This window comes from bacterium, from assembly GCA_019912885.1.
GTDB lineage: Bacteria > Lernaellota > Lernaellaia > JACKCT01 > JACKCT01 > JAIOHV01.
In genome coordinates, this window is the sequence record JAIOHV010000125.1 from 1 (window position 1) to 54,884 (window position 54,884).

Annotated in this window: 47 protein-coding genes and 1 pseudogene; 23 read left to right on the forward strand and 25 right to left on the reverse strand. The window is 64.7% G+C overall.

The window, feature by feature from the left end:
• From secG to K8I61_10385, 8 genes are all read right to left on the reverse strand, one after another.
• Window positions 1–320 (reverse strand): preprotein translocase subunit SecG (gene secG, locus K8I61_10350; GenBank protein MBZ0272428.1); only part of this gene is annotated, 320 nt, incomplete at its 3' end.
• Window positions 321–387: 67 nt separating this feature from the next.
• Entirely contained in the window at window positions 388–1,167 is a 780-nt protein-coding gene (tpiA, locus tag K8I61_10355; protein ID MBZ0272429.1) for a triose-phosphate isomerase, read from the reverse strand.
• Window positions 1,164–2,351, reverse strand: coding sequence for a phosphoglycerate kinase (locus tag K8I61_10360; GenBank protein ID MBZ0272430.1), 1,188 nt, complete (start codon window positions 2,349–2,351; stop codon window positions 1,164–1,166). The genes tpiA and K8I61_10360 overlap by 4 nt, the downstream gene beginning before the upstream one ends.
• Window positions 2,352–2,366: 15 nt before the next feature.
• Entirely contained in the window at window positions 2,367–3,416 is a 1,050-nt protein-coding gene (gene gap / locus K8I61_10365) for a type I glyceraldehyde-3-phosphate dehydrogenase (protein MBZ0272431.1), read from the reverse strand.
• A 190-nt stretch (window positions 3,417–3,606) separates the two neighbouring features.
• A complete protein-coding gene (locus K8I61_10370; protein ID MBZ0272432.1) occupies window positions 3,607–4,404 on the reverse strand; it encodes a hypothetical protein in 798 nt (265 codons plus the stop codon).
• Window positions 4,405–4,718: 314 nt separating this feature from the next.
• Window positions 4,719–5,078 (reverse strand): zinc ribbon domain-containing protein, encoded by a 360-nt coding sequence (locus K8I61_10375; protein MBZ0272433.1) that lies wholly within the window; start codon window positions 5,076–5,078, stop codon window positions 4,719–4,721.
• 10 nt (window positions 5,079–5,088) lie between these two features.
• Window positions 5,089–5,916, reverse strand: a complete 828-nt coding sequence (gene dapF / locus K8I61_10380) for a diaminopimelate epimerase (protein MBZ0272434.1) — start codon at window positions 5,914–5,916, stop codon at window positions 5,089–5,091.
• Between the two features lie 86 nt (window positions 5,917–6,002).
• On the reverse strand, window positions 6,003–6,686 hold the full coding sequence (locus K8I61_10385) for a transcriptional regulator (protein ID MBZ0272435.1): 684 nt from the start codon (window positions 6,684–6,686) through the stop codon (window positions 6,003–6,005).
• 269 nt (window positions 6,687–6,955) lie between these two features.
• Here K8I61_10385 and glgP point away from each other — a divergent pair, with 269 nt between their 5' ends.
• Window positions 6,956–9,523, forward strand: coding sequence for an alpha-glucan family phosphorylase (gene glgP / locus K8I61_10390; GenBank protein MBZ0272436.1), 2,568 nt, complete (start codon window positions 6,956–6,958; stop codon window positions 9,521–9,523).
• Window positions 9,524–9,811: 288 nt separating this feature from the next.
• Here the strand turns inward: glgP and trpA are convergent, their stop codons facing one another.
• The 12 genes from trpA to K8I61_10450 form a co-directional block, all read right to left on the reverse strand.
• Window positions 9,812–10,606, reverse strand: coding sequence for a tryptophan synthase subunit alpha (gene trpA / locus K8I61_10395; GenBank protein ID MBZ0272437.1), 795 nt, complete (start codon window positions 10,604–10,606; stop codon window positions 9,812–9,814).
• On the reverse strand, window positions 10,603–11,793 hold the full coding sequence (trpB, locus tag K8I61_10400; GenBank protein MBZ0272438.1) for a tryptophan synthase subunit beta: 1,191 nt from the start codon (window positions 11,791–11,793) through the stop codon (window positions 10,603–10,605). Before trpB ends, trpA begins: the two co-directional genes overlap by 4 nt.
• Entirely contained in the window at window positions 11,787–12,422 is a 636-nt protein-coding gene (locus K8I61_10405; GenBank protein MBZ0272439.1) for a phosphoribosylanthranilate isomerase, read from the reverse strand. The genes trpB and K8I61_10405 overlap by 7 nt, the downstream gene beginning before the upstream one ends.
• Window positions 12,419–13,201, reverse strand: coding sequence for an indole-3-glycerol phosphate synthase TrpC (gene trpC / locus K8I61_10410; GenBank protein ID MBZ0272440.1), 783 nt, complete (start codon window positions 13,199–13,201; stop codon window positions 12,419–12,421). The genes K8I61_10405 and trpC overlap by 4 nt, the downstream gene beginning before the upstream one ends.
• A 9-nt stretch (window positions 13,202–13,210) precedes the next feature.
• A complete protein-coding gene (locus K8I61_10415) occupies window positions 13,211–14,806 on the reverse strand; it encodes a bifunctional anthranilate synthase component II/anthranilate phosphoribosyltransferase (protein MBZ0272441.1) in 1,596 nt (531 codons plus the stop codon).
• Window positions 14,806–16,275, reverse strand: a complete 1,470-nt coding sequence (gene trpE / locus K8I61_10420; protein MBZ0272442.1) for an anthranilate synthase component I — start codon at window positions 16,273–16,275, stop codon at window positions 14,806–14,808. Before trpE ends, K8I61_10415 begins: the two co-directional genes overlap by 1 nt.
• Window positions 16,276–16,630: 355 nt before the next feature.
• Window positions 16,631–18,664, reverse strand: a complete 2,034-nt coding sequence (locus K8I61_10425; protein ID MBZ0272443.1) for a sulfatase-like hydrolase/transferase — start codon at window positions 18,662–18,664, stop codon at window positions 16,631–16,633.
• Window positions 18,661–21,063, reverse strand: coding sequence for a sulfatase-like hydrolase/transferase (locus tag K8I61_10430; GenBank protein MBZ0272444.1), 2,403 nt, complete (start codon window positions 21,061–21,063; stop codon window positions 18,661–18,663). The genes K8I61_10425 and K8I61_10430 overlap by 4 nt, the downstream gene beginning before the upstream one ends.
• Window positions 21,060–22,580, reverse strand: coding sequence for a glycosyltransferase family 39 protein (locus K8I61_10435; GenBank protein ID MBZ0272445.1), 1,521 nt, complete (start codon window positions 22,578–22,580; stop codon window positions 21,060–21,062). The genes K8I61_10430 and K8I61_10435 overlap by 4 nt, the downstream gene beginning before the upstream one ends.
• Complete coding sequence (locus K8I61_10440) at window positions 22,577–23,500, reverse strand: flippase-like domain-containing protein (GenBank protein ID MBZ0272446.1); 924 nt, start codon at window positions 23,498–23,500, stop codon at window positions 22,577–22,579. The genes K8I61_10435 and K8I61_10440 overlap by 4 nt, the downstream gene beginning before the upstream one ends.
• Entirely contained in the window at window positions 23,497–24,438 is a 942-nt protein-coding gene (locus K8I61_10445) for a glycosyltransferase family 2 protein (protein MBZ0272447.1), read from the reverse strand. Before K8I61_10445 ends, K8I61_10440 begins: the two co-directional genes overlap by 4 nt.
• Before the next feature lie 70 nt (window positions 24,439–24,508).
• A complete protein-coding gene (locus K8I61_10450) occupies window positions 24,509–25,018 on the reverse strand; it encodes a hypothetical protein (protein MBZ0272448.1) in 510 nt (169 codons plus the stop codon).
• Between the two features lie 309 nt (window positions 25,019–25,327).
• On the opposite strand from K8I61_10450, the gene K8I61_10455 reads away from it, so the two are divergent.
• The 10 genes from K8I61_10455 to K8I61_10500 all read left to right on the forward strand — a co-directional run bounded on the left by K8I61_10455 (window position 25,328) and on the right by K8I61_10500 (window position 37,139).
• On the forward strand, window positions 25,328–26,380 hold the full coding sequence (locus K8I61_10455; protein MBZ0272449.1) for a glycosyltransferase family 4 protein: 1,053 nt from the start codon (window positions 25,328–25,330) through the stop codon (window positions 26,378–26,380).
• Window positions 26,377–27,810 carry a flippase gene (locus K8I61_10460; protein ID MBZ0272450.1) on the forward strand — a complete coding sequence of 478 codons (1,434 nt, stop codon included), beginning with the start codon at window positions 26,377–26,379 and terminating at the stop codon, window positions 27,808–27,810. The genes K8I61_10455 and K8I61_10460 overlap by 4 nt, the downstream gene beginning before the upstream one ends.
• Window positions 27,811–27,813: 3 nt before the next feature.
• Window positions 27,814–29,247 (forward strand): O-antigen ligase family protein, encoded by a 1,434-nt coding sequence (locus tag K8I61_10465; GenBank protein MBZ0272451.1) that lies wholly within the window; start codon window positions 27,814–27,816, stop codon window positions 29,245–29,247.
• Window positions 29,222–30,250 (forward strand): FemAB family PEP-CTERM system-associated protein, encoded by a 1,029-nt coding sequence (locus K8I61_10470; protein ID MBZ0272452.1) that lies wholly within the window; start codon window positions 29,222–29,224, stop codon window positions 30,248–30,250. Before K8I61_10465 ends, K8I61_10470 begins: the two co-directional genes overlap by 26 nt.
• 5 nt (window positions 30,251–30,255) lie before the next feature.
• Window positions 30,256–31,431: a DegT/DnrJ/EryC1/StrS family aminotransferase gene (locus K8I61_10475; GenBank protein ID MBZ0272453.1), complete on the forward strand. Its 1,176-nt coding sequence runs from the start codon at window positions 30,256–30,258 to the stop codon at window positions 31,429–31,431.
• A gap of 1 nt (window position 31,432) precedes the next feature.
• The gene (locus K8I61_10480) at window positions 31,433–32,458 is read left to right on the forward strand and encodes a polysaccharide deacetylase family protein (GenBank protein MBZ0272454.1); all 1,026 of its coding nucleotides are present in this window, start codon (window positions 31,433–31,435) and stop codon (window positions 32,456–32,458) included.
• On the forward strand, window positions 32,455–34,494 hold the full coding sequence (locus K8I61_10485) for a hypothetical protein (GenBank protein ID MBZ0272455.1): 2,040 nt from the start codon (window positions 32,455–32,457) through the stop codon (window positions 34,492–34,494). The genes K8I61_10480 and K8I61_10485 overlap by 4 nt, the downstream gene beginning before the upstream one ends.
• A gap of 5 nt (window positions 34,495–34,499) precedes the next feature.
• A complete protein-coding gene (locus tag K8I61_10490; GenBank protein ID MBZ0272456.1) occupies window positions 34,500–35,699 on the forward strand; it encodes a glycosyltransferase in 1,200 nt (399 codons plus the stop codon).
• 38 nt (window positions 35,700–35,737) lie between these two features.
• Window positions 35,738–36,031: a hypothetical protein gene (locus tag K8I61_10495; protein ID MBZ0272457.1), complete on the forward strand. Its 294-nt coding sequence runs from the start codon at window positions 35,738–35,740 to the stop codon at window positions 36,029–36,031.
• A 79-nt stretch (window positions 36,032–36,110) separates the two neighbouring features.
• Entirely contained in the window at window positions 36,111–37,139 is a 1,029-nt protein-coding gene (locus K8I61_10500; protein ID MBZ0272458.1) for an alpha/beta fold hydrolase, read from the forward strand.
• Window positions 37,140–37,254: 115 nt separating this feature from the next.
• On the opposite strand, the gene K8I61_10505 is transcribed toward K8I61_10500, so the two are convergent.
• The 3 genes from K8I61_10505 to K8I61_10515 are packed head-to-tail and all read right to left on the reverse strand — an operon-like array spanning window position 37,255 to window position 41,725.
• Window positions 37,255–38,379, reverse strand: coding sequence for a hypothetical protein (locus tag K8I61_10505; protein ID MBZ0272459.1), 1,125 nt, complete (start codon window positions 38,377–38,379; stop codon window positions 37,255–37,257).
• Window positions 38,376–39,554 carry a hypothetical protein gene (locus K8I61_10510; GenBank protein ID MBZ0272460.1) on the reverse strand — a complete coding sequence of 393 codons (1,179 nt, stop codon included), beginning with the start codon at window positions 39,552–39,554 and terminating at the stop codon, window positions 38,376–38,378. Before K8I61_10510 ends, K8I61_10505 begins: the two co-directional genes overlap by 4 nt.
• Window positions 39,545–41,725, reverse strand: a complete 2,181-nt coding sequence (locus K8I61_10515) for an amidohydrolase family protein (GenBank protein MBZ0272461.1) — start codon at window positions 41,723–41,725, stop codon at window positions 39,545–39,547. Before K8I61_10515 ends, K8I61_10510 begins: the two co-directional genes overlap by 10 nt.
• Before the next feature lie 118 nt (window positions 41,726–41,843).
• On the opposite strand from K8I61_10515, the gene K8I61_10520 reads away from it, so the two are divergent.
• From K8I61_10520 to K8I61_10560, 9 genes and pseudogenes are all read left to right on the forward strand, one after another.
• A complete protein-coding gene (locus K8I61_10520) occupies window positions 41,844–42,938 on the forward strand; it encodes an SDR family oxidoreductase (GenBank protein MBZ0272462.1) in 1,095 nt (364 codons plus the stop codon).
• Between the two features lie 134 nt (window positions 42,939–43,072).
• Window positions 43,073–43,249, forward strand: a pseudogene (locus K8I61_10525) (SEC-C domain-containing protein).
• A gap of 74 nt (window positions 43,250–43,323) precedes the next feature.
• A complete protein-coding gene (locus tag K8I61_10530) occupies window positions 43,324–43,833 on the forward strand; it encodes a hypothetical protein (GenBank protein ID MBZ0272463.1) in 510 nt (169 codons plus the stop codon).
• Window positions 43,834–43,858: 25 nt separating this feature from the next.
• Window positions 43,859–45,448, forward strand: coding sequence for an SGNH/GDSL hydrolase family protein (locus K8I61_10535; protein MBZ0272464.1), 1,590 nt, complete (start codon window positions 43,859–43,861; stop codon window positions 45,446–45,448).
• A 53-nt stretch (window positions 45,449–45,501) separates the two neighbouring features.
• Entirely contained in the window at window positions 45,502–45,843 is a 342-nt protein-coding gene (locus K8I61_10540) for a hypothetical protein (GenBank protein MBZ0272465.1), read from the forward strand.
• A 58-nt stretch (window positions 45,844–45,901) separates the two neighbouring features.
• Entirely contained in the window at window positions 45,902–47,539 is a 1,638-nt protein-coding gene (locus tag K8I61_10545) for an SGNH/GDSL hydrolase family protein (GenBank protein ID MBZ0272466.1), read from the forward strand.
• Entirely contained in the window at window positions 47,536–49,704 is a 2,169-nt protein-coding gene (locus K8I61_10550) for an SGNH/GDSL hydrolase family protein (protein MBZ0272467.1), read from the forward strand. The genes K8I61_10545 and K8I61_10550 overlap by 4 nt, the downstream gene beginning before the upstream one ends.
• 152 nt (window positions 49,705–49,856) lie before the next feature.
• Complete coding sequence (locus tag K8I61_10555) at window positions 49,857–50,063, forward strand: hypothetical protein (protein ID MBZ0272468.1); 207 nt, start codon at window positions 49,857–49,859, stop codon at window positions 50,061–50,063.
• A 127-nt stretch (window positions 50,064–50,190) separates the two neighbouring features.
• On the forward strand, window positions 50,191–50,829 hold the full coding sequence (locus K8I61_10560) for an endonuclease III domain-containing protein (protein ID MBZ0272469.1): 639 nt from the start codon (window positions 50,191–50,193) through the stop codon (window positions 50,827–50,829).
• Here the strand turns inward: K8I61_10560 and K8I61_10565 are convergent.
• Window positions 50,826–51,290 carry a hypothetical protein gene (locus K8I61_10565; protein MBZ0272470.1) on the reverse strand — a complete coding sequence of 155 codons (465 nt, stop codon included), beginning with the start codon at window positions 51,288–51,290 and terminating at the stop codon, window positions 50,826–50,828. The genes K8I61_10560 and K8I61_10565 overlap by 4 nt on opposite strands.
• Window positions 51,291–51,605: 315 nt before the next feature.
• Between K8I61_10565 and K8I61_10570 the strand changes: the two genes are divergently transcribed.
• From K8I61_10570 to K8I61_10580, 3 genes are read left to right on the forward strand one after another with little or no spacing between them, the layout of a single operon-like run.
• Window positions 51,606–52,256: an MBL fold metallo-hydrolase gene (locus K8I61_10570; GenBank protein MBZ0272471.1), complete on the forward strand. Its 651-nt coding sequence runs from the start codon at window positions 51,606–51,608 to the stop codon at window positions 52,254–52,256.
• A gap of 18 nt (window positions 52,257–52,274) precedes the next feature.
• Window positions 52,275–52,685, forward strand: coding sequence for a methylmalonyl-CoA epimerase (mce, locus tag K8I61_10575; GenBank protein MBZ0272472.1), 411 nt, complete (start codon window positions 52,275–52,277; stop codon window positions 52,683–52,685).
• Window positions 52,686–52,687: 2 nt separating this feature from the next.
• Window positions 52,688–53,866: an acetyl-CoA C-acetyltransferase gene (locus K8I61_10580; protein ID MBZ0272473.1), complete on the forward strand. Its 1,179-nt coding sequence runs from the start codon at window positions 52,688–52,690 to the stop codon at window positions 53,864–53,866.
• Window positions 53,867–54,362: 496 nt separating this feature from the next.
• Here the strand turns inward: K8I61_10580 and K8I61_10585 are convergent, their stop codons facing one another.
• The gene (locus K8I61_10585) at window positions 54,363–54,788 is read right to left on the reverse strand and encodes a hypothetical protein (protein ID MBZ0272474.1); all 426 of its coding nucleotides are present in this window, start codon (window positions 54,786–54,788) and stop codon (window positions 54,363–54,365) included.
• Window positions 54,789–54,884 lie beyond the last annotated feature (96 nt).

Here is a 54,884-nt window from a genome sequence, read left to right on the forward strand (position 1 = left end):
GTGCCCCATTCTTCCGGCAGCGGCGCGGCCGGCGCCGCGGGCGCCTCGATCGGTTTGCTCTGCTCAAGCTCGCGCAAAACGCCGGAACTGGTGTTGCCCTGAATGTACGCGAGCGACAGGCAGGTAAACATGAAGACGACGGCGCCGACGGTCGTCATCTTCGTCAGGAATCCGCCCGCGCCGGACGAGCCGAACACGGTCTGCGAGCTGCCGCCGAACACGGCGCCCATGTCCGCGCCTTTGCCCGTCTGCAACAGGATGACGAGAATCAGGAAGACGGAAACCGAAAAATGGATGATCGTCAGGATGACGTAACCGATACTCAAGCGAACTCCCTCCGCACGGGACTCAAGAGGCCCGATAACCTAGCGATTCGCCCCGCGGATTTCAAGACCCGCGGGACTCAAAACGGACGATGCGCAGAAAGTCCGCGGCCAAAAGCGATGCCCCGCCGACAAGCGCGCCGTCCACGTCTTCGCACGCCATCAGTTCATCGACGTTTTCCGCCTTGACCGATCCGCCGTACTGGATGCGAATCCGGCCCGAGATGTCGGCGCCGGCGATCCGTGCAACGACCGTACGGATGAACGCGTGCGCCTCCTGGGCCTGTTCCGGGGTCGCGACGCGCCCCGTGCCGATCGCCCAAACGGGCTCGTACGCGACGACCAGCCGGCCGACCTCCGCCGGCGATAAACGCGCGAGTCCTTCTACCAGTTGCGTCTCGAGCACGTCGAACGTGCGAATCGCGTCGCGTTCGGCGAGCGTCTCGCCGACGCAGTAAATCGGCAGGATGCCGTGCGAGAGCAACGAAAGGATCTTGCGGTTGCAGCCCTCGTTCGTCTCCGCGTGATACTGCCGCCTTTCCGAATGCCCCACGAGGCACAGCGTCGCGCCGACGCTTGCGATCATCGGCGCGGAAACGTCGCCGGTGAACGCGCCGGAATCCTCCGCGCGGCATTCCTGCGCGCCGATTTCGACCGGCGTGCCGTTAACCGCGTGCGCGACAGCCTCGATAAACGGGTAGGGGGGAAAGATCGCCACCTCGCGTCCGCTGATGTCCCTGACGCCTTCGGCGATCGCCCTGGCGAGCTGCACGGCGGACGCGCGGTCCTTGTGCATCTTCCAGTTGCCGGCCAGAAACGGAATGCGCGACGCGGCCGCGGTCATGCGGTCTCCAGGGCGGCGATGCCGGGCAACGTCTTTCCTTCGAGCAGCTCGAGAGACGCGCCGCCGCCCGTGGAAATGTGCGAAATTTTCTCCGTGACGCCCGCCATGTGCACGGCTGATACCGAATCGCCGCCGCCGACCACCGACAAGGCGTCCACCGCGGCGACGGCGCGGGCGATCGAGAACGTACCCTCGGCGAAGGCCGGAACCTCGAACACGCCCATCGGTCCGTTCCAGATGATCGTCTTCGCGCGGGCAATGACGCGCGCGAACTCCTCGCGCGTTTCCGGGCCGATATCAAGGCCCATCTCGTCGTCGGCGAACCCGCCCGCGCCGACCACGCGCACTGCCGCGCCGGCTTGCATTTCCGTTGCGGCGATGTGGTCGCGCGGCACGTGGATCGCCACGTGCTTCTCGCGCGCGGCTTTCAGAATTTCCCCGGCCATGGCGAGCTTTCCGTCTTCCACAAGGCTTTTGCCGACGTTTTCGCCGAGGAACTTGAGGAAGGTGTAGGCCATCGCGCCGCCGATGACGAGCGCGTCCACGCGCGCCAGCAGATTCTTGATGACGCCGATCTTGTCGGAGACCTTCACGCCGCCGAGGATCGCGACGACCGGCCGAGCGGGATCTTCCATGGCCATGCGGAAATATTCGAGTTCCTTGCGCATGAGAAAACCCGCGCAGCGAGCGGGAACCAGTTTCGGCAGCGCGTGAACGCTCGCGTGGGCGCGATGCGACGAACCGAACGCGTCGTTGACATACACGTCCGTCAGGTCGGCGAGCTGGCGCGCGAGTTCCGGATCGTCCGCGGTTTCACCCGGGTGAAAACGAAGATTCTCGAGTACCATCACGTCGCCGTCCTTGAGCTGATTCGCCCAGACCTTCACGCCGTCGGACATGACCTCCGGCGCCTGCACGATCTCGCGGTCAAGCTCCTCGCGCAGCCGTTCGGCGACCGGCAACATCGAGTAGCGTTCGTCGCGCGTCCCCTTGGGCCGGCCCAGGTGGCTCGCCACGATCAGCCGTCCACCCTTGCGAAGGATGTAACGCAAGGTCGGCGCGACGGCCTGGATGCGCGTCGCGTCGGTAATTTTGCCCGTTTCGTCGATCGGTACGTTAAGATCCGCGCGCACGAACACGCGTTTCCCGCCGACATCGACCTCGTCCACGTATTTGATCGTCATACGCCGGGCAATCCCCTAGAGCCGGGACGCGACGATGCGCGCCAGATCGACGAGACGGCAGGAGTAACCCCACTCGTTGTCGTACCAGGAAAGAATCTTCACGAAGTTGTCGCCGGAGGTCTTCGTGACGAGCGAATCGAAGCTTGAGCTGTGCGGGTCGCCCTGAAAGTCGATGCTGACTAGCGGCTCGTCAACGTAGCGCAGTACGCCCGAAAGCGGCCCCTCCGCGGCGGCTTTCATCGCCGCGTTGACCGACTCGACCGTCACGCGCTTTTCGGTCTGCACCGAAAGATCGACAAGGCTGACGTTCGGCGTCGGCACGCGCACGGCCATGCCGTCGAGGCGCCCCGCGAGCGCCGGCAGCACGAGGCCCACGGCCTTCGCCGCGCCCGTGGAGGTTGGGATCATCGACACCGCCGCCGCGCGCGCGCGGCGCAAATCCTTGTGCGGCAGGTCGAGCAGGCGCTGATCGTTCGTGTAGGAGTGAATCGTCGTCATGAGGCCCGCGATAATGCCGAAGCTCTCGTGCAACACCTTGGCGACGGGCGCCAGGCAGTTGGTCGTGCAGCTCGCGTTGCTGATGATGTGATGCAGCGCGGGGTCGTACGTCTCGTCGTTGACGCCGACGCAGATCGTCGCATCGACGGACGCCTTGGTGTACCGCGCCTTTTCGAGTTCCTCGGGCGTGCTGTTTTTCGCGGGCGCGGTCAGGACCACCTTCTTTGCGCCGGCGTGCATGTGCGCCACCGCCTTGTGCGGCGCCAGAAACAGGCCCGTCGATTCGATCACGACGTCCACGCCGAGATCGGCCCAGGGAAGCGCCGCGGGGTCTTTTTCGGAAAGGACGCGCACGGTGCGATCGCCGACGACGAGACTGTCGCCGCTGACGCGAACGGAGCCGGGATAGCGGCCCATCACCGAGTCGTATTTCAGCAGATGCGCGAGCGTTTCGGGACTCGTCAGATCGTTGACCGCGACGATGTCCAGATCGCCAAGATCGAATGCGCGGCGCAATACCGAACGCCCGATGCGTCCGAAACCGTTAATCGCAACTTTCACGCCCACGGAAACCTCCTTGACCGGTGAGCTCCGCCCACCGGCGTAACGGTGCTAGATGGCGTCTCGCAACGTTCGCGAAACGGGGTAATCGCGCGATTCCGGCAGGGGCCGGATGAAAAAAGCGGGTTTTACAGGAAATACGCGGCCCGTCAGGGCTTCATTATCGCGATTGCGCCCGCGCGATCAAGGAGGCGGTTTACGGCGCGCCGCCCGGCGTCATGAGCGCGGGCACCCAGTCCGGCCGGGAAAGGGCCGGCGGCGCCGCAAGACCCATCGGCGCGAACGGTCTTGATCCATCAATCGCGGATCCGTCCGTGGACAAGACAAATGCGCGCGCCGCGCTTTCGTCGCCCGCGATGACGGCCGCGTAACGGTCGTCCGGCGCGAATGCGACCGCCCCCGGCCGCGCCGATAGGCCCGCCATTTCGAGCATAGGCCCCAGATCGACGACGGCATCCGGCACACGCGATCCGAAGCGGTAGAACGCAAGCTCCGACTCGCGCAGCACCGCGAAACGCCCGAACGTGTCGTCCACGTCCAGGTCGATCACCTCGCCGCCGCGCGCGTCGATGATCGGCGGAAGGCGCGCGGGATAGGCCAACGTGTCGAGCGTCTCGGGCATTGTCACCAATGCGGCGGATCGCCCGTCGCTGACGACAACGCGCCCCTTGCCGGGTCCGAAACGCGCCGCCGTCACGCCGTCGGCCACGGCGATGCACGGCCCCGCGCCGCCGAAGGCGGTCACCTTTCGTTGCCCGAGGATGTCCTGGCCGACAAACGCCGCCGCGCTGCCGTCCGGCGCGTACGAGGGCGATCCGATGCGCCAGGCGGCGGACGTATCTGGCCCGGCGCACACGACGGAATGCCGTCCGCTCGAAAGGAACAGGCGCACGATCTCGTCGCGTTCCGCCGGCCGCCGCACGAAGAGCATCTCCGTGCGTCGGGGATCGACCGCGACATCGCCTGGATTCCTCGCCGCGACGATCACGCTCATGCGCCCGTTCGATAAATCGTGCGCGACGATCCCATGCTCCGGGGAGGCGTACACAAAAACGCCGGTCAGCTTCGGCCCGCCGCACCCCATCGTAAAAAAAGCAATCAGAGCCGCGACCATCCGGGAGCGGGTGGCGACGCCTCGCCACAAACGGAGCCGCGATTTCAGAGCCGCGACCGTCAGGGAGCGGGTGGCGACGCCTCCGGAGAAAATTCTCTTTGGCGCTCCAAACGCAAAAATCGCGCGGTGCGCGCAACGCCCCGCGCGATTCTCCTCCATCCTCAATCCTCGATCCTCGATGCTGGAATGCGCGTTCAGCTCACGTCGATCGGCGCGCGCACTTTCTTTTCGTGCTCGGCCTTGGCGGACGCTTCGTTCTTTTCGCGGGCCAGTTCCGCGGCGTGATGCGGGCACACACCACCCGGCGGCTCGGGGCGCCGCATCATCCACTCGGGGATGAAATTGACGTTTCCCATCGACTTCAACTCGTTCATCATCTCGGTTTCCGTGCGTTGCACGGCCGAGGCGACGCGAGAGACGATCTTCGCAAGCTTGCGTGAACGGCATTGGCCGCAACGGCGCCGCCCGAAGAAAAGCGGCTGCGGCTCGTACATCTTTTCGACAAACGACGTAACGTGACCGCATTTGGCGCAACGGTATTCGTAAACCGGCATCGGCTTCCCTTTAGCGCCCCTCGTACGATTCCGGATGAAGGACGCCGTCATAAATCCAGCGCGTCGGTCCCTCGAGCGCCACGTCGCCGGAAATCGGGTCGTTCGCGTCGAGGTGGACCGTCAAAAGTTCGCCCGATCGCACGCGCAGGCGCACGGGAACCGGCGACTTTTTATTGTGCACCAGCGTGATCGCCGCCGCAACGTTGCCGGTGCCACAGGCCAGCGTTTCGTCCTCCACGCCGCGCTCGTAGGTGCGGATCAGGAATTCCCCGCCCGGGCCCGGCGCGACGAAATTCGCGTTCGTTCCCGCGGGCGCGAACTCGGCGTGATAACGGATCAGGCGGCCGACGCGGCGCATGTCCACCGCCTCGATATCCTGGACCGGCACCACCACGTGCGGAACGCCCGTGTTGACGAACGTGCCGTCGATGCGTTCGCCGCCCTCGATCGTGATGCCGACCGGGCGAAGCGCGCTCGGCGGCGTCAGCTTCACCTTCACGCCAAGGGGGGTGATTTCGGATTCGATCGTGCCGGCCACGGTGGCAAAACGCATCGATTTGCCAGCGATACCGCGCTCGAACGCAAAACGCGAAACGCACCGCGCGCCGTTGCCGCACATCTCGGCCTCGCCGCCGTCGGCGTTGAAGTAGTGCCAGGCGAAATCGAGGGTGGGGTGGTTCTCCACGAAAATCACGCCGTCCGCGCCCACGCTGATCGCGCGCCGGCACACGGCCGCGACGAAATCGCGCATCCGGTCCGGCGCGACGAGTCCCTCGCGGTTGTCGATGACGATGAAATCGTTGCCGGTGCCCGACAATTTGGAAAAAGGAATGCTCATGCGTTCAACCTTGTCTTGATGGAACCTGTCATCATGCCGGTTGGCGGTTGTCATCCTGAGAGAAGCGAAGGATCTCGCCGCGCCAATCAAACCGGCCCCTTCGGTGACCGTTTCACGGCGGGCGACGGCGCCTCGGATTTCTTTGGCCGGCCGCGTTTGCGTTTGGGCGCCGGGAGCCCGCCGTTGCCATCGGATGCCGCGAGGCGATCGCGCAGGCCGCGTTCGAGTTCCGCCACTTCGATCTCGAGGGCCGCGACCTTCTCGACGAGCTTCGTTACGACGCGGGTGCGTTCGAAAAAGCTCTTCACGTTGTCCTCGATGCGTTCGCTGAATTCCTCGAGGTTCCTTTGCGTATTCGCGGTGATTGCGCGCAACAGGTGCTCGCGCTCCTTTGGCGGAATATCCTTTTTTTGAGCCAGTCGCTCGATGGCCTTTTCGACCTCGGCGCGCGTGTGCTGAATCATCGAAAGGCGCGGCGCGACGACCTTGTCCATCAGGTCGTGGATGCTGTCCTGCCCCGACTGGATGATTCGCTTGAGCGCGCCGAGCGGCAGGAACGCCCTGTTCTTCTTTTCGCTCTCGAAAATGATCTGCGCGAGCGTCAGGCTCGTCAGGTCTTCCTTGCTTTTGTTGTCGATGACCTTGATCTCGACGCCGTCCTGGATCATCTGCTCGATGTCGTCGAGCGTGACGTAGGCGCTGCGATTCGTGTCGTAGAGCTTGCGATTCTGATAGCGCCGGATGACGCGCGGCTCGGGCGAGGCGGACAAGGAAAAATCCCCGTTTCTCAAGGGGTTTCAGCGCATTTTGGGCTTTAACACGCCGCGTCGAAGGCGTCAATTCGGTCGCGGGTTTTTGGGCAAGCGCGCGACGAACAAGCGCGCGCGGTCAATGCCGCGATGTCACCGGTCGCTTGCAATCCGCTTCGACGCCATCCGCCGTGCGAATTTGTCTCCGCGCCATTGCCAAAGCGCCGGAATCCGCCTAAACGAAACGGACACACGTCGCCGTTCGACCCCTTGCGAGGAAGACGAAACGCATGCGCCCGGCCATCGATTTTCGCGTCGCCCCGAACGTTCCCGAAGCGCTGCTGCCGCTTAAGGATCTCGCCGAAAATATGTGGTGGACATGGAACGTCGCCGCGCGCGAGCTGTTCCGCCGCATCGATGAGACGTTGTGGGACGAGGTGAAGCATAACCCCGTCGCGCTTCTCGGCCGCGTCTCGCAGCGGCGCCTCGAGGCGCTCGCGAGCGACGAGGGATTTTTGCACCACCTCTCGCTTGTCGCCGAGGAATTTCAGGCCTACCTCGGCGGCGAGACCTGGTTTGACCGCGCCTACAAGGGCTTCCGCAAGCCGCGATTCGCGTATTTCTCGATGGAATTCGGCATCGCGGAATACCTGCGCATTTACTCCGGCGGCCTTGGCGTGCTGGCCGGAGATCACCTGAAATCCTCGAGCGACCTGGGTGTGCCTCTTGTCGCCGTCGGCCTGCTGTTTCGCCGCGGGTATCTTTCGCAATACCTCAACGCGGACGGCTGGCAGCAGGAAACCTATCACATCAACGATCCGTACAACCTGCCGCTCGAGCTCGTGCGAACGGAATCCGGCGCGGCGCTTGAGATCCCCGTGCGCGTCGGCGACGCCGACGTGCGCCTTTACGTGTGGCGATGCCGCGTCGGCCGCGTCGATCTCTATTTGCTCGACGCGAACGTCGAGGCGAACGCGGAGGACGATCGCGCCATTACGGGCAATCTCTACGGCGGCAATTCGGAAATGCGCATCCGCCAGGAGATCGTTCTCGGTATCGGCGGGCTGCGCGCGCTGCACGAGGTCGGCGTCAAACCGATGGTCTGCCACATGAACGAAGGTCATTCGGCGTTCCTCGCGCTTGAACGCATCCGCCTTCTGATGGCCGAGACGATGCTCGATTTCGAAAGCGCCCGCGTCATCTGCGCCGGGGGCAACGTCTTCACGACGCACACCGCCGTGCCCGCGGGATTCGATCTGTTTTCCGCGGACCTGATCGCGCGCTACTTCGGCCACTACGTCGGCGAGCTCGGCATCAGCGTGCCGCGCCTTCTGGAGCTGGGCCGGCGCCACGGCGAGCCCGACAGCGCGCCTTTCAACATGGCCGTCTTCGCCATCAACAACACCTCGTATGTCAACGGCGTCTCCGAATTGCACGCGCAGGTGACGCGCAAGATGATGCACGCGGGCTATCCCGGCATCCCCACGAACGAGGTGCCGATTCGCCATGTCACCAACGGCGTCCATTTCGAAACGTGGGCAAACCCGGACGTGCGGGCGCTGATTGAGCGGTATCTCGGCGCGGACTGGTCGGAGTCGAAAACCTCCCCCGAGGTCTGGAAGAAGGTGGAGCGCATCCCCAACGTGGAACTGTGGCGCATGCACGAGCGCCAGCGCGAGCGCCTCGTCGAGTCGGTTCGCCGGCGCGCCCGGGCGCAGTGCGTCGCGCGGAACGCGCCCGTCGAGGACATCACGAGCGCCGCCGAGGTGTTGGATGCCCGGGCGCTGACGATCGGCTTCGCGCGCCGGTTCGCGACCTACAAGCGGGCGACGCTTTTGTTTCGGGACATCGATCGCCTGACGCGCCTCCTGGCCGACGCCTCGCGTCCGGTCCAGTTCATCTTCGCGGGCAAAGCGCATCCGGCCGACGAGCAGGCCAAGGCGTTCATCAAGGCGATCGTGCACGCCGCGCGCGAGTCGAACATCCGCAGTCAGGTTATCTTCCTCGAGGACTACGACATCGAACTCGCGCGAGAACTCGTCGCGGGCGTCGATGTATGGCTGAACACGCCGCGCCGTCCGCTCGAGGCCAGCGGAACAAGCGGCATGAAGGCGCTCATCAACGGCGCGCTCAACTGTTCGGTTCTCGACGGCTGGTGGGCCGAGGCCTTCGTCACGCACGCCGGCTGGGCGATCGGTGCCGGCGAGGAATACGACGACCCGGATTATCAGGACCGCGTCGAATCAAGCGCGATCTACGACCTGCTCGAAAAGGAGATCGTGCCGACCTTCTACGATCGCGCGCGCGACGGGCTGCCCCGCCGCTGGATCGAGATGATGAAGCGATCCATGACGGCCTACGGCCCGCTCTTCAACACCGACCGAATGTTGCAGCAATACGTTCGCCGGTATTATCTGCCGGCGGAGGCGTATTACGCATCCCTGTGCGCGCACGAATACCGCGACGGCGTGCAATACGCCGCGTGGCGCCGCAATGTGCGCGAGCGTTGGGATCCGATCGCCGTCAACGATGTTACGGCCGAGACAAACGAGGGGCGCCGCGCCGGCGAGGAGTTGCTTGTCACCGCCAACGTAAGCCTGGGCGAACTGCAACCCCAGGATGTGCACGTCGAAATCTACGGCGGTGTGCTCGACGAAAACCTGCGCCTGGTCGACGGCGTCGTGACCAAGATGACGATGAAAAAATCCCTCGGTTCCGGCCGCTACGCCTACGAGGGCATCTACCGCTGCATCGACGTCGGACACCACGGCGTTCTCGTTCGCGTCATCCCCGCGCACGCCATGATGGTCGCCCCGCACGCGCTGCCGCTTGTGCGTTGGTCACAGACGAAGGAGTAGGAAGTAGGAGATAGGAAATAGGAGATAGGAAATAGAAAAGAGGAAAGAGGAAAGAGAGCGGCTCGCGGTTCGATCGGAGGCAACCTATCGACGATCGAGGATGGAATGACGCCGCGTCCGTTTCGCCGCCATCCCCCGTGTTCGTTATCCCCTGTTCTTTGTGCCCCTTCGGCTTCGCTCAGGGCATGCCTTGTGTTGAACATGCGATTCCGCGGTTCATTCCGAATTCCGCGTTCACACCGTGTCCTCAGTGTCTCCTTCGTGCCCTCCGTGTGCCGCCGAATGCGATCATCCCGCGCACGCGTCCGTCATCGCGCGGCAAAACGCCTCGACGCGCTCGGCGAGATCGGGCGCGTCCTTGTGCTCGGTCACCAGCCGCACGAGCGCGCTGCCGACGATCGCCGCGTCGGCCGTCTCGCAGACGCGCGCGGCTTGTTCGGGCGTCGCGATGCCGAAGCCCGCCGCGATCGGCAAATCGGTATGGCGGCGCAGGCGCGCAACCATCGCGCCGATGTCCTCCGGTGCGGCGTCCGCGCCGGTGACGCCAAGCCTTGTAACGAAATAGACGTAACCCGTGCTGGCTCTTGTCACGGCGCGCACCCGCGCATCCGAGCTGGTCGTCGCGGCCAGGAAGATCGTGGCGAAGTCCCGAGCGCGCGCCGCGGCGATCAGTTCATCGGCCTCCTCGGGCGGCAGATCCGGCACGATGACGCCATCCGCGCCGCACCGCAAAGCTTCCTCGACGAATCGCGCGTAGCCCATCGACTCGATCGGGTTTGCGTAGCCCATCAGCACCATCGGCGTTTCGATCAACGCGCGTAGCCGGGCGATGTCGTCGAGCAACGTTACCAGCGTCGCGCCGCCGGCGAGCGCGGCCTCGGACGAGGCCTGGATCACGGGTCCGTCCGCGACGGGATCGGAAAACGGTATGCCGATCTCCAGCACGGCCGCGCCGCCGCGAGCCGCCGCCGCCGCGACCGCGAGAAAGCTTTCGCGATCCGGGTAACCGCCCGTCAAAAACGGAATGAACGCGCGTCCGCCGCGCGCGCGAAGTTCCGCGAAAGCCCGATCGATGCGATTCATGCGGCGCCGCCCGGCGTATCCACGATGGTCGTGTCCTTGTCCCCGCGTCCGGAGATATTGATGACGACGATCGCATCCCGGGGCATCGACGCCGCGAGGTGAACGCCTTCGGCCACCGCATGCGCGCTCTCGAGCGCCGGAATGATGCCCTCGAGCCCCGCGAGCAAGCGAAACGCGATGAGCGCCTCATCGTCGGTCACCGCCGTGTAGCGCGCACGCCCGGTTTCCGCGAGGTACGCGTGTTCCGGCCCGACGCCCGGGTAGTCGAGCCCCGCGGCGATGGAGTGCGTCGGCGCGATCTGCCCGGATTCGGTTTGCAAAAGGAAACTGCGCGCGCCGTGCAGCACCCCCACGCGTCCGCCGGTGATGCTCGCGGAGTGCTCGCTTGTCGAGAGCCCGCGGCCCGCGGCTTCCACGCCGACAAGCTGTACGTCGGCGTCCGCGAGGAACGGGTGAAAAATCCCAATGGCGTTGCTTCCGCCGCCGACGCACGCGACGATCGCTTCAGGCAGACGATTTTCAGCATGCAGGATTTGCTCGCGCGCTTCGCGCCCGATCACGCTCTGGAAGTCGCGCACCATCATGGGATACGGATGCGGCCCGACGACCGAACCGATGATGTAGTGCGTGTCGCGAAGATTCGTCACCCAATCGCGGATGGCCTCGTTTGTCGCGTCCTTCAACGTTCGCGAGCCGGAGGTGACGGGCACGACCGTCGCGCCAAGCAGCTTCATGCGAAAGACGTTCAGCGCCTGGCGTTCCACGTCCTCCTCGCCCATGTACACAACGCACGGCAACCCGAAAAGCGCGCAGGCCGTCGCGGTCGCGACGCCGTGCTGTCCCGCGCCGGTCTCGGCGATGATACGTGTCTTGCCCATGCGTCGCGCGAGGATCGCCTGTCCGATCGTGTTGTTCATCTTGTGCGAGCCGGTGTGATTCAGGTCCTCGCGCTTGAGGTAGATCTTCGCGCCGCCCGCGTGTTCGGTGAGGCGCGCCGCGAACGAAAGCGGCGTCGGTCTGCCGCAATAATCGCGAAGATACGATTCGAACTCGCGCCGAAACTCCGGGTCGCCGCGCGCGTCGTCGTAGGCACGCGTCAGCTCCTCAATGGCCACCATCAGCGTCTCGGGCATGAAGCGCCCGCCGAATCGGCCAAACTTTCCCCTGGCGTCGGGTAACGTCACGATTCCACCTTGCGCACCGCGTCGATGAACGCGCGCACGCGCGAAAGATCCTTCACGCCGGGCGAGGTCTCAAGGCGCGAGGACGCGTCGAGGGCAAACGGCGAAAGCGCGAGAATCGCCGCCCTGGCATTTTCCGGCGCCAGGCCTCCGGCGGCGAAAAGACGATCGCGCACAGGCTCGACCGCATCGGAAAAGCGCACCCAATCGAACGCTTGCCCCGATCCGCCGGCGCGACCGCCGGCGCTCGAATCGAGCATCAGGTAATCCCATGCGCCGCCCGCGACGCGCGCGATCGCTTCGGCCAGCACGCTGCCGTTTTCGGTAACGGCGACGGCCTTGATGGCGGGAACGGGCAGGGCGGCGAAGTCGTCCGGCGATTCGCCACCGTGAAGCTGAACGAGATCAAGCGCCACGCGCTCCACAAGTTCGGCGACGCGCCCGGGCGTCTCGTCGACAAACACGCCGACGAGTTTGACGCCCGGCGCGGCGTCGCGGATTTGGCGCGCCGTTCGTTCGTCGACCCGGCGCGGCGACTCGGCAAAAACGACGCCGAGATAATCGGCGCCCGCCGCGGCGATTTCGCGCGCCTGGTCCGCCCGCGTCACGCCGCAGATCTTCACCCGGACGCTCATGCAAGCAACTCCCGGATGCACAAGGCGGGGTCATCGCTCGTGACCAGCGATTCGCCGACAAGCGCCGCGCGAACGCCGGCGTCGCGAAGCCGCGCCAGGTCCGCCGCCGAGCCGATGCCGCTTTCGCTTATGACCGTGCGGTGCGCATCGACGTTTTTTGCAAGCTCGATCGTGCGTTCCAGGGCGACCTCGAACGTCGCCAGATCGCGGTTGTTGATGCCGATCAGGCGCGCGTCGGCGCGTTGGGCACGCTCGATTTCTCCGGCGGAGTGCGTCTCCACGAGAGCCGCGATGGATAGCTCATGCGCCAGCATCACGAAATCGCGAAGCTCGGCCTCGTCCATCAAACGCACGATCAGCAGGCACGCGTCGGCTCCCATCGCGCACGTTTCGTAGAGTTGGTATTCGTCGATGAGAAAGTCCTTGCGCAGAACCGGTAGCCGGCACGCGCCGCGCGCCTCGGTCAGGTCCGACGGTCGCGCCTTGAAGAAGTTCGGTTCGGTAAGCACCGACAGCGCCGCCGCGCCGCCGGCTTCGTAGGCCCGCGCCAGCGCGGCGGGGTCCAGATCGGCGCGCAGAACGCCCCTGGACGGCGAGGCGCGCTTGATCTCCGCGACGATCGCCGTTTTCGCCTTCGGCGTTTCGACCGCGGCCTGGAAGTCGCGCGGCGCGGCGATGGCGTAACATTGCGCCTCGAGTTCGGACAACGGCACGCGCGCCTTGGCGGCCGCGATGTCCTCGCGGCGCGCCGAGACGATGTTGTCGAGAATCGAATCCATGCCGTCTCCCTACGCGCCGTCGTCGTGCGAAATTCGCGCGAGGCCGACAAGCGCCGCCCGGGCACGTCCGGATCGCAGCGACTCGCGCGCGATTTCGATGCCCTCGCGCACGTCGGCGGCCTTGCCCGACACAACCAGCGCGGCGCCCGCGTTGAGCGCGACGATATCGGCTTGCGGGCCGTCGCCGCCCGCGAGAATCCGCTCGGCGATGCGCCGGTTGATTCCCGCGTGTCCGCCGGCAAATTCGCCGGCCTCACAAAGCGTCAGGCCAACATCGCGCGGATCGAATTCGTATTCCGTAATCTCGCCCCCGCGCAACTCGGCAACGTGCGTCGGCCCGGTCAGGGTGATTTCGTCGAGCCCGTCGTGCCCGTGCACAACCATCGCGTGCTCCGTGCCCAGAAGGCGCAGCACCTCGGCGACGTGTCGCGTCAGCGCGCGATCGTACACGCCGATTACCTGCCGCTTCGCGCCGGCGGGATTGGTCATCGGTCCCAGGATGTTGAACAGCGTCCGCATGCCGATTTCGCGGCGTGGCTCCGCCGCGTGTTTCATCGACTGATGATAGATCGGCGCGAACGCGAACGCGATGCCGGCCTCGGCCAGCGCGCGCTCCATGCGCTCGGGCGGACAGGCTATCTGAACGCCAAGCTCGGCGAACAAATCCGCGCTGCCGCAGCGGCTCGATACCGCCCGGTTGCCATGTTTGACGACCGGCACGCCCGCGCCCGCGACCGCAAGCGCCGCGACGGTCGAGATGTTGAACGTGCCCGCGTCGTCGCCGCCCGTGCCGCACGTGTCGACGACGCCCGCGCGATCCGTTCGGATCGGCCGCGCGAAGCGGCGCATCACGCGAACGCACGCCGCGATTTCTTCGGGCGTCTCGCCCTTGATGCGCATCGCGACAAGCCACGCCGCGATCTGCGCGGGGGTCGCGACGCCGCTCATGACGTCTTCCATCACGTCTTCCGCGCCGGAAACGGAGAGGTTATCGCCGGCCAGAACGCGCGCGATCGCGTCGCGGATGAGCATCCTCGGGCGCCCGCCGGAAAGGAAGTTGCGAACGATGCGGCGTCCGTGCGAGGTCAGCACCGACTCCGGATGAAACTGCACGCCTTCGATCGGATACGTCCGGTGCCGCACGCCCATGATTTCGCCGTCCGGCGCTTCGGCGGTGATTTCAAGCTCATCGGGAAGCGTCTCGCGTTCGATCACAAGCGAATGATAGCGCCCGACCGTCAACGGCTTTTCCACGCCCGCGAACACGCCAACGCCAATGTGGTCGATGTCGCTCGTCTTGCCGTGAACGGGCGCCTTCGCCCGCACGATATGTCCGCCGAACGCCGCGCCGATCGCTTGATGCCCGAGGCAAACGCCAAGCGTCGGGATGCGCGGACCGAAACGCCGGATGACCTCGATGGAAATCCCCGCCTCGGCCGGCGAACAAGGCCCCGGGGAGATGACGATGCGGCCCGGGGCCAGGCGCTCGATTTCATCGAGCGTGATCGCGTCGTTGCGCACAACGCGCACCGTTTCGCCTTCCCGCTCGAAATCGTGCGCGAGGTTGTAAACGAACGAGTCGTAGTTATCGATGAGAAGAAGCATCAGCCCGAAAGCCCCGCTGCGCGCAACATCACCATCGCCTTGTGGCGCGTCTCTTCGTATTCCTTCTCCGGTATCGAGTCCGCCACGATGCCCGCGCCCGCCTGAATGAACAGATCGCGTCCCTTGCGCACCATCGTGCGGATTGTGATGCACGAGTCCAGGTGACCGGAGAGGCTGACGTAGCCGACCACGCCCGCGTAGGGACCGCGCCGCACCGGCTCGAGCTCCTCGATGATCTCCATCGCACGCACTTTCGGCGCGCCGGACACGGTGCCGGCGGGGAAGGTGGCGCGCAGCACGTCGAACGCGTCCTGCCCCTTTGTCAGGCGTCCCTCGATCTGCGAGACGATGTGCATTACGTGCGAATAGCGCTCCACGCGCTGATAATCCGTCACGTTCACCGTTCCCGCGCGACACACGCGCGACAGGTCGTTGCGCCCAAGATCGACCAGCATCACGTGTTCGGCGCACTCCTTTTCGTCGCGTAGCAGATCGGCGGCAAGGAGCCGGTCTTCCTCCGGCGTAGCGCCGCGCGGGCGCGTGCCCGCGATGGGGCGGATCATCGCGAGATCGCCGGTCACTTTCACGTGCACCTCCGGCGATGCGCCGATCAGCGTCACGTCGTCAAAATCCAGGTAGAACATGTAGGGCGACGGATTCGTGGCGCGCAGGCGGCGATAAAGATCGAAATCGTCGCCGGTAAACGGCGCTCGATAGCGCTGCGAAAGCACAACCTGAAGGATGTCGCCCGCGTTGATGTATTCGCGTGCGCGCAAAACGGCGCGGGTGTACTGATCGCGCGTCATTGTGCTTTCGATCGACGATTCGGCGAACGGCTCCACGTCGCGCACCAGGCGCTTGACGGTGCTCGTCTGCAACTCGCGCACGGTATCGCGAACGCGGCGCACGGCGCTTTCGTACGCGGTGGCCGGATCGGGCCCGGTCGTCGCGTAAGTCCCCACGGTAAGCTGCTGGCTGACTCGATCGAACGCCACCACGACATCCGGAAACACCCACTGAAATTCCGGGATATCGAGATCGTCCGCGGCCGTTTCGGGCAGGCGTTCGAAGTGCCGCACGACATCGTACGACATGTATCCCACCGCGCCGCCGAGAAACGGCGGGAGATGCGGCTCGGGCACGGGCTTCATCGCCGCGAGTAGCGCCGCGAGCGGCTCGAAGGGATCGTCGTACGCCACCTCGCGGCGTTCGGCGCCCTCGATGATTTCCGCGTGCCCGCGTCTGCCGCGCACGACGATGCGCGGCGACAGCCCGAGGAAGGAGTAGCGTCCGATGCGGTCGCCCCCCTCGACGGATTCCAGCAGGAACGCGCCGCCCCGCTGCGCCAGCGACAAAAACGCCGACACCGGCGTGTTCAGATCGTCGATGAGCTGCGCGTACACGGGCACAAGGTTGCCGTGCCGGCTCTTTTCCAGGAATTCCTCACGCGTGGGCTTGATGTCGGTCATTTTAAAAAAACGCAAATCCTCATTCGCCGCGACGGTCGCCGCGGCGCCTGTTGAATCGATTTCCTTGCAAACGGGGGTCAGGCGTCGGGCGTAATTCGCCGGCGCCACCAAATCGGAAGCGAGCAAGCAAGCGGTCTGGCCGAATGAGCGTCCATTCGGTCCATTTGAGGCAAAAGCGCGAGCGAGGTCAATACGTGATTGAAGATTGAAGATTGCGGATTGAGGATTGCGAACAGGCGTGGCGGTTGGATCGCGCGCCCGTAAGAATCGAGTCGGCGGTTCGCGAATTATCGATTTGCAGCTCAACCATCAAGGTACCGCGCCCGGATAATCTTCAATCCTCAATCTTCAATCTTCAATCCGGCAGGAAATACGCACGCCGCGCCTCGGTGTTGGGCGCCGCGTCCATTTCACGCACAAGCGCGCCCGCCAGCCGGCGGAAGACGTCACGCGAGTCGAGCATCTCGTCGCGCTCCTCCTCGGGGTCGTAAAGCAGGTCGTACAGCTCCCAGCGGATCCCGTCCGGCGTGGGCATGTAAACGAGTTTGTAGCGGCCGTCGAACACCATGCGGTGCTTGGCGATGTTCGTGATTGGAAGGTACTGGTCCTTGATGACGATCGCGCGGTCGTCGTCCTTGGCGATCTCGCCGATGGTCGTGATGTCGGGGTACACGATGCGCCGCCCGTTCAGGTATCCGGCGGATGAATTCACGAACCAGATGCCGGTTTCGAAAAACAGCAATCGCTCGTCGGCGCCGGTTTCCGCAATTCGCCAGGCGATATTCAGGCCGTCGATGTCATCGGGCAAATCGACCTTCGCGGCGGCGGCGAGCGTCGGGGCGATATCGACGTTGTTCGTCAGGCGCTGTGACACGAGTCCCTGCGGAAATTGGTGCGGCGCGTCGATGATAATCGGCACGTGCACCGTCGCCATTCCGCGAAAATGATCGCCGTGCCCCATGTCCTCCAGGTTCTCGTACAGGCTCTCGCCGTGGTCGGATGTGATGAGAACGACGGTGCGCTCGCCTCCCGGCGCGCGCCGCACCGACTCGACGATGCGCCCCACGGCGCGATCGACCGAATACACCGCCGCGTTGTAAAGCGCCGCGATTTGCCGCGCGTCGTCGGGGGATACGCGCTCCTCGCCGATCACCGGCATCTTTTTGAACTTGAACGGCCCCATGTAATCCGAATCCGAAAAACGCCCGAGGTCGGGATAATTCGTCGCGAACGGGAAATGCGTCGTCGAGAAAAACACGGCGACAAATCGCGGCGCGCGAGCGGGCTTGGCCAGATGCCTCAACACGCGGCCCGCGAGATTCCCGGCGTCCGAGGCGTCCGCGCTTGCGTCGATGATCGGCACGAGGCGCCGGCCGATCGCGGTATCGATAAACGGCAGCAGCAGGCGCTGCGTCATCAGCGTTTCGACCGCGACGAGCGAGCGGAAATTGAACGGCGGCGCGTCCACGATTTCGAAACCCACGTCCATGCGCGGAAAGATATCGCCCGCGTAATCCGAAAACACGGCCGTATCGTACCCCGCGGCGGAAAGGCGCGCGGGAAGGGCATCGGGGAAGACGACGGTCTTCGGATCGGGAAACATGTTGCGTACGCCGTGATTCCATGGTTCGCGGCCGGTCAGCATCGATACCCACGAGGGAAACGTGCGCGGGCACGAGACATACGCGGCCTCCATGACCGTCGCGCCGCGGCAGATGCGATTGATGTTCGGCGTGAAAACGTCTGGCCCGCCATGGCACGCGATGCGATCCGGGCGCAGCGAATCGGCCACAAGCAGCAGAATGTCGGGGCGCTCGTCCGAATGCGGCGGCGCGGCATCCGGCGGCGTCGGGGTGCGCAGGACGAAAAACCACGTCATCAGAATCGCCACGCCAAGCGCGATCTGCGCCCGGACGCGACGGCGCCGGATCGCGCGGTAAACAAATACCGTCAACGCCGGGAGTAGCAGCAGGAATCCTCGTACCGGCTCTTCGGCAAGCCAGGCGTGCGTCGCCGCGAGGGCGGGACCGCGTTCATAGAGCCAGGGCGTGTACATCGCCGGGCGATAGCCCGCGCCGAACGCGAAAAACGCCGCGAACGACGAAAGCGCCAGAACCGCGCCAAGCGGCGCCGCGCCGCGCGGGCCGTTGAACGCGGCGGGGACCGAGAACCAGACGCCCAGGGCGATATGCGCCGCGAGCGACGCGACGAGCACGCGCGCGATGTCACCGAGATACTGGTCGCGTACGATCTGCTCAACGGTGGGATCCTTGACGCCCCACACCGTGAAGTCGGACGCGAGCCATAGTGTGAAGGCGAACGCACCCGCGCCGGTGAGCGCGCCGCCCGCGAGCGCGGGCCATTCGCGTTCCCGCCAGGTCGCGCTCATCGCACGTATCCCCAATCGCGCAGGGCGTCGCGCACCGTGCCGGTCATGAGCGTGTCGGCCTTGGTTCGTCTTGGGCTGTACCAGATGCCGATGGCCGTCTCGGACGAAGGATCGATCGGCGGCGGCGCGTCGCTTGCGGTCAGGCGGTAGTCGCGCGCGCCGCCGAAGACGCCGGGATTGCCGACGTACGCCAGCCGATACGGGCCGGCAAGAACGCGGTTGGCGTTAAGCGTCCGCCCGTCGTTGTAAACCGCCAGATTGAAGGGCGCATCCGGCGGCCACGGCGTGAACGACACGATCTTCGTCGAACCCGCCGGCACCGATACGGCAAAAGAAAATCCCACGCCGCTCGACCACATTTCGACCGAATCCTGCGCGTCGATCGACGGGGAGCCAAGCGATAAAAGGCCGTCGTCGCAGCGGACGGTGCCGTAGAAGCGCTTATCGGCCGGTCCGGCGGAAAAGGCGATGTTGACGGCCTCTTCCGCGCGCTCCGGATAAAGCGCGCCCGCGCCGGTCAGGTGCGGCAACAGGGCGGAAATTTGCGAGGCGCGTTCGGCGCCAAGCCGGGCTCGTTGCTCGGCAAGCTCCGTTTTCAATTCATCAACAAGCTGCGGCTCGGCGCCGACGATGTTTGCCGTCTCGCGCGGGTCGGCGTCCAGGTTATAGAGCTCGATGAACCGGCCCCCGTCCGCGGGATCGTTGCCGCGAACGCGATCGTACGGGCCGTCCTTCACGACGAATTTCCACTCGCGCAACGCAAAACCGGTCACGCCGGGACCTTCGACGTACGCGCGCTCGCGCTCGAACGCACGGTCGAGCAGATTCTGGCCGGCGGCCGCGGGGGGCCGGTCGATCCCCAGCATCGCGTTGATCGTCGGATACACGTCAAGAAGCGTCGCCGGTCCTTCGACGCGCGTACCCGCACGCGCGTGGCCCGGAAGACGCAGGATGAGCGGAACGCGCGTCTCGCCGTCGTACAGGCTGTGCGCGTGGCCGGGCGGATGCCCCGCCTCGAATCCCTCACCATGATCGCCCGCGATAACGACAAGCGTGCTCTTGTCGATCCCAAGCCTGGCGAGATCGCGTATCAGCTCGCCGATTTTTTCATCCGCGTAGGCGATCTCGCCGTCGTATGTCTCGGGCCATACGCGCGGATCGGGGTCGATCGGCTTGGAAAACTGACCGCGGAACCTCTCCGGCGGGCGCAGCGGGCCGTGGCCGTTGTTGTAGTGCATGAAAAGGAAAAACGGCCGCCCGGCGTTTTCGCGAAGGAACGCGCGCGCGTCGCGGGTGATCGATTCGGTGTCCGTCTGCCGGCGGTTGTAACTCATCGTCCGCGCAAAACCCGGCGCGGCGCCGATTGGCGTGCCCGCCTGGATGAAAGGATCGGAGCCGATATGCGCCGCGACGTATCCGCGCCGGCGAAAAAGCGCCGGAAGCCCGTCGAAAGCCGCGTCCGACCAGCCTCCGGTCGTCAAGCGCCGAAACGCGGCCTTTTCCGTCGCGGTCAGGTCCCATCGCCCCAGCGGCAATCCGAGCGTCGACGGCCGCCGCCCGGAGAGCATTGCGGTGACCGACGGCCTTGTCGCATTCGACGGCGCATAGACGTGCGTGACGAGAACGCCGTCCTCGGCGAGCGCATCGATGTTCGGTGTCGTCGGGCGCCTGTATCCGTACGCGCCGACGGCATCCGCGCGCAGCGCGTCCACGATGATCCAGAGCACGTTGAAATTGTCGGCGCCCGCGCCGTCGAGCGCGGAGGTGATGACGGGTCGGCCGATCGCGAAAGGCGCCGGCATCGGATAGCCCGCCCACTTCTCGTATTTTTTTCTCGCGTCCGCGTCGGGCTCGGGCGCGGTAACGGTGAATCGCAACGCCGTCGCGGTCGTCGCGACGGGGGTGAGATCGACCTCGATTTCGTCGAAGAACCTGATTTGCTCGTAATAGACGCGCCAGCGCTCCCGCAAAAACCATTGCACGCGCGAGAGCCGCCGCTTGCCGAACGCGACATCGCGCGACAAAACGGCGGCGCCGCCGGCGTCAAGCGCCTCCACGCGTATCGACGCACCGCCCGCGCGAAGCACCGGCGGTGCGACAAAGTGCGTAAACGAAAGGCGCGCGTCCGCGGGCAGTGGATCGAGCGCCACCGTCGCCGAATAACTTTGCGGATCGCCGGTCGCGGCCAGCGGCAGCGCGTCGTGCTCCTCGGTGAAGTGCATGAGGCGTCCCGCGATAAGCGGCACCGGCCAGATGCCCGCGTCGATCGCGGTGAGAATGAGATCCTGGCTCACGCGGCGTTCGCCGTCAGCCGCGCATCCGGCCGCGACAATCGACACCGCCGCGATCAAGGCAAGGAGCGCGCCGGTTCGCGGCGATGCCGTTTGCGCTCGCGTCATTTTTCGTCCCGCAACGAATAGACGGCGATGGTATGCGGGCGGTCGTCGCCGAAGGCCGATGTTACCGCGAGCCGCGTGTATTTCATGTCGAGCGCCGCGAGGCCCTCGCGCGAGGCCTCGATTTGATCCGGGGAGACGCACACCACCGCGGCCGTAGCGCCCCAGGCGCGGTATTGCTCGAGCGTTTCGGCGGTCAGGCGGCGCACATGCCAGCCGCGCCGGTGCGCTTGGTAGATCGCCTGGTTCTTGCGCGTCGAACCCGGATCGAGCACGAGCAACAGGTCGCCGGGCTCCGTCGCGTTGCGCGCCGTTTCGCCGGCGACGACGCTCGAAAGATCGCGTCGATATTCGGCGCGAACGTACACCGCGGACAGGGCGACAAACGCCACCGCGACCGCCGTGGCGAGGCGCGCGGGCTCGATGCGGTTTGCGAGCTTCCGCGCGAAGGCGACAAGGCCCGCGCCCGCCAGAAGCGCCCACGGCGCGGCGAACGGAAGCTGGTAATAGTTATGCTCCGCGTTGCCGGAACGAATGATGAGCACGTACGCCCCAAGTGCCGCGAGCCACAACCAGACGTAGCCGGACCGGCGGCGCGTGTCCGCGAAAATCAGCGACGCCAACGCGAAGATGGTGACGACGGGTGTCATCATGCGGTCGAAAAGGCGCGACTGGATCGTCGCCCAGAACTTGCCGCTTGTCAGAAGCGCGGGATCGCCGAACAGGTGCTGCGCGGTGACAAACGGATCACCCGCCTGCTCGAGGACGTTGCCAAGGCTCCCGACGCGCGACGCGTAAACGATCCACGCAAGCGGCGGCAGCGCGGCGACGATCGCCGCGGCCCAGAAGCGGCGGTCGCGCGCGATGGCGAACCCCCGAAACGCCAGCCCGCCGGCCGCGAACAGCAGGCCGAGGCAAAGCGCGTACGCCTTGAACAGGCCCGCGAGGGAAAGCCAGATCGCCGCCGCCGCAAGGTCGCGCGCGCGATCGGTGCCGAGCCATGCCTGGAATCGCTCGGCCGCCGCGACGGTCGCGGCGAGCATCCACGGATCGGACATGACGGTGCGTCCGAAAAACCACGGGTAGGGACCCAGGTGAAAAAACAGCGTCGCGAAGGCGGCTTCGGCGGGTCCGAAAACGCGGCCCGCCAGGCGAAAGAGATAAAGTCCTCCGACCGCCATCGCGAGGATCGACAACAGGCGTGGCCACGCGTGGCTTTCGCCGAACCATCGGTAAAGCGCGGCCGATGCGCCGGAATAGATCGGGGCCTCTTCCGCCTCGATGTTCGGTGTCGCGGGGCCGGGGTCGAGCACGTCCCACTCCGGCCGTCCGGGCCATCCGCCCTTGTCCGCGAAATTGCGGATGACCGTCGCGGTCGAGGCCTGATTCCAGGAGTGCCGATCGGCGATCGGGCTCGTGAGGTAGGGAAGGCGGATCAGCACGCCCACGAGCGTCACGGCGAAAAGCGCCGCGCGGGCCGCGCGTACGTCGCCGTCGAACAAGCGCGCAAGGAATCTCACGCCGACTCCAGGGCCAGCGGGCGCGCGCGCCAGCCGTATAGCGCGAGAATGGCTTCGGCCAGCATCCACGCAAGCCGCGCGATGAGCGCGACCGCGATCGCGACGTCCATGGAATGTACAGTCGATAGGAGCAGGGCGAGCGCGCCTTCGCGCACGCCGAGCCCGCCGGGTGTCAAGAAGGAAAGGAATCCGACAAGCCAGCCGCCCGCGAAGATCGCCGTCACCGTCACGATGCCGATTCCCGGCGCGATGTCGATGGCGCGAAAGCAGGCGAGCCCCGCGAGGCCGTGCAAGAGCCAACCGCCGCCAAGCGCGAGCGCGGCGAACGCCATCGTCGAAAAACGAACTTCGATTGGTGCGGGCGCCTCGCCGCGCCGCCGGCGCATCAGATTCACCGCGCCGCCGATCGCCCGCGGATGCAAAAGGAGCGGCGCGGCGATGACGATCGTGGCCAAAAACCACCCGCTCGCGACAAACGGAGCGTCGGCGGCCGAAAGCGCGGGCACCGCGAACGCAAACCACACGGCGGAGGTTACAAGCATGACGATAAGCTCGATGTAGATCGAAAGCAGCGTGCGTCCCCGGGGCACGCCCGCGCGCTCCATCATTGCGACGCGAACGATAAAGAGCATCACCTTGCCCGGCACGTATTTGCTGATCTGCGAAAGCGACCACGCCGACACGGCGGTTCGCGGCGACACGGCGCCTCCGACGCGCGAGGCCAACTCGCGCCAGACAGCGGCCTGCACCAGAAAAAAAACCAGGTTGAGCGCCGTCGCCACCGCCAGCCATAACGGGCGGGGCCTCGCGCCGCGCGCGGCGAGTTCGCCGGCCTGCGCGATAAGCGCCGCGACGAGAAAGCCGAGTACCGCGAGCGCGAGGATGACCCGCGCGGCGGCGCGGACGGACTCGCGGTTCATTCGACGCGTTCGGCGACGGAGTAGGTCGCGCCTTTTCGGTGGGAACGCTTGGCGAGCATCTCGCCGATCAGCCCGATCGACACGAACTGGACGCCGGTGATGATGAGCAGAATTCCGAGAAGGAGCAGGGGGCGATTGCCGATCGGGCGCTCGCCCGCGAACCAGAGCGCGCTCATATAAGCGCAGATCGCAAGCCCGAGCCCGCCAAGCAAGAATCCGCCGCCTCCGAAAAGATGGCCGGGGCGCTGGAAATAGCGGGTGAGAAAAACGATCGTCAGAAGGTCCGCGGCGCCGCGCAAATAGCGCGCCGCGCCGAATTTGGAGCGGCCATGCCGGCGCGGGTGGTGGCGAACGTCGATTTCGCCGATGCGATAACCGCGCTGCCCCGCGAGCACGGGGATGAAACGATGTTGCTCGCCGTAGAGATCGATGTCCTCGAGCACCTCGCGGCGATAGGCCTTGAAGCCGCAGTTGAAATCGTGCAGCGGGATGCCCGTGATTTTGGCTGTCACCGCGTTGAACAGGCGTGAGGGCAGGGTCTTCTCGACCGGGTCGTGACGCTCGCGTTTCCAGCCGGAGACGAGATCGAGCCCGCCATCGATCGCCGCGAGAAATCGCGGGATTTCCAGCGGGTCGTCCTGCAGATCGGCATCGAGCGTGAGAACGACATCGCCCCGCGCCGACTCGAATCCGGCCGAAAGCGCCGCGCTTTTTCCGAAATTGCGCCGAAAACGCAGCCCGCGCACGCGGGTGTCCGCCGCCGCGCGCTCCCGGACGACGTCGAAGCTCCCGTCGTGGCTGCCGTCGTCCACGACGACGATCTCGAACGAGCGGCCTGTTCCGTTTAGCGATTCCACGATGCCGTCGATGAGCGCGGGCAGGGATTCGCTTTCGTCAAAACAGGGAACGACGACGGAAACATCGATACCAGGCGTCATGAAACCTCGACCCGATGGGTTTGGGTCGCGGACAGATAGCACGATGGCCGCCGGCGAAAAACCGGCGCCGTCAGGTCGCCGGCGTGCCCGCGTTGACGAGGAACTGGAAGAGCAGCGACGCCTCGAAGGTCTCGGTCGAGTCTTCCGGATTTTCGGCGCGGAAATCGGCCACGAAATCGAGCACGGTCGGCACCGTCTTGACCTGCGGAACGATGAACTCGAATTCGACAAGGCGCGCGTCCACGTCGAACTCAACCGCAAATTCCTCGAGCTTCGTGGACGAGGCGTTATCCAGCGTGATCAATCCCGCGATGACGTCGTCCTTGAAGCGGTCGAATTCGTTGGGCTTGAACTCCACCACGACGCGGATCGGCGTGCCGACAAGCCCGACCGAATCCGAAAACCACATATCGCCAAGCACCGTGTCCGGCGCGAAGCCGTAAAGATCGTCCTTGTCGACAAGGATCGGCACGACCCTCGCATCGGTGTCCTCGCTCGTGCCCTCGTCCTCTTCCGGCGAGCAAGCGGCCGCCAGGCCAAGAACGCACACAAGCGCCGCCATCAAAAGAAAGATACGCACGTCAGGCTCCTCGTCGTTTATCGCCCGTGTTTGTAGGCAGGTGCGGGCAATCTGTCAACGATGGCGCCGGGCGAATCGCCGATGAACCCCATCGACGTGATGGACGGAATGGACATGAGGGACCCGCGAACGGACGCTTACGCCGCGACATTCAACTCCTCACTCGAAACTCGTCACTCGTCACTTGCGCCGCCGACGGTTGCCACCCCTTGCGGGCTTTCCTAACATCAGCCGCCTTTTGTGGAAGGTCATTTATTGGCACGTCCGATTGGAATCGCACAGATCGTTCACAGCCTCGAGGTCGGGGGCATGGAGCGCGTTGCGCTGCACCTGGCCACCGGGCTTGATCCCGATCGCTGGCGCCCGGTGATCGTCTGCCTGTCCGTGCGCGGCGATTTCGCGGATATCGCGGAGCAAAACGGAGTCGAGGTGCTCGCGCTCGGCAAGATGCCCGGCAAGGACCTTCGCTTGCCGTTTCGTCTCTCCCGGCTCTTGCGGCGACGAGGCGTCGGCGTCATCCACGCGCACAATTCCGGACCGTGGTTTTCCGGCACGCTTGCCGGGCTCATCGGCGAACTTGGGCCGGTCGTCGTCACCGATCACTCCCGAAAGTATCCCGAGCGCGCGAGGGTACGTTTCGTGGAGTGGGCCCTGTCGCATTTCGTCACCGTCGTCTCGGTCAGCGAGGACAACAAACGGCAGATGGTCGACAATCTCGGCATCGCGCCCGATCGAATCCACGTCATCCCCAACGGCGTCGCGCCTTCACCGGCCCCGGCGAACGGCGTCGTCGAGCGCCTGCGCGCAGAGTTCGGTATCGAACCGGGACAGTTCGTTTTTGTCTGCGTCGCGCGGATCGAGGCCCAGAAGGCGATGGAGGTGCTGATCGAGGCCGCGCGCATCGCGAGGTCCGCCGGATACGACGGGCGCGTCCTCATCGTCGGAATCGGTTCGCAGATGGAGCAGGCCAAAACGCTCGCGCGTGCCGCCGGCGTCGCCGAAACCTGCCTGTTTGCCGGAAAGCGCCTTGATGTCGGGGATTTCTACGCGCTTGCCGACGCCTTCGTGCTTTCAAGTCATTGGGAAGGCCTGCCGATGTCTGTCCTCGAAGCCATGAGCGCCGGTCTGCCGGTCGTCTCGACGCGCGTCGGCGATATTCCCGAGGTTGTGCACGAGGGAGAAAACGGATTTCTCGCGCCGGCGGGGGATCCGCGTTCGCTGGCTGAGGCGATGATGCGTCTTTACCGTGCGGGCGCGGCGAGAAACGGCATGTCCGCGGCATCCCGCCGGATTTTTTGTGACGGTTACAGCGTCGAAACGATGGTCGCGCGTTACGATCGCCTGTACGGAGAGCTTCTTTGAGCGGCGCCCGCATCGGAACCAACTCGATCATCCTTATCACGGCCGAGGCCGTGCGGCGCGGCATTTCGCTCGTCATCATTTTCTTTATCGCGAACAATCTGCCGGTCCACGAATTCGGCGTTTACCGCCTGGCGACATCGTTTTTCGTCATTTTCCTGACCTTCGCCAATTTCGGCATGTCTCCGCTCATCGTAAAGCTGATCGCGGGCGGCCAACACGACGAGAGCCGCCTGATCGGAAACATCCAGTCGGTCAAGATCGGCCTGTTCGTGGTGACCTTCGCCGCCTCGGTCGGCATCGCGCGCCTCTTGAACTACGACGCCGACACGTATCACGCCATCGTGCTGATGAGCATCGCGATGCTGCCGGAGGTCCTGCAAAGCACGCACGTCTCCCGCTACGACGGCAACCAGCGCATGGAACTGTCCGGCCTCATCGACATCGCCCGGACGGCGTTTTTGCTCGCCGGCGTGCTGATCGCGGTGTTTTTCAAGTTCGGTCTGTTCGGCATCCTCTGGGCTTACGTCCTGCACTACCTTTTCGGGCTTGTGATCTCCGAGATGGTTTCCGCTCGATATCTCGTCCGGACGCGCCCGCGATTCGATTTTTCCGTGTGGCGCATGTGCCTGAAGGAGGCGTTGCCGTTTCTGGCGATCGGCATCGTGTGGATCATCGCGTTCCGCGTGGATATGGTGATGCTCTCCAAGCTCAAGGACGAGACGAGCGTCGGGTTCTACGGCGCGGCGTACACGATCTTCGAGGTGCTGCTCGTCGTGCCGATCATGTTCACGCGTGCGCTTTATCCGGCTCTCGCCCGCGCCAACGTCCAGGGCTCGGACGCGGAAATGTTGCGCAAGAGCATGCGGATATTTTTTCTGGCCGCGTTGCCGATCGGCGTCGGGATGGCGATGGTCGCGCCGCAGGTCATCACGCTCGTGCTCGGCGAAAAGTATCTGCCGGCGAGCTTCACCGTCTCGATTCTCTCGTCGTGCCTGTTCGTGTGGTTTTGCACGATGGGCTTTTCCTGGTCGCTCACGGCGCGCGGCCGCCTCGGCGTCGTCCTGAAGGCAAACCTCGCGGCGCTTCTCGCCAACGTCGTGGCGAACTTCATCCTGATCCCGCGCTTTGACTACACCGGCGCCGCCGTCGCCACGATATTCAGCGAGGGCGTCTATTTCGCCATCGTCGTCGGCCCGCTTCATCGCGAGGTGATGACCGTGGACCGCCGTATCCTTCATCCCGGCGCGATCGCCGCGACCGTGGCGATGGGAATCGCCGTCTGGCTGACGCGGGATTGGGCGCTCTACGTGCGCATCCCCCTCGGCGCGCTTGTTTACATTGCGGCGGCGATCGCCAGCGGCGCGCTGCGGGAACCGTTCATCATCGCGATGTTGCGGAACATGCGGCCCTCCCGAAAGCAGGAGGCCTGAGCCGTGGGCGTTATCGCGCCGCTCACGCGCCGGCCGGCGGTCCTGGCCCTGACGCTCACCGCGCTCTCCGCGGCCCTCGCGGCGGCGGCGCTGCTGGTGGAACCGATTTTTGTCCTGGCCGGCGCGATCGCGCTTGTCGGCGCGGCGGCTCTTATCAGCTATCCGTTCGCGTGCGTGCCGATCTATTACGTGCTGATTTACGTGCGTCCGGGCGATACGTGGGAGCAGCTCGAAAAACTTCGCATCGTCCTTTTGCTCGTCGCGCTCATGGGCGGCGCGTTCGTGCTGAGGGTTCTTGTCTTCCGCAATCTCAAATTGCTTCGCAGCGGCCAACTCGCCGCCGTCATCGCGCTGATGGCCGTCATCGGCATGTCGATTATCGGCTCGTATTACCGCAGCGCCTCGCTGGAGCGATTTTTCGACATGGCCCGCGTTCTGGTGATGGTGTTTCTCGTCGCGCACATCGTGGACACGCTCCCGCGCCTGAAAATCACGATCTGGAGCATTCTCCTTTCGTTGACGTATCTGGCCGTCACGAACTTCACGCTTTGGGCGACAGGGCAGAAGGTCATCGACAACGGCGGTTCGGGCGGCGTGTCCGGGGGATTTCTCGGCGACGGCAACGACTTCGCGCTGGCGATGAACGTCATGATGCCGATGGCGATTTTTCAGTTTCTTTACGCGAAAACCTGGAAGCTGCGCCTGGCGTGCGCGGGCGTCGTGGTCGCGTTCGTGCTCGCCATCGTGGCGACCTACAGCCGCGGCGGATTCCTCGGCCTGATCGCCGTTTTCGCGATGGCGTTCTTCTTCTACATCATGCGCACGCGCCAGTGGGGCAAGGGCGTCGCGATCATCGTGCTCGTGTTTCTGCTCGGCGGCATCGGGATCGCGATTTTCGCGCCCGACAGCTTCAAGGAGCGCATGGGCGGCATGGCCGAATACGAAGAGGACGAAAGCGCGCTCGGTCGCCTGGACGCCTGGGGCGCCGGCGTGCGGATGCTTGTCGATCAACCGCTGTTCGGCGTCGGCGCGGGCGCGTTTTCCGATGCCTACGGACTGAAATACAAGCCGTTTGACGCGATCGCGAACACGTGGCGCGAGGCGCACAGTTTTTACGTTCAGACGATGGCCGAACTCGGTATCGCCGGGATTTTCTGCGTCGGCTTTCTGATTTTCCTCGAGTTCCGTGACCAGCGGCGCATCCACCAGTACGGCATCGCCGATCCGCGGATTCAGAAGGAAGTGCATTTTCTGGCCGACGCATTGACCTGCGGCCTCGTCGGTTTTCTTGTGTCCGGCGCGTTCCTGTCGGTTCTTTACTATCCGCACCTCTATATTCTCGCCACGCTGACGATCATTCTGCTCAATATCGCCCGCAAGACCTCGCAGTTCACCCCGGAGGAGTTCGTCCGTGAGGCTCACGTCTCCCAGATCTGAAGAGGACGCCGCGCGCTGGGATGCGTTCGTGGAATCCTCGCCGAGGGCGACATTTTTTCATCGGCACGGCTGGCGCCGAACGATCGAGGACGCCACGGGAGCGGTGCCGGACTATCGGGCCGCGGAGCGCGACGGCCGCGTCGTGGGCGTGCTGCCCATGTTCCATTTTGCGTCCAGGCTGTTTGGGCGCATGGCGGTGAGCATGCCCTTTCTGAACTACGGCGGCGTCGCGGGAGAAAGCGACGACGTCGAAAGGTCGCTTGCCGACGACGCGCGCAACCGCGCCGCCGAAGCGGGATGCGCGTACGTGGAGATGCGCCAGCGATTCGCCTCGCCGCTTGGCCTTCCCGTGTCCGACCGAAAAGTGACGAGCATCCTTCCGCTCGACGGCGGCGCGGACGCGGTCTTCGCTCGCCTGCACCAAAACGTGCGCAACAAGATTCGCAAGGCCGGCAAGGCGGGCGTCGTTATCGTGCGGGGTATCGAAAATGTCGGCGCGTTTTACGAAATGTATTCGCGAAACCTGCGCGACCTGGGCACGCCGGTCATCGCGCGGTGCTTTTTCGAAAAGATCGCCGCCGCCTTTCCCGATCACGCGATGATTTACGTCGCGAGACACGAGGGTCGATTGATTGGCGCGAAGCTCGTCTTTTTCGACCGGGACGTCTGCTACTTCGTCTGGGCGGCTGCGCCGCGGGAAGAGCTGCGCCACGCCCCGGTGCAGGCTCTCAATTGGGCGGCGATCGAAGATGCCGTGGCGCGCGGCGTGAAAGAGATCGATTTCGGCCGGAGCACCGCCGGCGGAACGCACGCCGATTTCAAAAAATATTGGGGCGTGCGGGTGGAACCGCTGCCCTGGACCTACGCACTGATTGCCCGAAACGAGTTGCCGGGGCTGAATCCCGACAACCCGAAGTTTCGCCTGGCGATCGGCGCGTGGAAAAAGATGCCCCTTTGCCTGACGCGTGTTGTCGGTCCGCCGATCGCGCGCCATTTGCCGTAACCGCCGTGAGCGCGCTTCCTCCCGTCGCCACGCACGCCCCGCTCCGCGCGGTCCTCGCGCCGGCATTCGCCCGCGCGCGCGCGGTCTCCGATCTCGAAGCGCGCATCGCGCGTGAACTATCGGGCTATCGCGCCATCGCGGCAAGTTCGGGCCGCGCGGCGCTCACGCTGATCCTTTCCGCGTTGCGCGAGAAGACGGGAAACGATCTTGTCGGTGTGCCGGCGTACACCTGCTACACGGTGCTTTCGGCGATCGCGCGCGCGAAAATGAGAGCCGCGCCGATGGATGTTTCGCCCGAAACATTCGATTTCGCCGGGAGTTGGAACGGCGCGTCCGGCGATCTGGCGGCGATCGTGTCGCCCGGACTGTTCGGAATCCCCGCGAATCTTCCGCGCCTCGAACAGATGGCGAAAGACAGCGGCGTCCTTTTGATCGACGACGCCGCGCAGACGCTCGGCGCTCGCGTGGGCGGGCGGCTTGCCGGCGCGTTCGGCGGCGCGGCCATCGTCAGCTTCGGCCGCGGCAAACCGCTCGGCGCGCTCGGCGGCGGAGCTCTGATCCTGCGCGATCCGTCGATCACGATCCCGGCGATGCCGGCCATATCCGCAAGGCGCATGGGCGTCCTTGCCCGCTCGATCGCCGGCGCGTTCGCGGTGAGGCCGGCGGCGTTCGATCTGGCGCGCCGCCTGCCCGGCGTGCGCCTTGGCGAATCGCGTTTCGATCCCGATTTTGCCGTCGAGGCGCTCGACGCGGCGCGCGCCGAGCTCGTCGCGGCGCTGTGGCCGGAACTGGCGCGCCTTGTCGAACGGCGCCGGCGCATCGCGGGCACGCTTGCCGAGCGGCTACGTTCGATCGACGGCCTTGCGTTGCCACGGCCGCCGGCGGACGCAAAATCCGCGTGGCTGCGCTATCCATTGGTTTTCGTGGACCCGCGGGACCGCGACGCGGCCCTCGCGCGCCTCGCGGCGGCGGGCCTGGGTCCTTCGACAATGTATCCGCGGGCCGCGCACGAGATTCCCGAGGCTCGTGTTATGGTCGATGGGCGATTTGCGCCGTTTCCCGGCGCCGAGGCGATCGCGCGGGGAATCCTGACGCTGCCGACACACGAGGGCGTCACCGCGCGGGATACCGACAGGATGGCCGCCATCGTCCGCGACGTGACCGGCGCGGGACGGGAGTGAGATGAACTTCAAGTCCGCCATAAAAAAGGCGTTCACCACGCCGATGTCCGCGGCGGGCGCGTTCCGTGCGTCGCGCCGGTTTCTGGGCGGCCGCGTCGTCGTCCTCTGCTACCATCGCGTGATCGACGGCCCGCTCGACGGCTTTCAGCCGGGCATGGTGGTTTCCCGCGAGATTTTCCGCCGGCACATGGAGTGGCTGGCGCGCCATTTTGACGTCATCGACCTGGTCGATTTCGTGCGCGCGCACCTGACGGGCGAACGCCCGGATCGCCCGACCGCCATCGTCACCTTCGATGACGGTTGGCTCGACAACTACGAGGTCGCGTTTCCGATCCTGAAATCGCTTGGCCTTCCGGCAACGATCTACCTGCCGACCCGATTCGTCGGAACCGGGCAGGCGTACTGGAACGCGCGCGCGGAACAGGCGATCGCACGCATCCACCGGCGACGCGAAATCCTGCTGCGGGCCTTCCCGGACGAGCACATGCCGCCGGAGGCCGCGTTTCTCATGGAACTGATTCGCCGGGATCCGCCGCTCGCCACGAAGATCGACCAGATCATCGAACGCACGAAGATCATGCCGCCGGACCGCATCGACGCGATGACCGCATTTCTTGAAATGCTCGCCGACACGGGCGAGCCGCCCGCGAGAACGATCGTCGATTGGGACGAGGTGATGGAGATGGACCGGGGCGGCATCAGCTTCGGATCGCACTCGGTGAATCACCGGATCATGACGCAGTTGTCCGCGGCGGAATGTTTCGACGAGGCGTCGCAAAGCATGGACGAGATGACGCGCCGAATGGGCAAGACGCCGCTGACCTTCGCGTATCCCAACGGCGACCACAACGAGATCGCGATGCGCGAGGTTCGGCGCGCGGGATATCTTTGCGCGATGGGCATCGTGGGAGGATTCGCCGACAAGACCGACGAGCTGTTTTCGATCCCGCGATATTCGATCCACGAAGGCGGCGCGCCGTCCGAGGCGGCGCTCGACTTCCTTCTCTCCGGGTTCGTGTCCGCGTGACAACCGAACCCCAACACGACGATGGGGCGAAAGTCGTGGCCGAGGCCGCGGCGCGCGATCGCATCCTTGTTCTGGACGGCGACACGCGCGCGTCGCTTGTCGTCGTGCGCCGGCTGGCGGCCGCCGGGTACACGGTGGGCGTCGTTTCGTCGCGCCGCGACGCGCTCTCGAATCAGAGCAAATACGCCAGCGAACTGATCGTCGCGCCGTTGCCGACCGAGGAGCCCGAGACCTACGCGCGTATCCTCGAGGAACGGATCGCCCACGGGGACGTCGCCGCGATCTTTCCGTGCGCGGAAGAATCGATCGTCGCCATCGACGCGCACCGGCGCCGCCTGGAAAAGCAGGTGCGCATCGTTCTTCCGCCGAAAAAGACGCTCGATCTCGTGCGCGACGACACCGCCGTCGCAAGGCTCGCGGAAAAGCTCGATATCCCCGTGCCGGCGCAAATCGACATGGTCGCCTACCACCCGATTGCGCGAATGCCGTTTCCCTTTCCGGCGCTCGTCAAACCCCGGCAGCGCTATCTGACGGTGGGACACGGATACGCGCGCGTCGACTCGCGCCTTGTTTACAACCTGGACGAATTGGTGACGCACGTCCGCCGCCTGCCCGACGCCGTGATGCCTTGCCTCGTGCAGGCGATCCTTCGCGGCGAATACGAGGAATACGCGGCGCTCTACAAGAACGGCAAGCCGCTTTACGAGATGGGGCAGCGCCCGACACGCGAAATGCCGCCGACGGGCGCGGCGTCCGCGCCGCTCGAGGCGATTCGAGCGGATACGCGAATCCTCGAGTGGTCGCGGCGGATCCTCGGCGAGCTGAAATTCAACGGCTGCGTGCTCGTGAAATACAAGCGGCTTGTCCCCGGCGGTGTGCCGTATCTTGTGAACATTCGCGGCTTTCTGTGGGAATCCGTGCAACTCGCGGTGGACGCCGGCGTGGATTTTCCGGTTCTGGCCGTCAAACACGCGCTTGGCGAGAACATCGCGCCGCAAGGTTTCGTGCGCTACGGAACGCGCATGCGCTGGGTGCTCGGCGATCTTGACCACCTATTCTGGTATCTCACGCGCGGCGGCGTCACGCGCGAACGCGTCATCGAGGGCGCGCCAAGCCGCCTGGAAGCCATCGCGCGATTTTTTCGGGATTTCGACGATCCCGCGACGCGCCAGGAGGTGCAGTCCGACGACGACCCGTTGCCGTATCGCGTTATCCGCCGCCGCTACATCCGGCGGATCCTGGGCACGACATTGCGCCGCGTCGCGTTTCGGCACGACGGCGCCACGGAAAAATTTCGGGGCATCATCTTGCGTCTCGCACCGCGCGGGCCGATCGGGGACACGCCGATCAAGGAACTGATCGCGGACCTCATCGAACGCAATCACCAATTCGCGGTGCTCGTCGTGCCCGCGCCCGATCACGCCGATGCCGGCGAGGCGGCGCGGTTTTTTGACCTGTGCTCGCGCGAGAGCACGGAACAATGCCTGCTCATTCCCGCCCTGACGTATACGGCGCACGACGGCGCCCAGATCGCCGCGATCGGTTCGCGCACCGCCCTCGCGAGGCAATCGTCGGTGCGCCTGGCGGCCGAAATCCGCGCGGCGGGCGGCGTCCCCGTCTGGGCGAATCCGTCCCCCCGCGATCTTCGCCGCCGTCCGGAACTCGTCGAGGAGGTCGCGGGCGTGGAGGTATGGAACGTCGGCCGCGACGGCCCCCTCGCGCCGGATCGCGATGTCCTTGACGCCTACGTGCGCGCGCTCGATCGAACGCCGTACCTGAGCGCGTTTCAGATATTTTCGCTCGTCGACGGTAAAGTACCGCGCGGATCGATCCGGATTCAGGCCACCACGCTTTCCGAAAGCGCCGTCCTGGGATCGTTTGAAAGCGGCCTTTTTTATTTGCGCGGGCACCTGTTCCGCGCACGCAGCGATCGTCTGAGCTTCCTTTTCTATCGCCTCTGGGCTCGCGCCGCGCGCACACTCGCCGATCGCATCGCCGCACCCGCGGGCACCCCTCCCGCCGAGGCACGCGGTTGACCGCCATGCGTCTTTTCGAAATGATTCTCGCGACGTTCGCGGTCGCCGGGCTGGCCGGACTCGCGTTTCCCTATCTGGGCTATCCGCTTCTGCTTCGACTAATTCCGGCGCGCCGCCCGAACGAGCCGGTCGGCGAGCCGCCGCCCGCGCCCGGCGTTTCGGTCATCGTGGCGGCCTACAACGAAGCCGGACGCATTGCCGGCAAGATTGACGACATCCTCGCCCAGGACTACGACGGGCCGCTTGAGATCATCGTCGCCTCCGACGCCTCGGACGACGGCATGGACGATGTCGCGCGGCGCTACGAGGACCGGGGCGTCCTGCTTGTGCGTCTGCCGGAGCGCGGCGGCAAGAGCGTCGCGCAAAACGCCGCCGTCGAAATCGCCCGCGGGGAGGTGCTGCTTTTCACCGACGCATCGGTGACGCTCGCCCCCGGCACGATCAAGGCCCTCATCGAGCGCCTGGCCGATCCGACCGTCGGGTGCGTGACCGGCGAGGACGCGAGCATTGCCGCGTCCGCCGGCGACGCGTCCGCGGGCGCGGGCCTTTACACGCGGTTCGAGAAGGCGGTGCGGCGTCTGGAAGAGGAAAATACGGGCACCTTGATCGGCGTATCCGGTTGCCTGTTCGCGGTGAGGCGCGAATTACGCCCGCCCGTGCCGCCCCAGGCGGTGGACGATCTTTTCGTGCCGATCCACGTGACCTGCCGGGGATATCGCGTGGTGGCGGAAAAGGGCGCGGTGGCGTACGTGCGCCGCACAAACGGGCTCGCGCAGGAATTTTCGCGCAAGGTCCGCACCTTCACGGGCGCGTTTTTTACCATGCCGGCGATTCGAAGGACGGAGGATCCCGTCGCGCTTGCACGCATCCGCCCGCACCTGTTCGCGCACAAGTACGCGCGTTGGCTTGGGCCGGCGTTTGCGCTCATGGCGCTCGCGGGATCGGGCCTGCTGGCGCCGCGCCACCCGCTGTTCGCGCTCGTCTTCGCTCTCCAGGCGGCCGGTTACGCGGGGGGTCTTATCGGGCTTTTCGCGCTGGCGCGCTCCGCGCGGGGCGAAGACGCGGGCACGCCCGGTCTTATCGCGAGGATCACGCGGCTGGCGGCATTTTTTCTCGTGGTGCAGGCGGCGGCGGCTTTCGCATGGTGGCGCTATTTCGCGGGCAAACCGTTCGTGGTGTGGACACCGACGAAACGCGCGGCATAATGGTTATTCGCGGCGCCGATGCCGCGCCGGGGGTGAGGATGCTGATTACCGACGCGATCCGCGAGATGCTCGGCGAGACAGGCAAAAAGGCGAGGGACATCGGAAAGGCGCTGGTACTTTTCGAGCCGGAGCCGCCTTATCGCGGCCGCGGCCTTTTGACCGTTCTCGTCACGAGCGCGTCTCTCATCACCATCGCGATCCTCGGCGGTGTGAGCCTCGCGGTCCTTCTCGTTCTGCTTGTTTGCCTCTCGCTCATCATGCTTCTTCTGACGCGCGTGATGGGCGTGGATATCACGGCCGCGCCGGAGGACATCTTCGGCTTCCGGTCCTGAAACCCCCGCGGTTCCGGTGGCGCGACGCGACGACGCCATAGCCTGCGCGCGAAAGGCCTTTCCGAATATCCCCGTCGAAATGCGGGCGCGCGTCCTGATCACGCGTGGCCCGCAGGCGATGGTCGCCGACCGCGCGTTTCTTTCCTCGACGGGCATCATCGTCCCGGCGGATGACGGCAACTGGCCGCCCGGCGCGATCGTCGACGTCGATTTCACGCTTCAGGACGAGGCGCACGCCTTCACCGGCGAGGCCAAGGCGATCCGCCGCATCCCGGCCGCGAACGGCGGCCCCGCAGGCATCGAGTTCGAATTCCTGAAACTCGATCACGACAAAAAAACACTGTTCGAGCAACTTCAGGATCTCAACCGGGTGCGCCGTGTGGCGACGCGCAGCGTTTTCGATATCGCGCATTACCTTCGCCATCAGGCGCGCGGCAACCGCGTTCCCGGCCGGGATTTCGGCGAGCCGGGGTCCGGCCACCGCCCGCCCGTGCTTGTCATTCACGGATTTCTCGGCACGCGCGGCGCCATGTTTCTCCTTGAGCAGCGCCTGAAGAGCATCGGGTTTCCGGTCTTTTCCATTCCGCTTGGCATGTTGAACGTGGACGATATCGCGGCCTCCGCGCGCGTCATCGCGGAAAGAATCGAAGCCCTTGCCGCGAAATACGGTTTTGACCGCATCAACATCCTCGGCCATTCGATGGGCGGGCTGATTGCACTTTATTACATCAAGCGGCTCGGAGGCGATCGCCGCGTGCGGCGGCTCGTCTCGATCGGAACGCCGTACCGGGGCGCGTCGATGGCGCTTGGCGCGCTCGTTGCCGCGCCGTGGCTCGCCCTGTTCATGAAAAGCATCACGCAGATCGTGCCGGGCAGCTCGTTTCTCGAAGAGTTGCACGCCGGGCCGCTGCCGAAGGACGTGGAGTTCGTCAGCCTCATCGCGCGCAATGATCAGGTCGTCGACCCGCATAGCTGCGTGCTCCGCGGCGCGCACAATATCGTGCTGGCGACCAACCACGCGGGGCTCGTCGTCGCGCCCAAGACCTTCGCCGCGATCGACCGCGTGTTGCGCGGCGAATGGGCGCCGCCGGTTCAGAACGTCGCGTAGATGGTGCCGATATCCTGATCGCCCGAAAACAGCAGCAAGGCGACAAGCACGCCGAACCACAAGGCGGCGCGGCCGACATCGACAACAAGGGCGCGTGTCTTTGGCGACATGGGCATCATCCCAACCCCAGCATTTTCGTCCACGCGACAAGCGCGTCGTCGAGCGGGCACGCGAAAAGCACCCATCCCCACGCGACGAAGTGGAACGTGACGATCATCGAAACCGCGCGTCGCGCCAGGGACACGGGCGCGGCGGCGGGCTTGCGCCGCGTCAACACGCGGTGCGCGATCATCCCCAGCCCATGATAAGCCCCCCACGCGACAAAATGCGCCTCGCCACCGTGCCAGATGCCGATCAATAGAAAGACGACAAGCACGTTGAAGTACTCGCGCGCGAACGGCACGCGATTGCCGCCGAGAGGAATGTAGACGCACTCGCGCATGACGTGCGTCAGCGAGATGTGCCACCGGCGCCAGAAGTCGCGGATGTTCGACGCGACGTAGGGGGCTTCGAAATTCTCTTCGATGCGCCAACCCAGCAGGCGCGCGGCGCCGATCGCGATGTCGGAGTATCCCGCGAAGTTGAAGTAAAGAAAAAACGCGTAAGCGTAAAGGGCGATCCACAGCTCGAACGCCGTGGCATCGGGCACGCGATCGAAGCCGGCGGTCATCGGCGCAAGCGTCGCCGCGAGGATGTTCGTCTTCACGAGGCCGATCGCGATGCGTTTCGCACCCTTGGCAAAATCCGACGCGGCCTCGCCGTCTCGATCGGTCTCGTCCGCGAAGCGGGCAAGGCTTTTGATCGGCCCGGCGATGAGTGTCGGAAAGAAAAACGTGTGCGCGGCGAACAGCGTGGCGGACGGCGGCGCGGTTTGGCGTCTTGTGACTTCCGCGAGCGCGAGAAGCAGCGTGAACGCCAGATAGCTGATGCCGAGCGGGTGGGCGTCGCCGGCCGATAGCAACGACGGCGCGACGTATTTGCCGATGACGAGAACGCCGAGCGTGACGGCGGCGCCCATGACCAGCGGCGCGCGTCGCCGCGATTTGCCCATCGCGCGAACGCATACGTAGACGGACGCGACGAGCACCGAAGCGATGGCGGCAAAGACCGGATCGCGAACGAAAAACACGGCCAGTGAAATCGCCGCGACCATCGGAACGCGCGCGGATTTCGGCGCCAGGCGCACAAGGACGGCGGCTCCCGCGACGAGCAGGGCCGCGAACAGCGTATCGGGAATCATGGGGCGACCGCCTCACCCCGGCGCGCGAGCGCGCCGGCGATGTCGCGCGCCAGCGCTTGGGCAAGGCGCCGCGACCCGGCGGGGTTCATATGATCGTTGTCGAAAAATTCGTCGCCCGGTACGAGGTCGGAGTAATCAAGAAAGATTCCGCCGCCGCCTTCGACGGCGGCCTTCACGCGATGAAGATTCGCGGTGTAGGCGTCGGCATCGACAAGACCGAATTGCCCGTTTAACGCGCGGTTCATCGGGTTCGCGAAAAAGATGGGCACCGCTTCGCGCTCGCGAGCCAGACGCGCGGTAGGCCCCAGAAAACGGAAAACGGGATTCGTGTCGTCAAGCGGCGCGACGTCGTAATACGAACGCAGCACCTCGATCGCCCAGTCGTCCCACCGTGTTTCGGTCCAGTCGCGCCGAGCGGCGCGCCGGCGCGAAAGGCGTTCGATCGACGCGCGAAAGCCGCTCGCCACCGCCACCTGGTAATAGCTCCTGGCGAGCTTGCGCGGATGAAGCCCGAAGATCCACGCATTCACGATGTCGCGATTGCGGTAGAAAAACCAATGATCGCGCGCGAACGCCTCCGCGGCCGTGACGCCGCGCGCCCACGGATCGGCGGTTGCGTCCGAATCCGACGGGCCGGCGCGAACCGCCTCGCGAGCGCCGGCGCCCACGAAGCGATCGGCATCGGGCGCGTAGAGATCGGGAAAACGCATGGGCACGCCGAGATCCCACGCCCCGAAATTCTTGTAGTTGATGTTGTAAACGAACACGTCGCCCGGCCGCGTCCCGATGCGGTGCGTGATGTAAAAGGCGTCCGGGAGTTTGGTTGCCGTCAGGCCGATGTTGGCGACGCGGTAATCGCGCGCCGGCGTATCGTGCAGAAGGGCGGCCACAAGCGCCGGCGGGGTGTTCGCGGCGTCGAGCCGTTGCCCCTGGATCGTGGAATCACCGATGAAATGGATCGTCGGCTCGTCGTTCGCGGACAGCCAGGCAAGGTAGTCCGTAAGCAGCGCACGCGTGTCGTTGGCGAAACGGAAAGTGGGCCTGGCGAACGAGGCATGCGACGCGTGACGAAAGGCGATATCGACGAGGACGAACGCGGCGATGACGAAAATGGCGACGCGCGCGGTGCGGATAACGAGAACGATTCTCTCGCGGTCGCGGTGCGTTATTGCCACGCGGCGAGGGCGAGCGCGCGGGCTTCGTCGCCGTAGCGCCGCTGCACCATGCCTTCCTTGGTCTCGATCGGTGTTACGCGCGCCATGGCCAGGCGGTCGCCCAGAAACGTGAGCGTCAGGAACGCCCCGTTCGATCCCTCGTCGCCGAGAAAATCGCCGAGAGGAATGTTCGTTGAGCCAAGGCGCCGCAACGCCCGAACGACGTTTCCCGCCAGCACGGCGTCCGCGCCGGCGGCAAGGCCCGCGTCAATATCCGCGCGCGTGGCGGACGCGGGCAAGGCCAGGACCTCGACACCGGCGCCGCCGAGATCGGCCGCGCCGGTCGCGATGGTGACCGGCATGCCGCGAACGGTCGATCGCAACGTCGCTTGCGCCTCGCCGAGGGCGGACCCGAACGCGCGAACGGCCCCGCCGTCCGGCACGAGCGAGCGGGCACCCAGCACACGCAGCAGGAAGGCTTCGCGTTCGTTCGGCTTCGCTGACAGGAAAATCGGAAAATCGGAACGGCGCACGTTCGGGTGCAGGTCGTAAACCGGCCGCATGCGCCGGGCGAACGCGTCGTCCGCCTCGGACCGGTCGAGGTCGAGGGTAAATGGCTCGTCCGGCGCGGACAGTCCGCCGGCGATCAGGAACGTGCGGAGTTGATACGGATCGAAAACAGGCGCGGGCGCGTCCTCGGGGTACGCGATCGGAATCAATAGCGGATAGGTCGGAAAATAGTTGCGGACCGTGGGGGAACCCTTGGAGGCGCAAAAACGCACGTTGGAGACGCACGGGTTGTCACCATCGACCGTCAATACCTCGACACGGCCGTCCAGGCGCGCCAGCGGCACGAATCCGAGCAGATCACCTTCGTTCACCAGCGCGTCGAGAAGTTCTTCGGGTGTATCGAATTCGACCACGGTGGCCACGAGCGGCGCCTCGAGCCGATCCGCGATGAACTTGGCGAATCCGCCGAACGAGCCGATCCGAACCGGACCGGGCTCGCCGTTCAACTCTTTCCAGTCGGTCAGCTTGCCGGCGAGCGCATCGCGCAGGCGCTGCGTGCTGATGGTTTGAACCAGGCGCCCCTTGGGCGCGACGAGCGCGACGACCAGAAGGTTCGCGGAAACCGGATCAAACGACCAGCCGGAAACGACGTCCGACTTGAGCAGGTGCAGGTTTCCCGGGCCGGTTTCGGGCAATTTTTGCCCGACGATGCGGCGGAAATTGTGATGGTAGAGTTTCGCGAGCTTGTCGTTTTCAAGCGCAAGACCGGCGTATTCGACGGGCGTCCACTTGCCGGTTGGGGCGCGGATCCGCGTCTGAACGCTATCGCGTTCGACGAACAGGCGATAGGCGGTGTAGAGCTGCGCGCCCCACTGGCCGCGGCGATGCAGGCGGTGGTCGAAGTTGAGGCCCGCGGCGAACAGCACGCGGTCCTGCATCAATTCGAAGAACAACGCCGCGCGTTCGCGGTCGCCCGCGATGGCGTTGAAGATCTCGGGCAGCTCCGGGATGGCATCGAAGCCGATATCGACGAATAGATTCGGTATCATTTCGAGGTAACGGCTCACCGCGTCGAGGTCCGATGGCAATCCCATCATGCCGCCGGCGATGACGTGCAATTCCGGGTGGTCCGTCAGAAGCGCCACCAGTTCGTCGCGGGCAACATCGGTCTCGATATGCGCGAAACAGGGGATTCCGTGCAGCTCCAGGTATTGATAGAGCGGCTCGTATCGCGGATCGGTCAGCCGAATTTCGTCGGGTCCGCCGCGCTGCCACAGAGCCAGCCCCCGGGCGCCTTCGCGCTGGCGTTCGACGAAAAATGCCAGCGGATCCTCGATGTCATAAGGGATGTAAATAAACGGCACCGCCTTGCCGGGGGCCGACTTCGATGCTTCGAGCAGGAGATCGTTCTGGTATTCGGGCGGATCGGGCTCCGGGCGGTCCGGTTCCGGCGGCGCCTCGAGCGCGCCGGCGGCGACTGCCACGGAATGGATTCCGGCACGTTTATACGCCCACAGCAACTCCTCCGCCTTGTCGGCGCACGAATACGTGACGCGCGCCGAATAGACATCGACCTCGTCGAAGAGCTTCTCGCCGCAGCCGGCAAGGCCGATCGAAAGCGCAAGGATGAGAAGAATGGCAGGGGGCGACGGCCGCCGCCGCGCGGATTCAAATGGCGTCACGGGGCGCGGATTCTTTCATGCGTCCGGCGGGTCGTCAACAAACACGCGCCGCTTTTCATTGACCAATTTCGATCGCTCGCCTACAACCGGCGGCGAAAGGTGCGGAAAGGACGATCGGATGGCCGGGCGCGTCATTTTTTTTACAGGATTTCCGGGATTTATCGGCAAGCGGCTCGTCGCGGAGATCCTCTCACGCGATACGGACACGCGATTCATTTTTCTCGTCCAGGAAAAATTTCTTGCCGCCGCGCGGGAAGCGATCGCGTCGATACCGGGAGCCGCGGAGGCTTCGCGCCTTGCGATCGGCGATATCACCATGCCGAACCTCGGGCTTTCGGAGAGCGACGAGCGCGCCGTTGCCGGCGAAGCGACGGAGGTTTGGCATCTCGCGGCCGTCTATGACCTTGCCGTCGACGCCGCGACCGCGCAAAAAGTGAACGTGGAGGGCACGCGAAACGTGCTCGATCTATGCGAGAAGATCGAGAACCTTTCGCGCCACGTGTATTTTTCCACCTGCTACGTCTCGGGCACGCGAACCGACACGGTTTTCGAGCACGAACTTTCGGAAAGCCAGGCGTTCAAGAATCACTACGAGGCGACGAAATACCACGCGGAGGTGCTGGTACGCCGGCGCGAAACCGTGACCAGCATCATCATTCGCCCGGCGATCGTGATTGGCGACTCGAAAACCGGCGAGGCGGACAAATACGACGGGCCGTATCCGATGATCCTTCTGCTCGCGCGGTTGGCCCGCCGCGGATTGCTTATCAAGGGCCTGCGCCTGCCGGCCATCGGCGCGCGTGACGTTCGCCTGAATCTCGTGCCGGTCGATTTCGTCGTCGGCGCGACGGTGCGCATCGCCACGCGCGACGACGCTGTCGGAAAGACGTTTCAACTGGCGGATCCGGCGCCGATGACGCTGGGCGAATTCGCCGCCGCGCTCGCGAAGTGCTTTTCGCTCGGCGAACCGTTTGGCACGCTGCCGATCGGTGTCGTGCGGCTGTTGATGCGCACACCCGGCCTGCGGCGCCTTCTAGACGGGCAGGAAGAGGCGCTCGTCTATATGGAAGTGCACGCCGCGTACGATACGCGCAACACGGACGAGGCGCTCGCCGCGACAAATTACGCGCGCCCCGACATCCGCGAATACCTGCCGAACATCGTGGAATACGTGCGCCGCCGGCTCGATGGCGCGCGCGGCGCGATGTATTAAAACGCGCGGCGGTTTGTGGTAAATCATTCGCCGTTTGCGCGCCCGGCGTGGCGCGCCGGGAGAAGCATTCGATGGCACGAAAAACGTTGCGTTTGAATCCGCGCGCCTCGCTGCGCAAGAGTGTCGTGACCGGCCCGCGAGCGGTCCTGCAGGTCGGCCGAAACGACCCCTGTCCGTGCGGCAGCGGCGAGAAATACAAGAACTGCTGCATCAACAAGGGCGACGCGTTTTTGCGAAAGATGGCGGACAAGGTCGCCAAGGAACAGGCCAAGGCACAAAAGGCGGCCCTGAAAGCCGGGAAGGCGACATAGGTGCCGCCACGCTCAACGCCCTGACATCGCGGCTGTGGTCCATTGGCGCGCTCGCGCTGGGACTGCCGTTTGTCGTGCACGGGGCGTACGCGTCGAACTTCCACTCGGCCGGGATCATCGCCCAGCTCGCGCTCGTGTTCGGGGCCGCGGCCGCGCTACGTGCGCGGGCCGTTCGGCGGATTCGCGCCTTTGCGTTTGTCGCGCTTGCATCGGCGCTTGTCGCGTCGGTGGGCGTGATGTCGGACATCGGCCGCGCGGACGCGCGCCGTCGCGGGAGCGCCGCCATCGTGCAGATGCGCGAAACGCTTGCGGCCGTTCCCCCCGCACTATTCGAATCGACGCAACCGGGCGACACCGCATATGCCGATATCCGCGCGCGGCTCGCCAGGGAGACGGGCGACGCGCGTTTGCTGCCGGCGAAAGATCCGTGGTTCGCGCGTTATCGGCTGGACCGCGACGGCGACGCCTGGCGTCTTCGTTCGTCCGGCCCGGACCGGCGCTGGGATACGCCAGACGACCTGGCCGTCGGCGTGAGGTCCGAGTCCGGAGGCGTGGCGATTTCCGGCTCCTTGTCGCCGTCGTGATTTCGGCGGACAGTTCCGCCCGGTCATGACCGCTTCTCGCGCCTTCCGATCGATTATCGGCTTCGCGTTGCTGTTCGCGCCGGCGGGCGTCGCCTTGCTCGCGGATTCGCCGCGCGTCGTCACCGCGATCGCATGGATTTGGAGCGTCGTCGCGCTCTGCGCGGCATGGCTGACGCGAGGACCGCGAACGCAGCGCGCCGACCGCCTCCGCGCTCTTTCGCCTCGCACGGCCATCGTCGTCGCCGCCGTCGCGGGCATGTTGATTCTTGGGAGCGTCGGCCTCATCGCCGCGAACGCGGACAACCGCGCCGCAAGCCTGCCGCTTGCCGCCGTATTTTTTGGCGTGTCGCTTCTCGCGTTCGGATTTCCGGGACTGCGCCTTCGTGTCGTCACGGCCGGCCTTGCGGGTTCTGCTCTCGCCGCGATGTTATCGATCGGCTTCATCGAACCGGAACCCGCCATCGACATCGGACGATCGCGTGCCGGCGCGCTTGCCGCGGTTGTATTTCCTTTGGCGTTGTTTTTCGTCGTGCGTCTCCGGTATGCGTTTCGTGCATACACTCCGGTCATCTTTCTTGGGCTCGTGGGTTGCGTCGTCTTTCTCGAGGCGGGCTTGCGTCTTGACGGCGCCCTGACCGAGCCGCGCCACATGCAGCGCGACGATGGCTGGGACCGCTATCGCCGAGCGCGTCTCGGCAACGCGATTCCACCGAACGTGCTGAAGTCGCGGCCGGAGGGCTGGTCCGTCGCGCTGGGATTCACGGGTTGGCGCGATTACGGGCCGGTCGAAAAGGCGGTCGGCGTATTTCGCATCGTGGCGATCGGCGGATCGTCAACCGAGGGGCTTGGCGTCGATCGCGAGGAAGACACGTGGCCGTATCGACTCGAACAGCAGCTCCGGGCGGAAAGCGGATCGGGCTACGAAGTCTTCAACGCGGGGCGCAGCGGCGATACGTCGTTTCAACTGCTGATGAATTTGAAGCACGAGATCGTGCGCTACGAACCCGACCTCGTCATCGTGTACGCGGGATACAACGATGCGACCCTCGGCAACGAAATCCCCGTTCGCCGCATGTTCGAGATCACGAAAAATCTGCCGTCGGACACGGACGCCGAAACCTTTCGCCGCGTCATCGCGCAGGAAGCGCGGCGGGCGCGGGCGGGCGAGTCGCCGGTCAATCGCGCCCGCGCGTGGATGTCTCGATTCGCCACGTACCGCGCGATGGCCGGGCCGATCGTGAAAGCGCGGCACGCCGCGTTGCCCGAAGCGGAAGAGGCGATGTTCGAATATCTCGAGCCGGCGGTCTCGGAAGCGGAATACGCGGAAAATCTGCGGGAGATGATCGCGATCGCCCGAGAGCGTGATTTTAAGATCGCGCTCGTCGCGGAGGCCTCGACATCCGCGGTCGAACGATATCATGCCGTCATGCGACGCACGGCAAAAGCCGAAGCCGTGCCTTTTCTTGACGCCGTGGCCGCGCTTGGGGCGTGCGAGCGGCCGATTGGCGAGTTGCTGATCGACGACGTGCATTTCAACCCGGGCGGGGCCGCGTGTTTTGCGCGCGTGCTCGAAGCGTTTCTTGACGCCGAAAGGCTGCTGACGCCGCTTGATTGACCCCCCTGATTGCGAAATGATGCCCGTAACGTTTGATGGAAGGAGAACGATTGATGTCAAAGGGTGTTGTTTGTATCGCGGCGTATCGGCCGCGCGAGGGCAAGGAAAACGAGTTGAAAATGCTGCTCGGGCAGCATCTTCCGCTTTTGCGCAAGGAAGGCTTTGCCACGCTGCGTCCGCCTTTGTACCTGCGCTCGAACGCCGACGGCGCGTGGATGGAGATCTTCGAGTGGGTGGAGGAAACTTCCGGCGACAAGGCCAACGAAAATCCCGCGGTGAAAGCGCTGTGGAATCGCATGGCGGAAGCCGCCGAGTTCATTCCGATGAACGCGCTTGCGGAGGCCGGAATGCCGTTCCCGCGTTTCGAGCCGATGCACGGAGTGGTTTGCAAGTAGTCTCGCCGACACCCACGCCGCCGCCGGCCCGTTCCGGTTCGCGCCGTTTGCCACGCGCATGAACGGCGGCGCGCGCCGGCTGGCGGCGCCTTTGGGGAGCAGTGCGGCGGTTCTGCTATTCGCTTTCGCCGCGGGTTTGGCGCGGCGCTTTCTTTTTGCGCCGGCGGATGATGAAAGCGCGTTTGTTTTTATCGATCGTATCGCCGGCGCGCTACTGGTCTGCCTCGCCGCGGGCATCTTTGAGCGTTTCGTCATCACGAAGGACGCGCCCATTCCCGGCGGACCAACGGCGCTTTTCGTACCGCTATTTCTCGTTGCGGCGCAGGATCCGCCGCCCATCGTCGCGGCCATCTTCGGCGCCTGGACGGCCACGGCCCTTGTCGTGCGCTGGTTTGATATTCGGCGCGACCCCGAGGGCGGTCGGCGCGCAGGCATCGCCGTTTGGGCATCGATCCTCGTTGCGTTCGCCGTGTTGTCGTTCGCATTCGTTGACAACGACGATCCGGTGCGGGCCTGGCGATCGCGCGCGGGCATTTTTGTTGCCGTCATGCCCGCGGTCGCGGCATATGCCTTGTTCCGGCGGCGGCATTCGATCGCTTGGCCGCAGGCCGTGCTGCTCCTGGCCGTTATCGCGTCGATCGTGTCCTTCGAAGCCGGCCTGCGCATCGACGGGTACTTTTCGGAGTTGCGCCACGTGATGCCGGCGAACGACGGCGAAGGGGGGGCCATCATTTTCGGTAACCCGATCCCGGCGGGTGTCCTGAAATTGCAGCCGGGAGGATGGCATGTTCGCCTGGGCTTGAGCCATCGTTGGCGCGAACAGGTGCCGTCGATAGTGAAGGGGCGCAACGTCTTTCGCATCGTCGCGCTTGGCAGTTCCTCGACGAAGGGTGACGGGATCGATCGCGAGCAGGATACCTGGCCGTGGATCCTTCAGGAGCGATTGCGCGGGCGCGGAAGCGGACGCACCATCGAGGTGTTGAACGCCGGGCAAAGCGCGGCGACGTCGTTTCACATGCTCATGAATCTGGAGCACGAGATTGTTCGTTACAAGCCCGACCTTGTGATCGTTTACGCCGGCTACAACGACACGGCTTACGGCAGTGAGCTTTCCGCGCGACGTCTGTTTGAAATCGCGGCGAAACTGGGCCCGGATATCTCCGCCGAAGATTATCGCCGCGTCATCGCGGACGAAATGGCGCGATCGAGCGAACGGGGAAAGGCCATCCGTCGAATGGGGATATGGTTGAACGAATTTTCCACGTATCGCCTGATGGCCCGATTCGTCACCGGCATGCGAAACACGATGATGCCGGCGCCAAGCGTGGCGGTGTTGGACCATCTGCCGCAATCGGTTTCCGAAACGGAGTTTGGTGAAAATCTCGGCGAGATGGCCGCCATCGCGCGCGCGCACGGGTTCGCCATCGTTTTCGCGGCCGAGGCATCCGTTCCCGGACTTCCGCGTTATCAATCGGTCATGCGGCGCGTGGCAAACGAAACCGGGACACCTTTTCTGGATGCGCGATCCGGGGTGGGGAGATGCGGCAAGCTGTTTGACGAGCTGTTTCTGGATGACGTCCATTTGACGGCCGCCGGGCACGCGTGCCTGGCGGAGATCCTCGATTGCTTTCTCGTCGAGCACGGCCTTGTCGCGGACGCGGGTGTCATTGCGCGACGGGAGGCGGTTTTGCCGTGAAACGCGTGGTCCCGACACTTGCGGTCCTCGTTGCCGGCGCGCTCGCGGGCATCGCCCTGGCACTTCTACTGCGTAATCCGATCACAGCGACGCATGGCGCGGGCTATGCCCTCCACGGGGAGATCGGCGGGCGGGCCGGCGAGATCGTCCTTCACGCGGGCGCGCGGATCGAGGTGCCCTTTCCCGACGATGTTCGCCGGGGAAAGTCGGCGATCCTCGCGTTTCGCCCGCATAACGAGGCGCCGGCCGCGTGGTCGCTCGTGGCGAAAACCGGCGACGGCGAAATCCTCGTTCTGGTCGATGAGGAGCACGAGGGAAACGTGTTCGACGCCGTGCTTGCGGGCCTTGTCGAAATCGGCTTCGAGCATGGGATCATCACCGTTTCGATGGACGGAGATCCGCGCATCGAACGTCATCGGGATTTGGCGGATATCGCGTCCGTGTCGCTTCAGGCCGACGCCGGCGAGTTGCGCCTGCGCGCGGTGTCGCTTGTCGCCGCGGATTGGGGCGCGGGCGGGATTCCGGATTTCCGGGTTGTCGCGCACGACGAGTTCGAGGCGGTCTGGCCGTCCGGCGGGAGGCTCGCGATTTTCGCGCTGGCCGGTCTTGCGTTTGCCGCGCTGACGATGCTGGTCGAAGGCCGGTTGACGCAATCGTTCGCATCCGTCGCGTCCGCGAGACTCAGCCAGATCTTTTCTTTTGGCGTTCTGGCGTTGGGCCTGCACCTTTGCCGCACGGCGCTCGCGCTCGAAGGGGGGGAGCTTTTTGTAGGGGCGATATTCGGCTACTTGCGATTGCGTTTTGTGCTCGCGCGCTCGGGGCTCGCGGCGCCGGAAAACGCGCCGGCCATCGGGCGCTTTCTTCTGCCGTTGTTTGCGCTCGCCGGAGCCTTTGGCGCGTTTCGCGCGGCCTCGAGCGGAGACACGGATGTCGAGGATTCTTTTTTTCTCGTCTTCGTCGCCGCCGCGATTCCGTTCGCGCTTGCGCGTCTGTACGCGCGGCTCACGGATACGTCGTTCGAGCGTGGGCGCCGCGCGATGGGGTTGGCGACCGTCCCGCTCGCGTTCACGGCTCTGACGTCGCTCGCGTGGGTGTTCGCGTTGCCGGCGCTCGGGTGGCCGGCGCTCGCGTCGCGCGATCGAATGCGCCACGCGGGTCCGCTCATCCTCGGATTTTCCCTGCTTCTCATCCCTGGCCTCGAGATTGTCACGCGGACAACCATTCCGCCGACGCAGTGGGCGCCCGGCGCCGTCTCCGACGAATTCGTCGCCGACGAAGGCCCGCTGTTTTTCATGCCGAAAAACCTTCTTCAGTTCGTACCCCGGCACGCGCACTCCTGGAACTATCGCGTCGAGGCGACGGATTTTCGCGGCAATACGGTCGCCGTCGAGAAACCGAAGGACGTTTATCGCATCATGGTCATCGGCGGCTCGAACGTGTGGGGCGACGGGCTCGATCGCGCCGACCAGGCTTTTCCCGCGCGCCTGGAAATCCGACTTAACGAAAGATTCGGCGGCGGATTCGAGGTGCTGAACGGCGGCGTTCGCGGATACAACAGCTTTCAGGTGATGGTACTTTTCACGCGGTACGCCTACCGCTTTGAGCCGGACCTCGTCGTCATGTACATGAACCGCAACGACGTCGATTCGCGCGAGGGCGTGTATCGGCTGCGCGAATTGCTCGAAGACGGGGCGTCCGCCGCGGCGACCCGCGAAGCGGGGCAATACCTTCGGAAACTGGCCTTTTACAACGTCGCGGTGCGCCGATTCGAGCGAGCCCGCCATGAGTTTCCGCTCCTTGCGAAAACGCAGTCCCTGGCGCTCGTGAACACGAATCCTCCGGAGGACACGAAGGAAAACTACCGCGACATCATCCGCAAGGCGCGCCGGATCGGCGCGAAGGTCGCTTTCGTCAGCGAATATTGGGGCGAGGTCCGGAGGCTTACGGCGGACGAGGGTCCCTTTCATGACGTTCGGCGGGCGACTCGCGAGTTGGTCAAGGAGGAGGATGTGCCGTATTTCGACGCTTTCAAGGCGTTTTACGGCAACTACCCCTTCCACGAGGTCATTTTGCCGCACGATCACGTCCACATGACGCCGCAAGGGCACGACATCCTGGCCGGAATGCTCGTGGATTTTCTGTCGAACGAGAGGCTTCTCGAATGAGGGAGCCGGCAACGCGGGCGATTCCGTTTGATCCGCACGTGCCGGCGACCGGATCGGCTCACGAATCGATTCTCATCCCGTTCGCGCGGCGTACCGATACGTAAGAACGAGAGGGGCCTGTCGAGGCCAAGAAAAAAATGCACGTATCCATCATGGATAACGCCCTCCGCGGCATGCAGCGGTCCTGGAACCTGCTTGATCGAGCCGCCCGCTCGATCGCGAAATCGAACGGCCAGGACGAGAACCTGGTCAGCAATGTCGTCGATCTGAAGGTCGCCAAAGTGATGCACAAGGCGAATGTCGAGGTGCTGAAAACCGGCGACGAGATGACGGGCACGATCGTCGATATCGTGGCGTAACGAAGGCGGCCCCGCGGCGCGAAGCGCCGTACCCTTTTCATCGCGCCCGATCCTCCCGCACAATGAACGCATGCCGGGCAACGACGAAAAGCCCTGGGTGGGCGTATGTCATCGGACGCGGGGGACAATGGGAATGGCGCGCGCGCGGCGCATTCACGACGCCATGTCCGCGCACTTCGGGCCGCTTTCCTGGTGGCCAGGGGAGACGCCGTTCGAGGTGTGCGTCGGAGCGATTCTGACGCAAAACACCGCGTGGTCGAACGTCGAGCGTGCGATCGCGAATCTGAAGGACGCCGAGATGCTGACGATCGACGGCATCGCGGACGCGCGACTACCGACGCTCGCGAAACTCATCCGGCCTTCGGGCTATTTCAATCAGAAGGCTGTGCGTCTGCGCCATTTCGCGCGATGGGTGCGTGACAAATACGGAAACGTGGAGGCGATGCGCGGCGAGGATCCGGCGCGGTTGCGCGCGGAGCTGCTCGCGCTTTCCGGCATCGGCCCGGAGACGGCGGATTCGATGCTGCTCTACGCCATGGACATGCCGATCTTCGTCGTCGACGCGTACACAAAACGCATCTTCCACCGAAAGGGCGCGTTTGATGAGGGCGTCCGTTACGGCGAGGTGCAGGACGCGTTTCATGGGTGGTTTTCGCCCGATCGCGCCCTCTACAACGAATATCACGCGCAGATCGTGAACCTGGGCAAGGACTACTGCAAAAAGACGCGTCCGCGCTGCGAGGATTGTCCCATCCGGGGGCTCTAGGGCTTCTGGGGCGGGAAGTCCTCGGCGGTCGCGCGCTCCCACGATCCGGAGCCGGTTCGATCGATCTCCGTATAGAGCGGCCGATCCGCCTCCACGTCGCGAACGATGCGGCGCTCATACCTTCCGTCGACGTCCATGTCACGGTACACGACCGCGAGCCGTCCCTGCTCATCGTATTCGCCGCGAATGTTCCACGCGCCGTCGTTGTCGGTGTCCGTCAGGGTCTCGCGCAGCACGCCGGCCACGTAATATTCCTCGTAGTCGATGTTGCCGTCGTAATTTCGATCCTTCTTGAAATGGACAAGCTCGCCGGACAGCCTGTACTGGAACCACTCGTCGGGATTGCCGTCGTTGTTCTTGTCGAACTTCGGCGCCAGGCGGTCACGGACGATCAGACCAATGAAAACGACGAGCGCCGCGACCACGAGGATACTGACAAGGAGCGAAGCTTTTTTATTCATGGCCGGCATTCTGGGTAAACCGCTCGTGTCAGGCAAGCCGCGCGCGAGGCGGCGGACCATTGGATAAAATCGACACGATGGACCGGATGTCCATCGTTGACCCGTTGATGTGAGCGCGCAGCGACGCGATCGCCAAGCAGCCATCAGCGTTCAGCGTTCTGCCTTCAGCTTTCAGCCTTCGGTGTTCGAACCGTTTCTTGAAGCGCTCCGTGGCATCGCCTAGGATCGGGGCGAAGGGGCTTTCGGCCGAACGGGGGCGGCCGGCGCCGTCGTCTCTTTTTTTTCTTATCCCCGGGGCGCGCGGGGGGATATCCCATGAAGATTCGTTACAACGGTCATTCCTGTTTTTCGATTTTTTCCGACGAAGGCACATGTATCGTGTGCGATCCGTACGAATCGGGCGCGTACGGCGGGGCGGTCGGCTATCACCCGGTCGATTCGAAGCCGGATATCGTGGTCGTTTCGCATGACCACCCGGACCACAATTACGTGAAGCAGTTCGAAGGCGATTTTTCGGTGATGCGCGGCTCCGGCATGGCCAGGAACATCGCGTTCGAAGCGGTGGATGCGTTCCACGACAAATCCGAGGGCGCCGACCGCGGCAAGATCAAGATTTTCAAATTCACGGTCAACGGCGTGAAGGTTTGCCACATGGGAGATCTGGGCCATCTGCTCTCGGACGATCAGGTGAAAAAAATCGGCGAGGTCGACGTGATGCTCATTCCCGTCGGCGGCTTTTTCACGATCGACGCAAACGAAGCGCGCGACGTGGTGGAGCGCGTCCGCCCGAAGATCGTCATCCCCATGCATTACAAGACCGACAAATGCGGCTTCGATATCGCCCCCGTCGATCCCTTTTTGGCGGGGCGCGACAACGTGAAACGCGTCGACACGGACGAGATCGAGGTGAAGGCGGACTCGCTGCCCGGCTCCACCGAGATCATCGTTCTGAAACACCGGCTCTAACGAACCGAGGGAGACACCATGCTCAAGAAAATCGATCACATCGGCATCGCCACGAAGAGTCTCGAGGAAGCGCTGCCGTTCTGGACCGTCGGACTGCGTCTTGACGACGCGCACCAGGAGATCGTCGCGGATCAGAAGGTCGTGGCCGCGTTCCTTCCGGTTGGCGAGACCAACGTCGAACTGCTCGAAGGCACGGACCCGGACAGCGCGATCAGCAAGTTCGTCGAAAAGCGCGGCGCCGGCATCCACCATATCTGTTTCGAGGTGGAGAACATCGACGAGGCGCTCGCGCACATGAAAGAGCAGGGATTCAAGCTCATCGACGAGACCCCGCGCATCGGCGCGCACGGAAAAAAGGTCGCGTTCGTCCACCCTAAAACCGCCGGCGGCGTGCTCATCGAGCTGTCGCAGGACGTGCATCCGGAGTAATCATGCGCGAGGTCTTCATCATTTCCGGCGCCCGGACTCCGATCGGCGGATTCGGAAAATCGCTCAAGGACGTTTCGGCGCTCGAGCTCGGCACGATCGCCGCGAAGGAAGCGATCAAGCGCGCAAATGCGCCGGTGGACAAATTCGACGACGTACTCGTCGGCCACTGCATGATGCGCACGGATGAGATCAACATCGGCCGCTGCATCGGGCTCAACGCCGGCCTGCCGTTCACCGTGCCGGGCGCGACGATCCAGCGGCAGTGCTCCAGCTCGATGCAGGCGCTCGTCTTTGCGGCGCAGCAGATCAAATGCGGCGACGCCGAGATGGTACTCGTCGGCGGCGCGGAGAACATGAGCCGCGTGCCCTACGCGCTCTACGACATGCGCTGGGGCGCCAGGATGGGCGCGCGCCCGGCGACCGACATGCTCAGCGAGGGCCTGCAAGACCCGTTCGGCCGCTACCACATGGGCGAGACGGCCGAAAACCTCGCCGCGAAATACGACATCACGCGGCAGGATCAGGACGAACTGGCGGCGACAAGCCACGCGCGCGCGATCGCCGCGATCGAGTCGGGGCGATTCAACGACGAGATCGTTCCCGTGCCGATTCCGCAACGCAAGGGCGATCCGATTCCGTTCGACACGGACGAGCATCCGCGCGCGGACGCGTCGCTCGAAAGCCTCTCCAGGCTCAAGCCCGCGTTCCGCAAGGACGGCACGGTCACGGCGGGCAACGCATCGGGCCTCAACGACGGCGCCTGCGCGGCGGTGGTCGCAAGCGGCGACGCGGCGAAATCGTACGACCTGCGCCCGATGGCGCGCGTCCTTGCCTACGGCATCGGCGGTGTGGAGCCGGAATTGATGGGCTACGGCCCCGTGCCCGCGATGAAGCAGGCCCTCAAGCGCGCAAAGATGGAGCTTTCCGACGTGCAGCTTTTCGAGGTCAACGAGGCGTTCGCGGCGCAATACATCGCCGTCGAGCGGCTGCTCGGCCTTGATCGCGACAAGACGAACGTCAACGGCTCCGGCATCGCGCTTGGCCACCCGGTCGGCATGACGGGCCTGCGCATCGTCCTTTCGCTGCTTTTTGAGATGCAAAAGCGCGATCTGGCGGTCGGAGCGGCGACGTTGTGCGTCGGCGGCGGAATGGGCATGGCGGTCATCGTCGAAAGGGTCTGATCGGCGAAAACTCAGAACGCCCGCCGCCAAATTTTTCGGCGGCGGGCGGTCTCGTCCGCGTCAGGCATTCTGTCGTGCGGTCCAGGCGACGTGCGATTCATTCCCAATTCGTAATTCGCCATTCCCCATTGGCGATCACTCCGTGCACCAGTCCCGGTCGGATTTGTCTCCCACTCGGAGTAGTGGGAGAAGATGGATTGGGACCGTCCCGTTGTTCTTGTAGTCCGACGTCACGCCGCGGACCCGCGAGAGGTCGTCGAAGTCGTCCGATGTAGAAATCGCGCCCGCTGTGGTCCACGGACACGTTGAACGCAAAAGTGTCCGGGTAATCGGTCAGCGAGGTTTTCTTCGTCCAAACCACGATAGCCACACCCCGGGATCGCAGGAGTCCTCACCTGCTTCGGAGGTAGCGGAAAACAAGGCCTACGCTCGCCGTCGGCGCCCGGCTCAACCGCACTCGCGGCAACGCAAGATAACTATAATAGGTGACTGTCCCCTATTTTTCGTGCAGAAAAACGAAGGCGGGGCGTCTGGGCGAAATCTCACTCGCGACAAGATTATCGCATTCGAGAGGATCGGCATTCAGATCGTCCAAGGTCGTGTTTTCGGCCCGCGTGGCGAAGAAAGCAAAGGCCTCCCCTTCCGATTCGTCAAGATGTGTATCGTATTTCATGATACCGATGCACATCGGCAATTGGCCGATATTCCCGCCAAGCAGGGTTACCGTTTTGGGGTCAGGCAGCAATTGAAACCCGCTATCGAGTTGCCCGGTCCAAACGATCTCATATTGCGGGTCGGTTTCGTCCACGTCATGGCTGCCATAGTCCCAATCCGCTGGTGGGGTGGAATCGACGGTCGCATATGCCGCAGTCACGATAAATGTAAAAATTGCCAAAGTCAACGCAAGCGTCAATCGAGACATCGCCAAGCCTCCTTATGGTTGTATCTGCCTATATATCCCGCCGCCAAGAAAGTGTTGGCGGGTATTATCATTGGCAATGTCGAACTGAGAGGTCCC

What these genes read in the sequence shown, in the direction of transcription:
- tpiA (MBZ0272429.1), bottom strand. Translation starts at nt 1,167, where the DNA reads ATGACCGCGGCCGCGTCGCGCATTCCGTTTCTGGCCGGCAACTGGAAG.
- K8I61_10360 (MBZ0272430.1), bottom strand. Translation starts at nt 2,351, where the DNA reads ATGACGATCAAATACGTGGACGAGGTCGATGTCGGCGGGAAACGCGTG.
- K8I61_10370 (MBZ0272432.1), bottom strand. Translation starts at nt 4,404, where the DNA reads ATGAGCGTGATCGTCGCGGCGAGGAATCCAGGCGATGTCGCGGTCGAT.
- K8I61_10375 (MBZ0272433.1), bottom strand. Translation starts at nt 5,078, where the DNA reads ATGCCGGTTTACGAATACCGTTGCGCCAAATGCGGTCACGTTACGTCG.
- dapF (MBZ0272434.1), bottom strand. Translation starts at nt 5,916, where the DNA reads ATGAGCATTCCTTTTTCCAAATTGTCGGGCACCGGCAACGATTTCATC.
- glgP (MBZ0272436.1), top strand. Translation starts at nt 6,956, where the DNA reads ATGCGCCCGGCCATCGATTTTCGCGTCGCCCCGAACGTTCCCGAAGCG.
- trpA (MBZ0272437.1), bottom strand. Translation starts at nt 10,606, where the DNA reads ATGAATCGCATCGATCGGGCTTTCGCGGAACTTCGCGCGCGCGGCGGA.
- K8I61_10405 (MBZ0272439.1), bottom strand. Translation starts at nt 12,422, where the DNA reads ATGAGCGTCCGGGTGAAGATCTGCGGCGTGACGCGGGCGGACCAGGCG.
- trpC (MBZ0272440.1), bottom strand. Translation starts at nt 13,201, where the DNA reads ATGGATTCGATTCTCGACAACATCGTCTCGGCGCGCCGCGAGGACATC.
- K8I61_10415 (MBZ0272441.1), bottom strand. Translation starts at nt 14,806, where the DNA reads ATGCTTCTTCTCATCGATAACTACGACTCGTTCGTTTACAACCTCGCG.
- trpE (MBZ0272442.1), bottom strand. Translation starts at nt 16,275, where the DNA reads ATGACCGACATCAAGCCCACGCGTGAGGAATTCCTGGAAAAGAGCCGG.
- K8I61_10425 (MBZ0272443.1), bottom strand. Translation starts at nt 18,664, where the DNA reads ATGAGCGCGACCTGGCGGGAACGCGAATGGCCCGCGCTCGCGGGCGGC.
- K8I61_10430 (MBZ0272444.1), bottom strand. Translation starts at nt 21,063, where the DNA reads ATGACGCGAGCGCAAACGGCATCGCCGCGAACCGGCGCGCTCCTTGCC.
- K8I61_10440 (MBZ0272446.1), bottom strand. Translation starts at nt 23,500, where the DNA reads ATGAACCGCGAGTCCGTCCGCGCCGCCGCGCGGGTCATCCTCGCGCTC.
- K8I61_10445 (MBZ0272447.1), bottom strand. Translation starts at nt 24,438, where the DNA reads ATGACGCCTGGTATCGATGTTTCCGTCGTCGTTCCCTGTTTTGACGAA.
- K8I61_10455 (MBZ0272449.1), top strand. Translation starts at nt 25,328, where the DNA reads ATGGAGCGCGTTGCGCTGCACCTGGCCACCGGGCTTGATCCCGATCGC.
- K8I61_10480 (MBZ0272454.1), top strand. Translation starts at nt 31,433, where the DNA reads ATGAACTTCAAGTCCGCCATAAAAAAGGCGTTCACCACGCCGATGTCC.
- K8I61_10490 (MBZ0272456.1), top strand. Translation starts at nt 34,500, where the DNA reads ATGCGTCTTTTCGAAATGATTCTCGCGACGTTCGCGGTCGCCGGGCTG.
- K8I61_10495 (MBZ0272457.1), top strand. Translation starts at nt 35,738, where the DNA reads ATGCTGATTACCGACGCGATCCGCGAGATGCTCGGCGAGACAGGCAAA.
- K8I61_10500 (MBZ0272458.1), top strand. Translation starts at nt 36,111, where the DNA reads ATGCGGGCGCGCGTCCTGATCACGCGTGGCCCGCAGGCGATGGTCGCC.
- K8I61_10505 (MBZ0272459.1), bottom strand. Translation starts at nt 38,379, where the DNA reads ATGATTCCCGATACGCTGTTCGCGGCCCTGCTCGTCGCGGGAGCCGCC.
- K8I61_10520 (MBZ0272462.1), top strand. Translation starts at nt 41,844, where the DNA reads ATGGCCGGGCGCGTCATTTTTTTTACAGGATTTCCGGGATTTATCGGC.
- K8I61_10535 (MBZ0272464.1), top strand. Translation starts at nt 43,859, where the DNA reads ATGACCGCTTCTCGCGCCTTCCGATCGATTATCGGCTTCGCGTTGCTG.
- K8I61_10540 (MBZ0272465.1), top strand. Translation starts at nt 45,502, where the DNA reads ATGTCAAAGGGTGTTGTTTGTATCGCGGCGTATCGGCCGCGCGAGGGC.
- K8I61_10545 (MBZ0272466.1), top strand. Translation starts at nt 45,902, where the DNA reads ATGAACGGCGGCGCGCGCCGGCTGGCGGCGCCTTTGGGGAGCAGTGCG.
- K8I61_10555 (MBZ0272468.1), top strand. Translation starts at nt 49,857, where the DNA reads ATGGATAACGCCCTCCGCGGCATGCAGCGGTCCTGGAACCTGCTTGAT.
- K8I61_10560 (MBZ0272469.1), top strand. Translation starts at nt 50,191, where the DNA reads ATGGGAATGGCGCGCGCGCGGCGCATTCACGACGCCATGTCCGCGCAC.
- K8I61_10565 (MBZ0272470.1), bottom strand. Translation starts at nt 51,290, where the DNA reads ATGAATAAAAAAGCTTCGCTCCTTGTCAGTATCCTCGTGGTCGCGGCG.
- K8I61_10570 (MBZ0272471.1), top strand. Translation starts at nt 51,606, where the DNA reads ATGAAGATTCGTTACAACGGTCATTCCTGTTTTTCGATTTTTTCCGAC.
- mce (MBZ0272472.1), top strand. Translation starts at nt 52,275, where the DNA reads ATGCTCAAGAAAATCGATCACATCGGCATCGCCACGAAGAGTCTCGAG.
- K8I61_10580 (MBZ0272473.1), top strand. Translation starts at nt 52,688, where the DNA reads ATGCGCGAGGTCTTCATCATTTCCGGCGCCCGGACTCCGATCGGCGGA.
- K8I61_10585 (MBZ0272474.1), bottom strand. Translation starts at nt 54,788, where the DNA reads ATGTCTCGATTGACGCTTGCGTTGACTTTGGCAATTTTTACATTTATC.